Here is a 56,874-nt window from a genome sequence, read left to right on the forward strand (position 1 = left end):
AGGCCGTCCTGGCCGCCGGTGAGGAGCACGGCCTCAAGCTCGGCAAGGCGCAGGCCCCGGTCCGCGTCGCCGTCACCGGCCGCACGGTCGGCCTGCCGCTCTTCGAGTCCCTGGAGATCCTGGGCAAGGAGACGACGCTGGCCCGCGTCGACGCCGCGCTGGCACGGCTCGCCGCATAGCCGCAGAGCGGAGCGCAGGGGGCGGTGTCCGTTTCGGGCGCCGCCCCCTGCGCCGTGCGCCGGCGCCCCGCGACCGGCGAGCGACAGCCGGCGGGCCGCGGCGATACGGTCGTTCCATGAGCATCGACGCGGTGGTCTGGGACATCGACGACACGATCTTCGACTACACGGCCGCGGACCGGGCCGGCATGCGCGGTCACCTGGCGGCGGAGGGCCTGCTCGACGGATACACGTCCGTCGAGCAGGCCCTCGCGCGCTGGCGGGAGATCACCGACGCGCAGTGGGCACGGTTCTCGGCGGGTGAGACGGACTGGCAGGGCCAGCGACGCGACCGCGTCCGGGTGTTCCTGGGGGAGCGGCTGAGCGACGCCGACGCCGACGCGTGGTTCGACCGCTACGTCACGCACTACGAATCCGCCTGGGCCCTCTTCCCCGACGTCCTGCCCGTCCTCGACGGCCTCGTCGGCAGTCACCGGCACGCGGTCCTGTCCAACTCCAGCCTCCTCGTGCAGGACCGCAAGCTGCGCGTCCTCGGGGTGCACGACCGGTTCGAGTCGATCCTGTGCGCGGCGGAACTCGGCGTCTCCAAGCCCGCCGCGGCCGCCTTCCACGCGGCCTGCGACGCCCTGCGGCTGCCACCGCACCGCGTGGCCTACGTCGGCGACCACCCGGAGATCGACGGGCGCGGCGCGGCCGAGGCGGGACTGCTCTCCGTGTGGATCGACCGTGACGGCGCACACATCGCGGCAGACGGTCCGCCGACGGGCCCGCACCGCATCGCCTCGCTGGCCGAACTCCCCTCGCTGCTCGGCGCCGATACCCGTTTTGGAGCGTCGTCCACCTTCGGGTAATGTTCTTTCTGCGCCGCCGAGAACGGGCCGAAAGGCCGGAGCTCGGAGGCGTCAGCTAAGACAAGATCTCGCAGGGGATGGCGTCTCAGTGGCCTATGGTGTAATTGGCAGCACGACGGTTTCTGGTTCCGTTAGTCTAGGTTCGAGTCCTGGTAGGCCAGCTCGCAGAGCTCATCTGCACCGCGGAGACCAGCTCCGCAAAGCCCCCGTTGTGTAGCGGCCTAGCACGCTGCCCTCTCACGGCAGTAGCGCCGGTTCGAATCCGGTCGGGGGTACAGATCCTTCCCAGGGGGACAGTCCGGGTCGCACCCGCTGCCTCTCATGCAGGATCGCTAGGGCCCCCGTTGTGTAGCGGCCTAGCACGCTGCCCTCTCACGGCAGTAGCGCCGGTTCGAATCCGGTCGGGGGTACTGGTCTAAACCACCATGGGCTATGGTGTAATTGGCAACACTACGGTTTCTGGTACCGTCATTCTAGGTTCGAGTCCTGGTAGCCCAGCTCGGTTCTGCGGAAACGCATGATCCTAGGCCCCCGTTGTGTAGCGGCCTAGCACGCCGCCCTCTCAAGGCGGTAGCGCCGGTTCGAATCCGGTCGGGGGTACGTGGTCCGCAAGGGTCTCCACTTCGGTGGGGGCCCTTTCGGCGTTCCAGGACTCCTCGGCGTTCCCCGGCAGTTCTCGTACGGCGACGCGAAGTCGGCTGCGAGTGGCGCGAGTTCGGCGTTCCGGGGCGGGCCTGCCGCGGCGTTGGGGCCGGCCCGTCCCGGAACGTGCGGAACAAGGGGGAGTGGGACGTCGGATCAGCCGGTGCGGCGCAGGGCCTCGGAGAGGCGGCCGGCGGCGTCGATGACCGCCTGCGCGTGCATCCGGCCCGGGTGACGGGACAGGCGCTCGATCGGACCGGAGACCGAGACGGCCGCCACCACGCGGTTCGAGGGGCCCCGGACCGGCGCGGAGACGGACGCGACGCCCGGCTCCCGCTCGCCGATCGACTGGGCCCAGCCCCGGCGCCGTACTCCCGACAGGGCGGTCGCGGTGAAGCGGGCGCCCTGGAGGCCGCGGTGCAGTCGCTCCGGCTCCTCCCACGCCATCAGGATCTGCGCGGACGAACCGGCCTTCATGGTGAGTGTGGAGCCCACCGGCACGGTGTCCCGCAGGCCCGACAGGCGCTCGGCCGCGGCGACGCAGATGCGCATGTCGCCCTGGCGGCGGTAGAGCTGGGCGCTCTCGCCGGTGATGTCCCGCAGATGCGTGAGCACCGGGCCCGCCGTCGCGAGGAGGCGGTCCTCGCCGGCGGCCGCGGCCAGCTCGGCGAGGCGGGGGCCGAGGATGAACCGGCCCTGCATGTCACGCGCCACCATGCGGTGGTGCTCAAGTGCCACGGCGAGGCGATGTGCCGTGGGTCGTGCCAGTCCGGTCGCCGCGACCAGGCCCGCAAGGGTGGCCGGACCGGACTCCAGAGCGCTCAGGACAAGGGCTGCCTTGTCCAGAACGCCGACGCCGCTACTGTTGTCCATGAAACGATACTCGCGTCTCACTCTGTGAAACGCAAGTTCAATTTCCGGTGGAACGCGCCACCCTTGTAGACACAGCGGCCCGCGGACCAACGGGCCCGGCGGACGACGTCCGGACGAGGGGTACGAACGTCTGCCGCCTCGGAAATCTCTAGTTGGGCCGGCGCCACACAGGCCGGCCGGAGGGAAAGCGATGGGTAGGACACTCGCGGAGAAGGTCTGGGACGACCATGTCGTCCGGCGCGCCGAGGGCGAGCCCGACCTCCTCTTCATCGATCTGCACCTGCTGCACGAGGTGACCAGCCCGCAGGCCTTCGACGGTCTCCGTCAGGCCGGGCGCCCGGTGCGGCGGCTCGACCTCACCATCGCCACCGAGGATCACAACACCCCGACCCTCGACATCGACAAGCCCATCGCGGACCCGGTCTCCCGGGTCCAGCTGGAGACGCTGCGCAAGAACGCGGCCGAGTTCGGCGTGCGCCTGCACTCCCTGGGCGACGTCGAGCAGGGCGTGGTCCACGTGGTGGGCCCCCAGCTCGGCCTGACCCAGCCCGGCACCACGGTCGTCTGCGGCGACTCCCACACCTCCACGCACGGAGCCTTCGGCGCCCTGGCGTTCGGCATCGGCACCTCGCAGGTCGAGCACGTGCTGGCCACCCAGACGCTGCCGCTGGCCCGCCCGAAGACCATGGCCATCACGATCGACGGCGAGCTGCCCGACGGCGTCACCGCCAAGGACCTCATCCTGGCGATCATCGCCCGGATCGGCACCGGCGGCGGCCAGGGCTACATCCTGGAGTACCGCGGCTCCGCCATCGAGAAGCTGTCGATGGAAGCCCGCATGACCATCTGCAACATGTCGATCGAGGCCGGCGCCCGGGCGGGCATGATCGCTCCCGACGCGACCACCTTCGCCTACCTCCAGGGCCGCGCCCACGCCCCCGAGGGCGAGGACTGGGACGCCGCCGTCGCGTACTGGAAGACCCTCAAGTCCGACGACGACGCCGTCTTCGACGCGGAGGTCGTCATCGACGCCGCGTCCCTGGCGCCGTTCGTCACCTGGGGCACCAACCCCGGCCAGGGCGCGCCGCTTTCGGCAGCGGTCCCCGACCCGGCTTCGTACGAAGACGCTTCGGAGCGCCTCGCCGCCGAAAAGGCCCTGGAATACATGGGGTTGACCGCCGGACAGCCACTGCGGGACATCAAGGTCGACACCGTCTTCGTAGGTTCCTGCACCAACGGCCGTATCGAGGACCTGCGGGCCGCGGCCTCGATCGTCGAGGGCCGCAAAGTCGCCGACGGCGTACGGATGCTGGTCGTCCCCGGCTCCGCGCGCGTGGGTCTGCAGGCCGTCTCCGAGGGCCTGGACGTGGTCTTCAAGGAGGCCGGCGCCGAATGGCGGCACGCGGGCTGCTCGATGTGTCTCGGCATGAACCCGGACCAGCTGGCCCCCGGTGAGCGCTCCGCGTCCACCTCGAACCGCAACTTCGAGGGCAGGCAGGGCAAGGGCGGCCGTACGCACCTCGTGTCGCCGCAGGTGGCGGCCGCCACCGCGGTCCTCGGCCACCTCGCCTCGCCGGCCGACCTGTCCGACGCCCCCGTGCCCGCTGGAGTCTGAGAGTCATGGAAGCATTCACCAAGCACACCGGCCGGGCCGTCCCGCTGCGCCGCAGCAACGTCGACACCGACCAGATCATCCCCGCCCACTGGCTCAAGAAGGTGACCAGGGACGGCTTCGAGGACGGCCTCTTCGAGGCCTGGCGCAAGGACCCGTCCTTCGTCCTCAACCAGCCCGAGCGCAAGGGCGCCACGGTCCTGGTCGCGGGCCCCGACTTCGGTACCGGCTCCTCCCGTGAGCACGCCGTCTGGGCTCTGCAGAACTACGGCTTCAAGGCCGTCGTCTCGTCCCGGTTCGCGGACATCTTCCGGGGCAACTCGCTCAAGAACGGCCTGCTCACCGTGGTTCTGGAGCAGAAGACCGTGGACGCGCTCCAGGAACTGGTGGAGAAGGACCCGCAGGCCGAGATCACCGTCGACCTGGAGGCCCGCGAGGTGCGCGCCGAAGGCATCGCCGCAGCCTTCGAGCTCGACGAGAACGCCCGCTGGCGGCTGCTGAACGGGCTGGACGACATCTCCATCACCCTCCAGAACGAGGGCGACATCGCGACGTACGAGGCCAAGCGGCCCTCGCACAAGCCGAAGACGATCCAGGTCTGACCCGAGGGCCGTTCCGCGGCCGGGGCAAGACTGATTTCAGCCACCCGCAACACCCCTCTGTACCCCCAATCGTGGACGGTTGGGGGTACAGCTGTATCCGCCTCCGAAGGCTCCTCGTTCACCCCCGTTACACCTGTCAACTCCCCTAGTTACAAGGGAGTTTGGCTGGGTACGCGCACTGTGGCACAGCTTCCGGCCGACGTCGCCAGGAGGCCCTCGGGAGGCGGCAGTTACCCCCTGCGCAGGCGACAACTCGCCCCAGATGGCACAATCTGTGCATGGAACGCGACGGCCAACTCGAGCTCTACGCGGCAGTCGCGGCCCAACTCAAGGAAGCGCACACAAGAGTGCGCGCACTGCAAGTCCCGGAGGGCGTACGGATGGCGCTGGCCCGGAAGCTGCTGGTCATTACGGCCGCGGCCAAGCACGATCTCGCCGATGCGACAAGGCGTCTGGAGCGGTTCACCAACGACCTCGACGAGGGCCGATTCCCCGAAGAGGAACGCTGAGGAACTCCGCTGCGGCCCGAGTTCGTTGCGGCACAAGGGTGATTAGCCCGTTTCGTGTTTGATTTGCGGTATATATCTGCCTAACGTGCGAAAAAGCTTGAACGCATTCGTTCGGGCAATGTCTCCGAAGGGGAAGACGTGAACAAGGCGCAGCTCGTAGAAGCGATTGCCGACAAGGTCGGTGGCCGTCAGCAGGCCGCCGACGCGGTCGACGCGGTACTGGACGCGGTCGTCCGTGCGGTCGTCGGCGGGGACCGGGTCTCGGTCACCGGCTTCGGTTCCTTCGAGAAGGTCGACCGTCCGGCTCGCTACGCCCGCAACCCGCAGACGGGTGAGCGCGTCCGGGTCAAGAAGACCTCGGTGCCGCGCTTCCGCGCGGGTCAGGGCTTCAAGGACCTGGTGAGCGGCTCGAAGAAGCTCCCGAAGAACGACGTCGCGGTCAAGAAGGCCCCGAAGGGCAGCCTGTCCGGCGGCGCTTCGGCGACGGTGAAGAAGGCCGCGGCCAAGAAGGCCACCACCGCCAAGAAGGCGGCGACCGCCCGCAAGGCCGCCACCGCCAAGAAGACGACCGCGAAGAAGACCACCGCGGCCGCGAAGAAGACCACGGCGACGGCGAAGAAGGCCACCGCCAAGAAGACCACGGCCACCGCCAAGAAGGCCGCGGCGAAGAAGACCACCACCGCCAAGAAGGCGACGGCCAAGAAGGCCCCGGCGAAGAAGGCGACCGCCAAGAAGGCCCCCGCCAAGAAGTCGACGGCGCGCAAGACCACCGCCAAGAAGGCCACCGCCCGCTAGAAGCAGGGCGCTGGGGTACCTCACGCGCCGGGCCGGGCTCCCCTCGGGAGCCCGGCCCGCGGCGTTCTCAGAACGTCTGCAGGGTGATCAGCGTGATCCGGCGCCCCTCGCCCTCGCCCTCCGTCTCGATCCGCACGCGCTGCCCGGGCCGCAGCAGCCGCAGGCCGCCGGCGTCGAACGCCGCCCCGTCGAAGGGCACCGGAGTGCCGTCGTCGAGCAGCACCTGTCCGCTGCGGGTCTCGGGGTCGTACGTGTACGAGGTCGCCTGCATGGGGGCAGCCTACTGACCCCGGCCGGCGCTCCCGCCGGCCGCGCGGGACACCGTGAACCCCTCTGGATCCGCTGGATCGGCCGAAGTCCGCGCCGTCGACCGCGCGGTCCGCCGGTGCGGAGAACCCCGGCCGGCCCAACGCCGTGGAACGAATCCGTCGCCCTGTCCGCACCCCCGGGCCGCCGGAACACCCGCCCGGCGCGGGCGGATCCCGCCTACTGCTCCGGAATCAGCAGCCGGGCGGCCGCCGCGAGGGTGCGCGGCCCCACCCCGAGCGTCAGCGCAGCCCGCAGATCGTCCCCGGTGTCCACGTCCTGCCGCACGGAATCCACGGAGTCGAGGCGGAGTTCCGCGGCGCCCGACGCGCGGTGGCGGGCCCGGGAATCGGTGCCGAAAGCGGGGAGCAATTCGTGACCGGGCGAAGCGGCCAGGAGCGTCGTCCCGATTGCGGCCGCATCGGGCAGGAATGCGCGGGGGAATTCAGCGGCCGCGTGCAGGACCCGCGCCAATTCCGGCGGGCGCAGAGCGGGCAGATCGGCATTCAGTGCCGCGACGGCACATCCGGGGTCCCGGGACCGTACGACCCCCGCTCCGTGCGCCAGAGCCGCGTTCAGGCCGCCCCCCGGCTCGTCCGCGACGACGCGCGCGCCCAGCGCGGCCAGCTCCCGTCCGGCCAGCGGGTCGCCCGTGACGACCGCCACATCCTCGACCGCCTCGCAGGCCAGCGCGGCCGCCACGGTGTCCTGCGCGAACGCCAGGGCGAGGGCCGGGCGCAGTCCCGCGGAGGCCGTGTCCGCAAGCCTGCTCTTGGCCCGCGCCAAGGGCTTGAGGGGAATGACCACCGTCCACCGCACGAGCACTCCGCCCTCTCTCGTCACGCCTTATTGTGACCCGCCAGCCCTGGCGGTCCGGACGCCGGGGCGTACGGTGTTCTCGACAGACAGACGGCCTGGGGCGACACTTGTGCGGCCCCCCAGGCCCTAGAGGAAGGTGTCCGCGTGCCCCGCCGCAGAATCGGCTTCTGGTACCGCTTCGCAGCGGTTCTCTGCAAACCGCCGCTGGTACTTCTGATCAAGCGGGACTGGCGCGGAATGGAGAACATTCCGGCCGAGGGCGGATTTATCACCGCGGTGAACCACAATTCGCATGTGGACCCCTTCGCGTACGCGCACTATCAGTACAACACGGGGCGTGTTCCGCGCTTCCTGGCGAAGGCGGGCCTTTTCCGGAAGGGATTCGTCGGCGCCGCGATGCGCGGCACCGGACAGATCCCCGTCTACCGCGAGAGCACCGACGCGCTGAGCGCGTTCCGGGCCGCCATCGACGCGGTGGAGCGCGGTGAGTGCGTCGCCTTCTACCCTGAGGGCACCCTCACCCGGGACCCCGACGGCTGGCCGATGACCGGCAAGACCGGCGCCGCCCGGGTCGCGCTGCAGACCAGGTGCCCGGTGATTCCGGTGGCCCAGTGGGGCGCCAACGAACTGCTCCCGCCCTACGCCAAGAAGCCCGACGTCCTTCCGCGCAAGACCCACCACGTGCTCGCGGGCCCGCCGGTGGACCTCACGCGCTTCTACGACAAGGAGATGACCCCGGACCTCCTGAAGGAGGCCACCGAGGTCATCATGGCCGCCGTCACCGCGCAGCTGGAGCTGATCCGCGGCGAGAAGGCGCCCGCGAAGGTGTACGACCCGCGCGAGGTGCGTATCGCGCAGCGCCGCAGGGCCGCGGCCCGGGCGAAAGCACAGCAGGAAGAGGGGCAGGGCACGTGAGCAACCCGGTCAGGGCAGCCGTCTTCGGGACCGGATCGTGGGGCACGGCCTTCGGGATGGTGCTCGCGGACGCGGGGTGCGACGTCACTCTGTGGGCCCGCCGCCCCGAACTCGCCGAAGCGGTCAACTCCACGCGGATGAACCCGGACTACCTCCCGGGCATCGAACTCCCGGAGAACCTGCGGGCCACCGCAGACCCCGCCGAGGCCGCGCGCGACGCCGACTTCACCGTGCTCGCCGTGCCGTCCCAGACCCTGCGCGCCAACCTCGCCGAGTGGGTCCCGCTGCTCGCCCCCGGCACCGTGCTCGTCTCCCTGATGAAGGGCGTCGAACTCGGCACGGTGAAGCGGATGAGCGAGGTCATCGAGGAGGTGGCCAAGGTCTCCGCCGACCGCGTCGCCGTCGTCTCCGGACCCAACCTCGCCAAGGAGATCGCCCAGCGGATGCCCGCCGCGGCGGTCGTCGCCTGCCCCGACGAGTCGGTGGCGCGCCGGCTGCAGGCCGCCTGCCACACGCCGTACTTCCGCCCGTACACGATCACGGACGTCGTGGGCTGCGAACTCGGCGGCGCCGTGAAGAACGTGATCGGCCTCGCGGTCGGTATCGCCGACGGCATGGGACTCGGCGACAACGCCAAGGGCTCGCTCATCACCCGCGGTCTCGCCGAGACGACCCGCCTCGGACTCGTCATGGGCGCCGACCCGATGACGTTCTCGGGCCTCGCGGGCCTCGGGGACCTCGCCGCGACCTGCTCCTCGCCGCTCTCCCGCAACCACACGTTCGGCCTCAACCTCGGCCGGGGCATGACCCTGCAGGAGACCATCGCCATCACCCGGCAGACCGCCGAGGGCGTCAAGTCCTGCGAGTCGGTGCTGGATCTGGCACGCCGGCACGGCGTCGACATGCCCATCACGGAGACCGTGGTCGGCATCGTCCACGAGGGCAAGCCCCCCGTGGTCGCCCTCAAGGAGCTGATGTCGCGCAGCGCCAAGCCCGAACGGCGCTGAACGGGCCCCGGCGCACGGCCGGGTGGGCGACGCTCCGCGACGACCGGAACGACGCTGAGCAACGGCCGTCGTGGGGCGCTGACTCACCCCACGACCACCGGGTACTCTCAACGCGATATGAGCACCGAGAACCTCACCCAGAGCCCTGAGCAGCCGCGTCGCAAGCCGCGCGTGGCTGTCGTCTTCGGCGGCCGCAGCTCCGAACACGGGATCTCCGTGGTCACGGCCGGCGCCGTCCTCAGCGCCATCGACCGTGCCAAGTACGACGTCCTGCCGATCGGCATCACCCAGGACGGCCGGTGGGCGCTCACCGCGGACGACCCGGCGCGCATGGCGATCGTCGACCGCAAGCAGCCCAGCGTCGAGCAGCTCGCCGAGTCCACCGAGGGCGGCGTGGTGCTCCCCGTGGACCCCTCCAACCGCGAGGTCGTCTACAGCGAACCCGGCTCGGTCCCCAAGGCGCTCGGCGAGGTCGACGTCGTCTTCCCGGTGCTGCACGGCCCGTACGGCGAGGACGGCACCCTGCAGGGCCTCTTGGAGCTGTCCGGCGTCCCCTACGTCGGTTCGGGCGTGCTCGCCTCGGCCGTCGGCCAGGACAAGGACTACATGAAGCGGGTGTTCACCTCGTTCGGCCTCAAGGTGGGCCCCTACGTGGTGATCCGGCCCCGCGAGTGGCAGCAGGACGAGTCCGCCGCCCGCAAGAAGATCGTCGACTTCGCGGGTGAGCACGGCTGGCCGCTGTTCGTGAAGCCCGCGCGCGCCGGTTCCTCCTTCGGCATCACCAAGGTCGACGACCTGGCGGGCCTCGACGAGGCGATCGAGGAGGCCCAGCGGCACGACCCGAAGATCATCGTGGAGGCCCTGCTGACCGGTCGCGAGATCGAGTGCGGTGTCCTGGAGTTCGAGGACGGGCCGCGCGCCTCGGTGCCCGCCGAGATCCCGCCCGTCCAGTCGCACGCCTTCTACGACTTCGAGGCCAAGTACATCGACTCGGCCGCCGGGATCGTGCCCGCGCCGCTCACCGAGGAGCAGACCGCCGAGGTCCGCCGGCTCGCCGTCGACGCCTTCGAGGCCGCGTCCTGCGAGGGCCTGGTCCGCGCGGACTTCTTCCTCACCGACGACGGCGAGTTCGTCATCAACGAGATCAACACCATGCCGGGCTTCACGCCGATCTCCATGTACCCGCGCATGTGGCAGGAGACGGGCGTGAGCTACGCGGAGCTGGTCGACCGCCTCGTCCAGGCGGCGCTTCGCCGCTCGACGGGGCTGCGCTGAGCCCTGCTCGGTGCCCGCGGTGTCAGTCGGCGATCCCCTTGGGGATCGCCTTCTTGACGGAGGCCGCGAGTCCGACGAGCACGCCGGAGACGTCGTCGCCCTTCGGCACCGTGACCTCGACGTAGGTCCTGCGCAGCGCGGTGGTGAGGCGGGTGGACCCGTCGTCCCGCTTCTCCATCAGCCAGTCGACGCCGTTCACACCGCCGCCGACCGCCTTCGGGTCGTTGCCCGAGGCCACCTTCGGGTCGGTCATCTTCGGCGGCCGTTCGACACCGCAGCGCAGTATGATCGCCGTCGCCGGGCTTCCCCAGCCCGCGGTCAGCGCGGACCGGGGCTCCGGGTCCTCACGGCTGTGGCCGTCCAACGTCCGCGGCAGCGCCTTGTCCAGGTTCCGGCACAGCTCGGTGGCCTTCTGCCCCGGGCTCGGAACCACGACGGACGCGTTGTCGTCTGCTGAGGAGCAGCCCGCGATCGCGGTCAGAACCGCGATGACGGGCAGCCCGAGGAGAGCGGCGTGCCGGTGACGGAAGAAGTTCACCGGCCAAGGGTAGACGGGGGCTACAGGTGAACGACCGGGCAGGTCAGGGTGCGGGTGATGCCGTCCACTTGCTGGACCTTGGCGACCACCATGCGGCCGAGTTCGTCCACGGTGTCTGCCTGGGCCCGCACGATCACGTCGTACGGTCCTGTCACGTCCTCGGCCTGGATCACCCCCGAAATCTTGCTGATCGTCTCGGCGACGGTCGACGCTTTGCCGACCTCCGTCTGGATCAGGATGTACGCCTGTACCACGGAACCTCCAGGGCGGCCACGAGGATCATGTGGGGAAAAGGAACGCCACGGTATCGCGTTGCCGCTCGCCGCGGGGAGACCCGCGGTGACTGGGGCTTGCGCGCCGGGGTGCAGGGACGGCACAAGTTGACGGTCGACTCGACCGTACCGAGTACGGACACCGCTCGCGACCGGGCACGAGCAGCGACAGAGGGAGCACGACGATCATGAAGGGCACCGTGGGCGAGTTGGGGGAGTTCGGGCTCATCCGAGAGCTCACCTCGCGTCTCACCACCACCCCGGCGGTCCGGGTCGGCCCCGGCGACGACGCCGCGGTGGTGGCAGCGCCGGACCGCAGGGTCGTGGCGAGCACCGACATCCTCCTGGAGGGACGGCACTTCCGCCGCGACTGGTCCACGGCGTACGACGTCGGCCGCAAGGCCGCCGCGCAGAACCTCGCGGACATCGCCGCGATGGGCGCCGTGCCGACCGCGCTGCTGCTCGGCCTGGTCGTGCCCGCCGAACTCCCGGCCACCTGGCCGTCCGAGCTGATGGACGGGCTGCGCGACGAGTGCCAGGTCGCTGGGGCCGCCGTGGTCGGCGGCGATGTCGTACGGGGCGAGACCATCACCGTGGCGATCACCGCGCTCGGCGATCTACGCAACCACGAGCCGGTCACCCGGGGCGGGGCCCAGCCCGGTGACGTGGTGGCCGTGACGGGCTGGCTGGGCTGGTCCGCGGCCGGCTTCGCGGTGCTCTCCCGCGGGTTCCGCTCGCCGCGGGCGTTCGTGGAGGCCCACCGCCGCCCCGAACCGCCGTACCACGCGGGTCCCGCGGCCGCCGGACTCGGCGCGACCTCGATGACGGACGTGAGCGACGGACTGATCGCGGACCTCGGGCACATCGCCGAGGCGAGCAAGGTGCGCATCGACGTCCGCTCCGGGGACATCGACGTGCCGTCCCAGATGAACGACATCGGGCAGGCCGTCGGCGTCGACCCCATCCAGTGGGTGCTGAGCGGCGGGGAGGACCACGCGATCGTCGCGACGTTCCCGCCGGACGTGAAGCTGCCCGCGCGCTGGAAGGTGATCGGCGAGGTCCTCAACCCGTCGGCGCTTCCGCAGGTCACCGTGGACGGAGCCCCCTGGACGAGCAAGGGCGGCTGGGACCACTTCGGGGACATCGAGTCCTGAGCGCGGCCGCGGAACCCGGTGCGGTGCGCGCCCGACGGCGTGCGCCGCGCTTCCGCGTACCCCGTACCCCGTACCCCGTTCGTACGAGGGGCGGCGACTCCCGGCCGTCGGGCGCCGCCGGTGTCCGGACAGCAAAAAACCCGCCCACTCGGAGGTGGACGGGTTCAGTGCAAGCGAACCAGCAGTGGCCGCGCGCTGGCGGTTGTCAGCGCGTGACCTTGCCGGCCTTGATGCACGAGGTGCAAGCGTTCACGCGCTTCGGCGTCCCGCCCACAACGGTACGGACGCGCTGGATGTTGGGGTTCCAGCGACGGGACGTACGGCGGTGCGAGTGCGAGATGTTGTTGCCGAAGCTCGGCCCCTTGCCGCAGACATCGCAATTGGCAGCCACGGTCACTCCAAAGACTTCAGATGCACTTACGGTTGATCCCGGCAGGCCGGAATCAAGATCTAGGATCTGAGTGGCGGTGCCAGGGGGATGGCCCGAGTGGATCGGGCAACTGGAGCAGCATACAACGACTGCGTCCGGAGAACGAAACTACCATGAGCCGGCCGACCCCCCGCCCACCCCTCAGCGGCCCCCCTACCGACGGTAACCCTTGCTGGGTCTACGCTGCGACCCACGTCCAGCAGCTCAAGGAGGCGCAGGTGCCGCAGGGACCGCAGACATTCGATGCTCTCGCGGTGCGTACCTGGTGCGGGCTCGCGCTGGAGTCCCTCGGCCGCGCGCGCGAGGAGATCGACGCGATCAACGTCTACCCGGTGGCCGACGGGGACACCGGCACCAACCTGTACCTGACGGTGGAATCGGCGGCCGCCGCCGTCGAGGCGGTGTTCGCGGGCCACGCGATGGCCGCCGCCTCGGCGCCCCCGTCCCTCGCCGACGCCGTACGGGCGATGGCGCACGGAGCCCTGATCGGCGCCCGGGGCAATTCCGGGACGATCCTCGCGCAGCTGCTGCGCGGCATGGCGCAGGTCCTCGCGGCCGACAGTGACAGGGCCCACACCGACGGCCAGGGGCTGCGTCGGGCCCTGCGGCACGCGGCCGAGTCGGCGCGCCAGGCCGTCGCCCACCCCGTCGAGGGCACCGTCCTCACCGTCGCGTCGGCCGCCGCCGACGCCGCCTCGGACGCCGAGGGGGACTGCGGGAGCGTCGCGAGGGCGGCCTACGAGGGAGCGCGCGTCGCGCTCACCGCGACGACCGGGCAGCTGGCCGTGCTGGAGCGGGCCGGCGTGGTCGACGCGGGCGGACGAGGTCTGGTGGCGGTCCTGTCGGCGCTGGTGCAGACGTTCACGGGCGAGGCGCCGCGGCAGACGCCCGGCTCCGCGGCCCTCCCCGCGCAGACCGACGGAACGCCGGAACGACCGGACGGCGCCGGGGCCGAGACCTGCGGCGACGGAACGGCCGGGGAGAGCGGTCCCGCCTTCGAGGTGATCTATCTCCTGGAGGCGGACGACGCCGCCGTGGACCGGCTGCGCGAGCGGCTCGACGGACTCGGCGACTCCCTCGTGGTCGTCGGCGGCGACGGACTGTGGAACGTCCACGTGCACGTCGACGACGCCGGTGCCGCCGTGGAGGCGGGCGTCGAGGCGGGGCGCCCGCACCGCATCCGCATCACCCACTTCGGGCTCGGAGACGTCCACGCCGGGGGAGCGGCACGGCCGCCCCGGGAACGGGCGCAGCGTGCCGTCGTGGCCGTCGTACCCGGTGAGGGCCTGGCCGGGCTGTACGCGGAGGCCGGGGCGACGACCGTGCTGGCCCGCCCCGGGGAGCCGCCCGCCAGCGGCGAACTCGTCCAGGCCGTACGCCGGGCCCACGCGCTCGAGGTCGTGCTGCTGCCCAACGACGCCGACCTGCGCCACACCGCCGCGGCCGCCGCCGAACAGGCCCGCACCGAAGGTGTCCGGGTCGCGCTCATCCCCACCCGCTCCGCCGTGCAGGGCATCGCGGCGCTCGCCGTGCACGAGCCGGAACGCCGCTTCGACGAGGACGTCGTCGCCATGACCTCGGCCGCCGGCGCCACCCGCTACGCCGAAGTCGCCGTCGCCGAACGGCAGTCCTGGACCATGGCCGGGATCTGCCAGGCCGGGGACGTCCTCGGTCTCATCGACGGCGATGTCGCCGTCATCGGCGCCGACGTCACGACCACGGCGGAGACCGTCCTCGACCGCATGCTCGCCGCCGGCGGTGAGATGGTCACCCTGGTCCTCGGCGACGAGACCCCCGACGCCGTCGCCACCCGCCTCGAAGCCCGGGTGCGGGAGGCCTACCTGGCCGTGGACACCGTCGTGTACCGGGGCGGCCGGCAGGGCGCGTTGCTGCTGATCGGGGTCGAGTAGCCGGCGACGGCACCGCCGCCGGGCCGGTCACGCGACGGTCGGTTCCGTCGCCCTCGGGCTGGGGACCTCCGAGGGCGTCGAGGCTCTGAAGGCGCGTTCGACGGCCTGCCCCCAGTAGGTTCCGGCGACCATCAGCACGGCACCGAGAGCGGTGAGCACGGTGAGGTGTTCGCCGCCCAGCCCGATGCCGACGGCCACGGCCCACACCGGCTCCGTGCCCAGCAGCAGGCTGGCGCGGCTCGCGGAGCTGCGCTGCACCGCCCAGGTCTGGGCGAGGAACGCGAACACACTGCAGAACAGGGCGAGATAGAGCAGCTGCCCCCAGCCGGCGGCACCGACCTCGCCGAGTCTCGGCAGGCTGCCCGCCACCGGCACCAGGAACAGAGCGGTGCCGACGACCGTCTGAACGGCCGTGATCTGCAAGGGCCTTACCCGCCGGCGGGCGGTGAGGCGCCCGACGAGGGCCACGTGAGCGGCACGGACCAGCGCGGCCGCGAGGATCAACAGGTCGCCGGAGCGCGGCTCGTGGAAGCCGTTGCCCGACACCAGGAGCCCGACGGCCAGGAGGCACAGGCCGGTCGCCGCGAAGTAACGAGGGGGGAGCCCCGCCGCACCCGCCGAACGGTCGAGGAGGGGCGTGAGCACCACGGTGAGGCTGATGATCAGGCCCGCGTTCGCCGCGCTGGTGTGGGCGACTCCGTACGTCTCCAGGACGAGGATCGCGGCCTGCGTGACCCCCAGCACCGACCCGAGCCGCAGCTCGTCCCGTGTGCAGCGGCCCGCGCCCCTCCCGAGGGCGACGACGAGGAGACAGGCGGCGGCCGAGATGCCGTACCGCGCGAACAGGACGAGCAGGACGGGGAGCGCCGACGTGGCGGTCTTCGCGGCCAGATAGCTGAAACCCCAGACGGCGGCGACAAGGAGGAGCACCGCGTCGGTGCTGCGGACTCGGGACACGCCCCCACGCTCCCGCACCATGACGCTGAAGCACAGAGTCACCTTCTTCAAGGACCTTGAAGCATCACTACACCTACGATGCCCGGATGAACGAGAGGCAACTGCGGATCCTGCGGGAACTCGGGGAGCTCGGCAGTGTCACCGCCGTCGCCGAGGCGCTGCTGATGACCCCCTCCGCCATCTCCCAGCACCTGCGCCTGCTGCAGCGCGCGATGCCGGTCCCGCTCACCGAACGGGACGGACGGCGGCTGGTGCTCACGGACGCGGGACGCGCGCTGGCCGGTGCGGCGATCGAGGTCGAGACCGCTCTCGCCCGGGCCCGGCACACCGTCGACGACTTCGTCGACGAACCGGCCGGGCAGGTGTCGCTGGCGGCCTTCCACAGTGCCGCCTCCACCTTCTTCCCGATCCTGCTGCGCGGCCGTACACCGGGGACCCCACGCCTCTCGCTCGCCGACGAGGACGTCGCCCAGGACCAGTTCCCCCGGCTCGCGCGCGACTACGACCTGGTCCTCGCCCACCACCTCGGCCAGGCGCCGCCCTGGCCGAGCACGGTCACCGCGACGACCCTGCTGCGCGAACCGCTCGACGTCGCCCTCCCGGCCGACGACCCCCTGGCCCGCCGGGAGCACCTCACCCCGGAGGACGTCGCGGACCGCCCCTGGATCACCGTGCACGACGGTTTCCCGCTGATGGCCACCGTCGAGGCCATCGCGACCGCCGCGAACCGGCGGCTCGACATCGTGCACCGCATCAACGAGTTCGCGGTCGTCGCGGAGACGGTCGCCGCGGGCGGCGGGATCGCCCTGATGCCCCGCTGGACCACCCGCCCGCATCCCGCCCTGGTCCTGCGCCCCCTCGCCGGCGTCCACGCCGTGCGCCGCATCGACGTCCTGCACCGCCCCGAGCGTGCCGCGCGCAAGGCGGTCCGCACGGTCCTCGCCGAACTCCGCGAGGCGGCGGAGACGATCCGCGAGGGGGACACCGGGCAGGCGACGCGGCCCGTGGGCGGGCGCCCCTGAAGGTTCCGGCTCCGGTACCGGACGAGGTGGGCCGGAGCCGGAACGGAGGACCGGCACGCCGCCGCGCGGCCGGCTCAGGCCTTCTGCGGCCTCTCCACGAGTCCCCGCAGCCGTTGTGCCTCCGCGCGGCGGGCCTCGGCGATGTCCCCGTCCAGGCGGGGGCAGGCGTCGAGCACCGCACGGGCGCGGGCCGCCGCCTCGGGCCGGCCCAGGTCCGCCTCCAGCCGGCCGGCGGCGAGTTCGGCGCCGGTACGGGCGTCGAGCACGTCGTCCCCGAGGGAGGTGAACACGGCGATGGCGCGGTCGAGATGGCCGAGGGACTCCTCGAACGCGCCCCGCGCGGAGGCCTCTTCTGCGTCGTCCGGTACCGAACGGGCGACCAGGTCCCCGAACTGCCGGTGCGTGTGGCCGAGTTCGGCGACCATCCGACGCCGCGCCTCCTCGGTCTCCACCGCCTCGTCGTCCGCTCCGGCACCGGGCGCGGTCTCCGACGGGCCGACGGCCCGTGCCGGGTCCTCCACCGCCGACGCGCACTCCCGCAGCGCCGCCTCCATCAACGCCCGTGCCCCGTCGAGGTTCTCGTCCGTCCGCGCCGCGGCCCACGCGCGCGCCCGGAGCGACCGGACCAGTCCGTCCGCGTTGCCCAGCTCGCGCCACAGGTCGCCGGCCCGGGCGTAGGCCCGGTCCGCCTCGGCGGTCAGCCCGGCGTGCCCGAGGGCTTCGGCGGCGAGATGCGCGAGCATCGCGTGGTCCCGCTGCTCGGGCCAGTGCCGGGCGATGTCCGCGGCCCGCAGCCAGTGCTCGGCCGCCCCGCGGTGCTCGCCCAGCTCGGTCAGACAGTCGCCGAGCCACCAGCGCGTCTGCACGATCGCGCCGTCACCGTGCATCTCGCCGGTCAGATCGGGCAGCGCCGACTCCAGGATCTCGGCCGCCTCCGCCCACCGCCCCTGACGGAGCAGGAACCCGCCGAGCTGGTGACGCGCCCAGGCGCCGAGCGTGCCGGCCTCGCCCGCCTCGTCGGCCCAGTGCGCCGCCTCCAGGGCGTGCTCCGCGGCGGGGCCCGCCTGCCCCCGCGCCGCCAGGATCTCCGCGAGCCGCAGCTGCAGCTGGGCCTGCCCGGCCGGCTCCAGGTGGGACCCGCCGTGCTCCAGGGCCGCGCGCGTGGACCGCTCCGCCAGCTCGGGATCGCCCAGGTGCAGGGCGATCCCGGCGAGCCGGGAGTCGTACTCGACCGCGAACCACGGCAGCCCCGCCGCCACGAATCCGTCGACGGCCCGCGTGAGCGACGCGACGGCCGCCTCCCCGTCCCCGGCGCGTGCCGCCAGCTCCCCGAGCATCGCGTGGGCCTCCGCGCCGCGCGAGGCCACGGCCGCGTCGTCGGCGCCGTGCGGCTCCACCAGTGCCAGCAGCTCGCGTGCGGCGGCCTCCGCGACGGCCAGGACGTCGTCCCGCGCACCCGGATCGCCCGGCGGGGCGCTCTCCTGCGCCGACTCCGCCTCCTCCACCCGGTGCATCAACGTCCGCGCCCGGCCCACCAGCACCGACGCCGTCTGCGCCACCCCGGTGCCGCCCTCCGCGAAGAGCGCCAGGACCTGCTCGCGCAGCTCGGCGCCGGTGGCCAGGGACTCCTCGGTACCCCCGGTCAGCGCCCGGACGTACGCGGCACGGGAACGCGCCGCCAGCGCCTCGCCCGGGTCACCCGCCTCCGCGTACAGTTCGGCCGCCTCCAGGAACAGGCCGATGCCCTGCGGGCCCCGGCCCATCGCCGCGTGATCGGCGATCGCCGCACGGTCGTGGACGTCCAGCTCGTGCCCCTCGGCGGCGCGCGAGACCGCCGACCACGCCTCCACGGCGTCGGGACTGCGGCGCGCGGTCAGCCCCCGGGCCTCCGCGAGCAGCTCGTCCAGGCCGGCCGCCGCGCTCACCTCCCGCGCCACCCCCTGGGGGGCCTGCGGGGGAGCGGGGGCCACGATCGGCGCCGGCTGACCGGCGCGGGCGGAGCGCACGGACCGAACGCCCAGCGGCAGCCGGTCGACGAGCGCCGGCCGGTCCATCCGCGCCCGGGCCCGCTCGCTCACGTACGACGTGCCGTTGCGCGCGTCGAAACGCCCGGCCAGCGCGAGCGCCTCCCCGCGCGCGTGCACGGCGAGTTCCGCCGCCGTCCACACCCGCCCGACGGGCCCGGGAACCGTCTGCTCCCCGAGCCCCAGAGTGGTCAGGCGGTCCATCAGGAGCGCCACCACCGCCATGAACTCCAGCTTGCTGCGCGGGTCCCCGGAGTCCGTGAAGTAGGCAGGACGCTCCGCGAGGAGCTCCAGAGCGCGCGCCTCGTTGCCGGTGACGGCACAGAACTCCACATGGTCCGCGTACGCGGACCGCATGCTCTCCATGGCCCGCACCAGCCGGAAGCCCCGCAGATGGTGGGCGCGCGCCTCCTCGACCCGCCCGAGACGCAGCAGCGGCAACAACGACGACGCGAGCACCGTGTGCGGCTCGTGGGCACAGCTGTATTCGCCTGCCAGCACCGGCGCCCACAACTCCAGCGCCTCCCCGTCGGAGCCCCGCACCGACTGCCACCACCCCTGCCCGTGCAGCTCGCACGCGTGGCAGTCGGCCATGGTGTCGCGGTCCGCGGCGAGCCAGGCGCCGTACGCCCGCTCGGCCCGCGCCAGGTCGCCCAGGTGCGCGGCGACACTGAACTCGGCACTGCGCACCGCCCGTTCGGAATGGCCGGCGAGCCGGTAGCGGTGCTCCATCTCGCCGAGCCACTTCTCTATGGAGGCGAGCGGGACGTGCGGCTGGTCGAGCATGCCCGCCGACATCCACTTGAAGACCCAGTGCAGGGAGTGGATCTCGTACTCGTCGAAGTCCTCGGGACGCTCGTCCCACATGCGCAGCAGGCGCGCGAAGGGCACGAACATCTTGCCCTTCTCCGAGCTGTAGTTGTAGACCTTCAGCTGGTGTCCGAGCGCCTCGATCACCGCGAGCGGGATGCCCAGCTTCTCGGCCTCCACGAGCAGGTGCTCCGCGCGCGCGTTGCGTGCGGGCCCCTCCGGCTGCCCGTAGTTGTCCGCCATCGCCCGGCGCAGCGTGTCGAAGTCCATGGCCGGGTTCATCGCCGGTCGTCCTTTCCGGGGTCGGTGTGCGTGGCCCACTCCAGGAGGCCGATGAACGCACGGTTCAGGAGCGCGGAGTCCGCCGGCCGCAACGGGCGCTGCGCCATCAGCAGGGCCTGCCCGTAGAGCGACTCCGTGGCCGTGCCGATCAGGTCCGGGTCGTCGAGCGAACTGATGCGCCGGATCAGCGGGTTGAGGTGGTTGAGGACCAGCCGCGCGCGCGGGGCGCTGCCGCGCAGCGAGCCCAGGATGCCCGCCCACAGGTCGTCGGCCTGCTCCTCGGCGTCCGCGCGGGCCTGCTCGTGCCGGGCCGCACGGTCGTCCAGGTGCAGCGCGGGCACCGACAGCGGATGGAAGGCCCGCAGGACGACGTCGCAGCCCAGCGGGTCGAGCCGGGCCCGCGCCGCCGCCAGGAACGGCGAGAGCGCCAGCTCCTCGGCCGGGTCCACCCCGTCCAGGTGCGCCGTCACGGTGTCCGCGTCCAGCTCCGAGACGACCGTGCCCGGACGCACCGACGGCAGCGCCTCGACCAGCTCGCTGTCGTACGTGTAGCCGCCGTTGACGACCCCGACGCCCTGCGCGGAGGCGATCGGCGCGACCTGCCGGTACTCCTCCACCGTCCGCGTGAAGTGCACCACCGGGTGCCGCTGCGCGAACTCCTCCAGCGACAGCCGTCCGTCGGTCGTCTCGAAGGGCAGCCACGGCAGCATCGTGCGCAGCATCTCCGGATCGTGCCGCGCCAGCGACTTCACCCCCAGGTGATGCACCGAGAGGAACGCGGCCAGCCGCTCCGGATCGCCCGCCGCGAGCCCCGTCAGCCAGGACCGGATGCGCTCGCCCAACGCCTCCCGCACGGCCGCGAGCGTCTCGTCCTCGTACAGCGACTCGCGCGACGCGGTGGGCCGCAGACTGTCGGTGTCGAGGACGCAGCGCACGAAGAACGCCCAGTCGGGCAGCAGTTGTTCGGCCCGCTCGGTGAGCAGCATGCCCTTCAGGTGCACCCGGTGACTCGCCCGCTGGGCCGGGCTGACCGCGGACGGCAGCACATAGGCCACACCCCGGATCCCGGCGAGCGGCACGTCCAGGTCGATCGAGTCCAGCGGAGTGAACCCGAACAGGTCGTGACAGTGCCGGGCCAGCGCCACCCGCCGCGTGGCCGGGCTCGGATAGGAGCGGTCCCAGGGCGCCGGAAGGTCCGCGACCGGCTCGTCGCCCACGCGCACGTCGTACGGCAGCAGCGCCCCGAAGTCCCGTGCCAGCGACCTGACCCGCTCGGCGCTCAGCCACTCGCCGGCCCCCGCGCGCGCCACCAGGTGCACGGTGGTGCCCGGTTCGGGGCGGGCCGAGTGCGGCAGGGTGCGCACGGTGTACGAACCGTCGTCGGCCGCCGTCCACTCGACCGGCGCCGCGTCGGGCGTCCGCGCGCTGCGGCTGACCACCCGGATGCGCTCGGCCACGACGAAGCAGGCCAGCAGCCCGATCCCGAACTGGCCGAGGAAGTCCGAACGGGCCGACTCCAGGCCGTCGTCGCGCTTGGAGCTGCGGCCGATCGTCGCGAGCAGACTGTGCACGTCGGACTCCGTGAGCCCGACGCCCGAGTCCTCCACGCGCAGCGTGCCGCCCTCGGCGTGCAACCGCACCGTCGCGGGCGCGTCCGGCTGCTCGGCGCGCCGCGCGGTGATCGCGTCGACGGCGTTCTGCAGCAGTTCGCGCAGATAGACCTTGGGGCTGGAGTACAGGTGATGGGAGAGCAGGTCGACCAGACCGCGCAGGTCCACCTGGAACGTGTGAGGAGACGGGGAGGCCGGAGAAGGCTGTGAAGTCTGGGAGTCCATCGTCGCTGCGCCGGTGGGGGGACGTGCGACGGCGCGGGGTCGGGCGGTCCCGAAGGACGGTGACCGCGAAAGGGCCGGAGCGCGTCATCCTAGGCGCGGAACCAGCCGTCTGACCAGCGGATTTCCAGGACGTATACGGCAATGTCAGTGGGGTGGTGTGCAATGGATCTCGTGCCCGTGCTCGATGAACCACTGAAGAAGGCGCTCGGTGCCGCCACCGCGAAGGTGATGGCCGAGCACCTCGGCCTGCACACCGTCGGCGATCTGCTGCACCACTACCCGCGCAGATACGAGGAGCGGGGGCAGCTCACCCACCTCGCCGACCTGCCGTTGGACGAGCACGTGACCGTGGTCGCCCAGGTCGCCGACGCGCGCCTGCACACCTTCGCCTCCTCCAAGGCGCCCCGCGGCAAGGGCCAGCGCCTGGAGGTCACCATCACGGACGGCAGCGGCCGCCTCCAGCTGGTCTTCTTCGGACACGGCGTGCACAAGCCCCACAAGGAGCTGCTGCCCGGCACCCGCGCGATGTTCTCCGGCAAGGTCTCCGTCTTCAACCGCCGCCTCCAGCTCGCCCACCCGGCGTACGAACTGCTGACCGGGGACGGCGACGAGGCCGTGGAGAGCGTCGACAGCTGGGCCGGCGCCCTCATCCCGATCTACCCGGCGACCGCCAAGCTGGAGTCCTGGAAGATCGCCAAGTCCGTGCAGACCGTCCTCCCGAGCGCCCAGGAGGCCGTCGACCCCCTCCCGGACTCCCTGCGGGACGGCCGCGGCCTGGTGACCCTCCCCGAGGCCCTCCTCAAGATCCACCGCCCGCACACCAAGGCCGACGTCGAGGACGCCCGCGCCCGCCTCAAGTGGGACGAGGCCTTCGTCCTCCAGGTCGCCCTCGCCCGCCGCCGGCACGCCGACGCCCAACTCCCGGCCGTGGCCCGCGTCCCCGCCCCGGACGGCCTGCTCACCGCCTTCGACGCCAAGCTCCCCTTCACGCTCACCGAGGGCCAGCAGAAGGTCTCCAAGGAGATCTTCGACGGCCTCGCCACCGAACACCCGATGCACCGGCTGCTCCAGGGAGAGGTCGGAAGCGGGAAGACGATGGTGGCCCTGCGCGCCATGCTCGCCGTCGTCGACGCCGGGGGGCAGGCCGCGATGCTCGCGCCCACCGAGGTGCTGGCGCAGCAGCACCACCGGTCGATCACCGAGATGATGGGGGAGCTGGCCGAGGGCGGCATGCTGGGCGGGGCCGAGCACTCGACGAAGGTCGTGCTGCTCACCGGCTCCATGGGGACGGCGGCCCGTCGGCAGGCGCTGCTGGACCTGGTCACCGGCGAGGCGGGACTCGTCATCGGCACGCACGCGCTGATCGAGGACAAGGTCCAGTTCCACGACCTCGGCCTGGTCGTGGTCGACGAACAGCACCGCTTCGGCGTCGAGCAGCGCGACGCCCTGCGCGGCAAGGGCAAGCAGCCCCCGCACCTGCTGGTCATGACCGCCACCCCCATCCCGCGCACGGTCGCGATGACGGTCTTCGGCGACCTGGAGACCTCCGTCCTCGACCAGCTGCCCGCCGGCCGTTCCCCGATCGCCAGCCATGTCGTCCCCGCCGCCGACAAGCCGCACTTCCTCGCCCGCGCGTGGGAGCGCGTGCGCGAGGAAGTGGAGAACGGGCACCAGGCCTACGTCGTCTGCCCCCGCATCGGCGACGAGGAAGACGACCCGAAGAAGGGCAGGAAGAAGGCCTCGCCCGAGGACGACGCCGAGAAGCGTCCACCGCTGGCCGTCCTGGACGTCGCCGCCCAGCTCGCCAAGGGCCCCCTCCAGGGGCTCCGGATCGAGGTCCTGCACGGCAGGATGCACCCCGACGACAAGGACGCCGTGATGCGCCGCTTCGCCGCCGGCGAGACGGACGTCCTGGTCGCGACGACGGTCATCGAGGTCGGGGTGAACGTTCCGAACGCCACCGCCATGGTGATCATGGACGCCGACCGCTTCGGCGTCTCCCAGCTCCACCAGCTGCGGGGCCGCGTCGGCCGCGGCTCGGCGGCCGGGCTGTGCCTGCTGGTCTCCGAGATGCCCGAGGCGAGCCCGGCCCGCCAGCGGCTGAACGCGGTGGCCTCCACGCTGGACGGCTTCGAGCTCTCCCGCATCGACCTGGAACAGCGCCGCGAGGGCGACGTCCTCGGCCAGGCCCAGTCCGGCGTCCGCTCCTCCCTGCGCATGCTCGCCGTCATCGAGGACGAGGAGATCATCGCGGAGGCCCGCGAGGAGGCCACCGCGGTCGTCGCCGCGGATCCCGAGCTGACCGGCCTGCCCGGGCTGCGCACCGCCCTGGACGCCCTGCTCGACGAGGAGCGCGAGCAGTACCTGGACAAGGGCTGAGCCGCGGTGACCGGCCGTCGGCTGAGAGACTGGGAGCGACCGACACACCCCCAGCGCAAAGGACCCTCATGACCCGCGTGATCGCCGGCCGGGCCGGCGGACGCCGTCTGGCCGTCCCGCCGGGCACCGGCACCCGCCCCACCTCCGACCGGGCGCGCGAGGGCCTCTTCTCCACCTGGCAGTCCCTGCTCGGCGGCCCACTGGACGGCGAGCGCGTCCTCGACCTGTACGCGGGATCGGGCGCCGTCGGCCTGGAGGCGCTCAGTCGCGGCGCAGCGCACACCCTCCTCGTCGAGGCGGACGCCCGCGCGGCCCGGACCATCCGCGAGAACGTGTCGACCCTGGGCCTGCCGGGCGCCGAGGTCAGAGCGGGCAAAGCGGAACAGATCATCCGCACGGCGCCGCCCGCCGACCCGTACGACCTGGTCTTCCTCGACCCCCCGTACGCCGTCTCGGACGACGATCTTCGCGAGATCCTGCTCACACTCCGGACAGGGGGCTGGCTCACCGGGGATGCGCTCGTCACCGTGGAGCGCAGCACCAGAGGCGGCGAATTCGGGTGGCCGGACGGTTTCGAAGCCGTCAGGGCCCGTCGATACGGCGAGGGCACGTTTTGGTACGGTCGCGCCGCCTCTACGTGCGAAGACGCACGATGACCGGACCGGAGAGCGAGGGACCACTGTTGCGCCGCGCCGTCTGTCCGGGGTCATTCGACCCCATCACCAACGGACACCTCGACATCATCGCCCGCGCCTCCCCGCTGTACGACGTCGTACATGTCGTGGTGATGATCAACCAGTCGAAGAAGGGCCTGTTCACGGTCGACGAGCGGATCGAGCTGATCCGCGAGGTCACGGCCGAGTTCGGCAACGTCCAGGTCGAGGCCTACCACGGCCTCCTCGTCGACTACTGCAAGCAGCGCGACATCCCGGCCATCGTGAAGGGCCTGCGCGCGGTCAGCGACTTCGACTACGAACTCCAGATGGCCCAGATGAACAACGGCCTCTCGGGAGTCGAGACCCTCTTCATCCCCACCAGCCCCACCTACAGCTTCCTGTCCTCCTCCCTGGTCAAGGAGGTCGCGCAGTGGGGCGGCGACATCAGCCACCTGGTGCCGCCGCTCGTTCTGGAGCAGCTCACGGAGCGGCTGGGCAAGCACTGAGCGCCTGACAGTGCGTCACCCGGTGTCGGGCGGGGCGGCAGTGGTCGTACAGTCGACCCGTCCGTCTCCATCACAGCTGTAGAGAGTGGCGAGCACACGGTGGACGTGCAGAAGAAGCTCGATGAGATCGTGGCTGCGGTCGGCAGCGCCCGGTCGATGCCCATGTCGGCCTCGTGCGTGGTCAACCGCGCCGACCTGCTCTCGATGCTCGAAGAGGTGCGCCAGGCGCTGCCCGGCTCCCTCGCCCAGGCGCAGGAGCTGATCGGCGGCCGCGAGCAGATGGTGGAGCAGGCCCGTCAGGAGGCCGAGCGGATCATCGAGACCGCGCACGCCGAGCGCGGCTCCCTGATCTCCGACACCGAGGTCGCCCGCCGCTCGCAGAACGAGGCGGACCGGATCCTCGCCGAGTCCCGTCAGGAGGCCGAGGAGATCCGCGCCGAGGCCGACGACTACGTCGACTCCAAGCTCGCCAACTTCGAGGTCGTCCTCACCAAGACCCTCGGCTCGGTCGGCCGCGGCCGGGAGAAGCTCCTCGGTACCGGCCCGGGCGTCGACGAGCAGGGCTACGAGGACGAGGACGCCCCCGAGCGCAGCCACGACCCGGAGACCCTGCGGCGCAACGCCGACGAATACGTCGACATCAAGCTCGGCGCCTTCGAGGCCGTCCTCGCCAAGACGCTGGAGGCCGTCGGCCGCGGCCGGCAGAAGCTGCACGGCCGGATCGCCAGCGACGACCTCGGCGACCTGACCCCCTTCGGCGAGGACGGGACGCCGGGCCTGCACACCAGCGACTCCGACTACCTGGCCGGCCTCGCCGAGCTGGCCGAGGCCCCGGAGCAGCCCGCTCAGAGTCCCGAGGTGCCCGCCCAGCAGCCGACGTACGGCCAGCAGCAGGAGGCGTACGCCTACCAGCACCAGCAGCAGGACCCCTACGGCTATCAGCAGCAGTACGCCCAGCAGCAGGACCCGTACGGCTACCAGCAGGCCGACCCGTACGCCGCCTACCCGCAGCAGGGGTACGACCAGCAGGCCGCCTACGACCAGAACCAGCAGCAGGCGTACGTCCAGCAGCAGGGGCAGGTTCAGGAACAGCAGGCGCAGGCGCTCGACGAGACCAGTCTCTTCGACACCGGCATGATCAGCGCCGAGCAGCTGAGGGCCTACGAACAGGGGCGCGGCGGCCACTGACGGCCGGGCCGCCGGGGGCGCGCGCCGGGGTGCGGAGCGGGGCGCCCGGACCGGATTGGGCCGTGAGCGAAAGGTCCAGTATCCTGGCTCTTCGGTCGCGTGTACGTCCGCGATCAACGCTGCCCACGGAACACCAGGGGCGGCGTCCCCATGAGTTCGAAAGATCGAAAGCAGGAATGGCTCTGAACGCCCGCCTCGACCACCGCAACCCTCTTGTGTTCGACACACACGAGCTGGGGCGGCGTCCTGGCGCGCTGCAGCGCCTGAACCGCACGATCGACGCTCCCGTGGATCTGGGGATCCAGGGTGTCATCGGAGTGCCGGAAGGCGCCTCGGTGGAGCTCGACCTCCGCCTGGAGTCGGTCATGGAAGGGGTGCTTGTCACAGGCACCGCCCGTGCATCGGCCAAGGGGGAGTGCGTAAGGTGTCTGGAGCCGCTCGAGCAGGTGCTCACAGCGGACTTCCAGGAGATGTTCTCGTACCCTGACGCCGATGACCGGGGCCGCCCCAAGGCGGAGCCGGCCGACGACGCCGAGGACGACGAGGACACGCTCTTCCTCGAGGACGGACTGTTCGACCTCGAACCCGTGCTGCGTGATGCGGTGGTGCTCGCACTGCCGATGCAGCCGGTGTGCCAGGACGACTGCCCGGGCCTGTGCTCCGAATGTGGAGCCCGGCTCGCGGACGACCCGGAACACCACCATGACGCCGTCGACATCCGTTGGGCGGCACTGCAGGGACTCGCCGGTTCACTCGAAGATGGCGAGAAGGACGAGTTGAGCGGCGCCGAACCTGGCGTCGACGAGAAGCAGGAGAAGTAGCCGTGGCTGTTCCGAAGCGGAAGATGTCGCGCAGCAACACGCGCCACCGCCGGTCGCAGTGGAAGGCTGCGGTCCCCACCCTGGTTGCGTGCGAGCGCTGCCACGAGCCCAAGCTGCAGCACATCGCGTGCCCGGCTTGCGGCACCTATAACAAGCGCCAGGTCCTCGAGGTCTGAGCGGCTGGTGAGAGGTCTGATGTCTGACGCCAAGGCGGATTCAAACGCCAAGAAAAAGGCGGACAACACAGCCTCGTCCCACACGCTTCTGGAAGGGCGGCTCGGCTACAAGCTCGAGTCCGCCCTTCTGGTGCGTGCGCTGACCCACCGTTCCTACGCGTACGAGAACGGCGGTCTGCCGACCAACGAGCGCCTGGAGTTCCTCGGGGACTCCGTGCTGGGGCTCGTGGTCACGGACACGCTGTACCGCACCCACCCCGACCTGCCCGAGGGCCAACTGGCCAAGTTGCGGGCCGCGGTGGTCAACTCTCGTGCGCTGGCGGAAGTGGGCCGCGGCCTCGAACTCGGCCTCTTCATCCGGCTCGGCCGGGGTGAGGAAGGCACGGGAGGCCGGGACAAGGCGTCCATCCTCGCCGACACCCTTGAAGCGGTGATCGGCGCTGTCTATCTCGACCAGGGTCTGGAAGCGGCGGGCGAACTCGTCCACCGGCTCTTCGATCCGCTGATCGAGAAGTCCTCGAACCTCGGTGCCGGCCTGGACTGGAAGACCAGTCTCCAGGAGCTCACCGCGACCGAGGGGCTCGGTGTTCCCGAGTACCTGGTCTCGGAGACCGGTCCCGACCACGAGAAGACCTTTACTGCTGCCGCCCGCGTCGGAGGCGTCTCGTACGGCACCGGCACCGGCCGCAGCAAGAAGGAGGCGGAGCAGCAGGCCGCGGAGTCCGCGTGGCGTGCGATCCGTTCCGCCGCGGACGAACGCGCGAAGTCGGCCCAGGCCGCGGAGCAGGCGGCTCATGCCGCTCAGCTGGCGGCCAAGGAAGCCGAGGGGACCGCCGACACCCCCTCGACGCCGACCACCGACACGGCCACGGCCTGATCCTTCACAAGCAGCACCGCACCACCGGACCCCGTCGCAGCGCACCAGCGCCGCGGCGGGGTCCCGTGCGTGTCGCAGGGCCCGGGGGAGCGGGCTCAACGCCTCGTCGGCAGTGCCCGCCGCGTGCGATGTACGCTTCCGGCATCACCCCCAGTCCGCCCTCCGGAGGAGTCCCGTGCCCGAGTTGCCCGAGGTCGAAGTCGTGCGCCGGGGCTTGGAGCGCTGGGTGTCCGGGCGGGTCGTCAAGTCCGTCGAGGTGCGTCATCCGCGGGCCGTACGGCGGCACTTGGCGGGGCCGGACGGCTTCGCCACGTCGCTGGAGGGGCAGCGGATCGGTGAGGCGAAGCGGCGCGGCAAGTACCTGTGGCTGCCGCTCGACGACTCCCCGTTCTCCGTGCTCGCGCATCTCGGGATGAGCGGTCAGCTCCTCGTGCAGCCGCAGGAGGCCGTGGAGGAGAAGCACCTGCGGATCCGCTTCCGCTTCGACGACGCCCTCGGCACCGAGCTGCGCTTCGTCGACCAGCGGACCTTCGGGGGCCTCTCGCTGCACGAGAACACCGCCGACGGACTGCCCGACGTCATCGCGCACATCGCCCGCGATCCGCTGGACCCGCTGTTCGACGACGCCGCGTTCCACGTCGCCCTGCGGGCCCGCCGCACGACGATCAAGCGCGCCCTGCTCGACCAGTCGCTGATCAGCGGCGTCGGCAACATCTACGCGGACGAGGCCCTCTGGCGTTCCAAGCTGCACTACGAGCGTCCGACGGGGACCATGACCCGGCCGCGCACCGCCGAACTCCTCGGCCACATCCGCGACGTCATGAACGACGCCCTCGCCGCCGGCGGCACCAGCTTCGACAGCCTCTACGTCAACGTGAACGGTGAGTCGGGCTACTTCGACCGCTCGCTCGACGCGTACGGGCGCGAGGGCGAGCCGTGCCGTCGCTGCGGGACGCCGATGCGGCGGCGGGCCTGGATGAACCGCTCGAGCTATTTCTGCCCACGCTGCCAGCGCGCACCGCGGCCGGGCGCCGACCTCTAGTCGCCGCGCTCGCCGGACTCGGCGGCGGTCATGCCCCGCGCGTCGCGTCGTAGCGGCCGCGGGACTCCAGGACCTCGTCCATGCTGCCCTCCACGAAGGTGATGAGGCCGATCAGGCGCTCGGCGACCTGGCGGCCGAGCGGCGTGAGGCTGTAGTCGACGCGGGGCGGGTTCGTGGGCTGCGCGTCCCGGTGCACCAGCCCGTCGCGTTCCAGCGCGTGCAGGGTCTGGGAGAGCATCTTCTCGCTGACGCCGTCGATCCGGCGCCGCAGTTCGTTGAAGCGGAACGTGCCGTCGTGCAGGGCGCCCAGCGTGAGCGAGCCCCAGCGGCCGGTGACGTGCTCCAGCGTGCCCCGGGACGGGCAACTGCGCGCGAACACGTTGTACGCGAGGTCCGCGCCGTCGGGGCAGGCGGAGCCCTCGTCGCGATCGGGATGCTCGGACACGGGGGCGACGGATTCCATACGAGCAGCATACGCAGACACAGCGCTTCCCGGAAGGTTGCACTAACTTCTAGTTAGTGCTTTCCTTTCGGTATCGCCGGTGAGCAGCCCCTACGCTGCCGCCGTTCTCGTCCTTTGAGGAGTCCTGCTGTGACGACCCCTGTTGTCTCCATCGCCTACCACTCCGGCTACGGCCACACCGCGGTCCTCGCGGAGGCCGTGCGCACGGGTGCTCTCGAAGCCGGTGCCGAGGTCCACCTCATCCAGGTCGACGAGATCACCGACGCGCAGTGGGAGCAGCTCGACGCCTCGGACGCCGTGGTCTTCGGGTCGCCGACGTACATGGGCACCGCGTCGGGTGCCTTCCACGTCTTCGCGGAGGCGTCCTCGAAGCGGTGGTTCGGACAGGACTGGAAGGACAAGCTGGCCGCCGGATTCACCAACTCCGGCTCGAAGAGCGGCGACAAACTGCACACCCTGCAGTTCTTCCAGATCCTCGCCGCCCAGCACGGCATGAACTGGGTCAACCTCGGTCTGCACCCGGGCTGGAACAACAGCGCCGGCTCCGAGCACGACCTCAACCGCCTCGGCGTCTTCGCGGGCGCCGCCGCGGCCACCAACGTCGACGAGGGCCCCGACGCGGTCCACCCCTCCGACATCGCCACCGCCGAACACCTGGGCCGCCGCATCACCGAGACGGCCCGCGTCTTCACCCTGGGCCGCGCGGCGGCGGTGCCGGTCGCGTAGCCGGGGCGGCGCGCGGCGGACCGTTCCCGACGGGGCTCAGCCGCGTGACGGTGAGCGGGCGGGGCGGGAGTGGGCGGGGTCGGTCGTGCGGGGTCGGCTCAGTAGCCGAAGTCCTGCGTCCACCACGGGCCGCCCGAGCCGAAGTGCGCTCCGACGCCGAGGGTCTTGAAGTCGCAGTTCAGTATGTTCGCGCGGTGGCCGGGGCTGTTCATCCAGGCTTCCATGACCGCTTCGGCCGTGGTCTGGCCGCGGGCTATGTTCTCGCCGCCGAGGCCGGTGATGCCGGCCTTCGCCGCACGGTCCCAGGGGCTGAGGCCGCTCGGGTCGGTGTGGTCGAAGAAGGCGCGTGCCGCCATGTCCTCGCTGAACGACTGCGCCAGGTCCGACAGCGCGCTGTTCGCGGACACCGGGCTGCAGCCCACCTTGGAGCGCTCGTCGTTGACGAGCTTGAGCACCTCGGCCTCGGCCGCCGCCTCCGCGGAGACGGTCACCGGGGCCTTGGCCACCGGTGCCTTCGTCGCGGTCTTCGAGGGCTTCGGGGCCTCGGGGGCCTTCGACTCCTCGGTCGGCTCGGCGCTCGGCTTCTTCGAGGGCGTCTTCGTCGGAGCGGCCGACGGCGACGACGAGGAAGGGGCCGCCGAGGGGGTGGCCGCGCGATCGGCGTCACGGCTCGTCGCCGTGTCGTCGTCGTGGGCCTCCGCACTGCCCGAGGTGCCGCCCTGCTGGGTCTCCAGACCGGAGGGCGAGCCGACGGCCTGCACCTTGTCGGAGTTGCCGCCGCCGCCACCGAGCGCGTAGTTGTCGGCGCCGGGCATCACGCCCGCCGCGACAGCCGCGGTACCCAGGGCCACAGCCGCCGAGACACCGAGCAGACCGGTGCGTACCGGAGTCGCACCCTTCTTCTTGCGGTGCGAGCGGGCGGACGACGTGGACGGGAGATCGGCGACGGCCGCGTAGCCGTACAGGTTCTCCGGACCGTAGTTCTGCGTGTCGGCCCAGTGCGGGTCGGTGGCGCGGCCTGTGGCGGCGCGGCCGGCGTCGTGGCGTCGGTGGCGTCCCATCTCTTGGGCCTTCCTCGATCTTGCGTCAGGCGATCCTCAAATGAACCTCACCCGAAAGAGTGAGTTTCCTATGAGACTCATTGGGTGGGGACGGTACCCCATGGCGCAAGGGGAGGAAGTGCTCCGAGAGACATTGTCCGGTTAGCGTGCACCCATGAACGAGGTTGTACGGCTGGTCGTCTGGGTACGCGGGCGCGTCCAAGGTGTGGGTTTCCGCTGGTTCACGCGTGCCCGGGCCCTGGAGATCGGCGGGCTGAGTGGTTTTGCTCTCAATTTGGACGACGGACGCGTCCAGGTCGTCGCGGAGGGCCCTCGCGCCGGCTGTCAAGGACTGCTCGACTGGCTCCAGGGCGACGACACGCCCGGCCGGGTGGACGGCGTCACTGAGATCTGGGACACGCCCCGGGGGATCTACGACGGGTTCGCGATCCGCTGACGATGTGACCCGTGAGTGCCTCCTGGAAGCACTCCGTACATGCCCCGGGCACCTGCCTGAAGCGGAAACGGCCTGGTGGTTGCCAAGAAGGCCGCGAAGTGGCAGGCTCGCGGGGTAACGATGATCTCCACGCCCTGAGGGTCCCGCAGGAGTCGCAGCGCCGCCGGTCCAGAGCCGCGCGACAGCGGGTTGCCCCCGATACGGGGCGTGATCGTGTTGACCGTCAAACTTTTTGGTGAGACTCTGAAAGCCCCGCGCACCTTAGCTGTTTGGCATGTGGAACGGCAGCAGGACATCAGCAGTGTCAAGCACGCGGGTGCGATTCCCTCACGACCCACACCGCTTCCCGGTCGGTCACTCAGTGTGGAGGACCATCCATCATGGCAAAGGCGCTTCTCGGTTACGTCGGCGGTTCCGACCCGCGACTCATTGCCGAGATGCGACGGCTCCAGCAGCGCGTACAGGACCTCGAATCCGAGCTCGTACGGATTCAGGCCGAGAACGACGCGCTCGCGGCTGCCGCTTCTCACGACTCGCTTCTCGAGAGCATCGACGTACCCCAGGCGGAGCCTGCGCTCACCTGATCGCTGCACCGCACCACGACGACAGCAGTGGTCGGGCAGCCCGAATCAACCGCTGAGTTGTCAGATTTGCAAGGGACGCCTCTTCGGCGTCCCTTCTTTCTTTCCCCCGCGCCCCGTGGACCCCCGTCCCCTCTCTTCAACGTGTGGTGTGCCCTGCGCATTCACGGGTGAAACCGCGCGTTCATGGAGTGAGACCGGGGCCGAAAGGTAGAGTCCGGCGGCGTGCACCTCAAGGCCCTGACCCTCCGCGGGTTCAAATCGTTCGCCTCGGCGACCACGCTGCGGTTCGAGCCGGGCATCACCTGCGTCGTGGGCCCCAACGGCTCGGGCAAGTCCAACGTCGTGGACGCGCTCAGCTGGGTCATGGGCGAGCAGGGTGCCAAGTCGCTGCGCGGCGGCAAGATGGAGGACGTCATCTTCGCCGGCACTACCGGGCGTCCGCCGCTCGGCCGGGCCGAGGTCTCCCTCACCATCGACAACTCCGACGGCGCCCTGCCCATCGAGTACGCCGAGGTCACCATCACGCGGATCATGTTCCGCAACGGCGGCAGCGAGTACCAGATCAACGGCGACACCTGCCGGCTGCTGGACATCCAGGAACTGCTGTCCGACTCCGGCATCGGCCGCGAGATGCACGTCATCGTCGGCCAGGGCCAGCTCGACTCGGTCCTGCACGCGGACCCGATGGGCCGCCGGGCCTTCATCGAGGAGGCGGCCGGCGTCCTCAAGCACCGCAAGCGCAAGGAGAAGGCGCTGCGGAAACTGGACGCGATGAAGGCGAACATGGCCCGTGTCCAGGACCTCACGGACGAGCTGCGCCGCCAGCTCAAGCCGCTCGGCCGACAGGCCGCCGTGGCCCGTCGCGCCGCCGTCATCCAGGCCGACCTGCGCGACGCCCGGCTGCGGCTGCTCGCCGACGACCTCGTCCGGCTGCGCGGGGCGCTCCAGTCCGAGATCGCCGACGAGGCCGCTCTCAAGGAACGCAAGGAGTCCGCCGAGGCCGAGCTGAAGAAGGCGCTCCAGCGCGAGGCCCTCCTGGAGGACGAGGTCCGGCAGCTGACCCCACGCCTCCAGCGCGCCCAGCAGAGCTGGTACGAACTCTCCCAGCTCGCCGAGCGGGTCCGCGGGACGATCTCGCTGGCCGACGCGCGCGTGAAGAGCGCCACGTCCGTGCCGGCCGAGGAACGGCGTGGACGCGACCCCGAGGACATGGAGCGCGAGGCCGCCCGGATCCGTGAACAGGAGGCCGAGCTCGAAGCCGCCCTGGAGGCGGCGGAACGGGCTCTGGAGGACACGGTCGCCCACCGCGCGGAGCTGGAACGGGAACTGACCGTCGAGGAGCGCCGCCTCAAGGACGTGGCCCGGGCCATCGCCGACCGCAGGGAGGGCCTCGCCCGGCTCAACGGTCAGGTCAACGCAGCCCGTTCACGGGCCGCGTCCGCCCAGGCCGAGATCGACCGGCTCGCCGCCGCACGCGACGAGGCCCAGGAGCGCGCGTTCGCCGCCCAGGAGGAGTACGAGCAGCTGAAGGCCGAGGTCGAGGGCCTCGACGCGGACGACGCCGACCTCACCGACCGGCACGAGGCGGCGAAACGGGCGCTGTCCGACGCCGAGGCCGGCCTGGGTGCCGCCCGCGAGGCGGTCACCGCGGCGGAACGCCGACGGGCCGCGACCCAGGCCCGCCGCGAGGCACTCGCCCTCGGGCTCCGGCGTAAGGACGGCACGGGAGCGCTGCTCGGCGCCCGCGACCGGCTGACCGGGCTGCTGGGCCCCGCCGCCGAACTGCTGTCGGTCACCCCCGGTTTCGAGGTCGCGCTCGCCGCCGCGTTCGGCGCGGCCGCCGACGCCATCGCCGTCAGCACGCCCGCCTCGGCCGCCGAGGCCATCCGCCTGCTGCGCAAACAGGACGCGGGCCGGGCCTCCCTCCTGCTCGCCGGAGCACCCGAGGACAACGGGCCGCACGGGGGCGGGGGACAGGAGCAGAGCCCGGGCGAAGGAAGCCGGTGGGCGACCGACCTCGTGCGAGGACCCGCCGAGCTGATGCCCGCCGTGCGGCGGCTGCTGCACGGGATCGTCGTCGTCGGGACCCTGGAGGACGCCGAGGACCTGGTCTACGCGCGGCCCGGACTCACCGCCGTGACCGCCGAGGGCGACCTGCTCGGGGCGCACTTCGCGCACGGCGGATCCGCCGGCGCGCCCAGCCTTCTCGAGGTGCAGGCCTCCGTGGACGAGGCGGCGGCCGAGCTGGAGGAGCTGGCCGTGCGCTGCGAGGAACTGACCGAGGCGCAGTACCTCGCCACCGAGCTGCGCACCGAACGGGCGGCCCTCGTCGAAGAGGTGGGGGAGCGGCGGCGGGCCGCCGAGCGGGAGAAGTCGGCGGTCGCGCAGCAGCTCGGCCGGCTGGCCGGGCAGGCGCGCGGCGCCGCGGGCGAGGCCGAGCGGAGCACCGCGGCCGCCGCCCGCGCGCAGGACGCCCTCGACCGGGCCCTGGAGGAGGCGGAGGAACTGGCCGAACGGCTCGTCGTGGCCGAGGAGATGCCCGTCGAGGAGGAGCCCGACACCTCGGCACGCGACCGGCTCGCCGCGGACGGCGCCAACGCCCGGCAGACCGAGATGGAAGCCAGGCTTCAGGTGCGGACCCACGAGGAGCGGGTCAAGGGCCTCGCCGGACGGGCCGACTCGCTCGACCGGGCCGCCCGCGCCGAACGCGAGGCACGCGCGCGTGCCGAGCAGCGCCGGGCGCGGCTGCGCCACGAGGCGGCCGTCGCGCAGGCCGTGGCCTCGGGAGCGCGGCAGCTGCTCGCCCACGTCGAGGTCTCGCTCGGCCGCGCCGACGAGGAGCGCACCGTCGCCGACACCGCCAAGGCCCACCGCGAGCAGGAGCTCGGCGCCGCGCGGAGCCAGGGCCGCGACCTCAAGGCGGAGCTGGACAAGCTCACCGACTCGGTCCACCGCGGGGAGGTGCTGGGCGCCGAGAAGCGGATGCGCGTGGAGCAGCTGGAGGCCAAGGCGCTGGACGAGCTCGGTGTCGAGCCGGCGGGACTCGTCGCGGACTACGGCCCCGACCAGCCCGTACCGCCGTCCCTGCCGGCCGAGGGCGAGGAGCTGCCCGAGGACCCGGAGCACCCCCGCAACCAGCCCCGGCGGTTCCACCGTGCCGAGCAGGAGAAGCGGCTCAAGTCGGCCGAGCGGGCGTACCAGCAGCTGGGCAAGGTCAACCCGCTCGCCCTGGAGGAGTTCGCCGCGCTGGAGGAGCGCCACAAGTTCCTCAGTGAGCAGCTGGAAGACCTCAAGAAGACGCGGGCCGACCTCCTCCAGGTGATCAAGGAGGTCGACGAGCGGGTCGAGCAGGTGTTCACCGAGGCGTATCGCGACACCGCTCGGGAGTTCGAGGGGGTCTTCAGCCGGCTGTTCCCCGGCGGTGACGGCCGGCTCATCCTGACCGACCCCGACAACATGCTCACCACGGGCGTCGACGTCGAGGCCCGCCCGCCGGGCAAGAAGGTCAAGCGGCTCAGCCTGCTCTCCGGCGGCGAACGGTCGCTGACCGCCGTGGCGCTGCTCGTGTCGATCTTCAAGGCGCGCCCCAGCCCGTTCTACGTGATGGACGAGGTCGAGGCGGCGCTCGACGACACCAACCTCCAGCGGCTGATCCGGATCATGCAGGAGCTGCAGGAGGCCTCGCAGCTGATCGTGATCACGCACCAGAAGCGCACGATGGAGGTCGCCGACGCGCTGTACGGCGTCTCCATGCAGGGCGACGGCGTCTCGAAGGTCATCAGCCAGCGGCTGCGCTGACGCCCCGTCCCGCGCGGTGCCCGAATCCCCGTCGCCGGGGCCCGGAGGACGTCCGTCCACCCGGTCGGCGTACCGGGACCGGCTTTCGCCGTGCGGCCATCACCTGTCCCGGGGGCACCCGTGGGCGGGCCGCGCGCCCGTGCCCGCACCGCTCGCCGGCGCGTGTGTTCCGAGTGTCACATCCGTGTACCACCCACGGAGTTACTGCCGACGCTTCGGGGGCAGAAGGCCTTGTGTTGAGCCGTACGAGGGTCAACTGTTCAACTCTTGAACGCAGCGACACCCGTTTGAGCGCGCAAATTCACAGCATCCCGAGTATTGACTTCGAAACTTGAAGGCATAGTCTCTGCAACGTTGCTTTTACCTTCAGGTGGTGGGCGGCGTGAAGGTGTGCGCCACTGTTACCACCATCGAAGGGTTTCGCCCCCCACCCCCGGCAGCGAGGCCGGTGGCCCGAGGAGTTTTACGTGACCAGCGCAGCGCAGGCACCCCCACCGGCAGCCAAGTCGGCTCATCCCGAACATCTCGGGCACGTCATCTTCATCGCGGCCGCCGCCGCGATGGGCGGTTTCCTGTTCGGGTACGACAGCGCCGTCATCAACGGCACCGTCGAGGCCATCCGAAGCCGTTACGACATCGGCTCCGCGGCCCTCGCCCAGGTCATCGCCATCGCGCTGATCGGCTGTGCCGTCGGCGCCGCGACCGCCGGCCGCATCGCCGACCGCATCGGCCGTATCCGCTGCATGCAGATCTCCGCGGTCCTGTTCACCATCAGCGCCGTCGGCTCGGCTCTGCCCTTCGCGCTGTGGGACCTGGCCTTCTGGCGCATCATCGGCGGATTCGCCATCGGCATGGCCTCCGTCATCGGCCCCGCCTACATCGCCGAGGTCTCCCCGGCGGCGTACCGCGGCCGGCTCGGCTCCTTCCAGCAGGCCGCGATCGTCGTCGGCATCGCGATCTCGCAGCTCGTCAACTACGGCATCCTGCAGGCCGCCGACGGCGACCAGCGCGGCAAGCTGATGGGTCTGGAAGCCTGGCAGGTCATGCTCGGCGTCATGGTCATCCCGGCCGTCCTCTACGGCCTGCTCTCCTTCGCCATCCCCGAGTCCCCGCGCTTCCTGCTCGAGGTCGGCCGCACGGACCGGGCCCGCGAGGTGCTCAAGGAGGTCGAGGGCGACCACGTCGACCTGGACGCCCGCGTCGCCGAGATCGAGCAGGCGATGAAGCGTGAGCACAAGTCGAGCTTCAAGGACCTGCTCGGCGGCACCTTCTTCTTCAAGCCGATCGTCTGGATCGGTATCGGCCTCTCGGTCTTCCAGCAGTTCGTCGGCATCAACATCGCGTTCTACTACTCCGCGACGCTGTGGCAGTCGGTGGGCGTCGACCCGACGGACTCGTTCTTCTACTCGTTCACCACGTCGATCATCAACATCGTCGGCACCGTGATCGCCATGATCTTCGTGGACCGCATCGGCCGTAAGCCGCTCGCCCTCATCGGCTCGGTGGGTATGGCGATCGGTCTCGGCCTGGAAGCCTGGGCCTTCTCCTACGACCTGGTCGACGGCAAGCTGCCCGCCGCCCAGGGCTGGGTCGCCCTGATCGCCGCCCACGTCTTCGTCCTCTTCTTCGCCCTCTCCTGGGGTGTCGTGGTCTGGGTCTTCCTCGGCGAGATGTTCCCGAACCGGATCCGCGCCGCCGCCCTCGGTGTCGCCGCCTCCGCGCAGTGGATCGCCAACTGGGCCATCACCGCGAGCTTCCCGTCGCTGGCCGACTGGAACCTCTCGGGGACCTACATCATCTACACGGTGTTCGCCGTGCTCTCCATCCCCTTCGTGCTCAAGTTCGTCAAGGAGACGAAGGGCAAGACCCTGGAGGAGATGGGCTAGCCCCATCCGCGTCACCGGCGGCCCCGCACGGGCCCCGGTGGCTCCCCGAAGCTCGGGGAGAAGGGCCAAGTCCCCGCTGCCCCTCTCCTCGTACTCGTGAGAGACGTATCGCCCCGGTTCGGACCGAAAGGTCAGTCGAGCCGGGGCAGTACGTTTTCGCAGAACAGCTGGAGACTGCGCCAGCCCTCGTCCAGGGGCATCCCACCGGCCAGCGGGTGCAGGACGAGGTTGTCCAGGCCCAGCGCCACGCACTGCTCGGGCGTCAGGACGCGGTACACGCCCTCGGCGCGCAGCTCCCCGACCGTCGTGGCCGCCGACTTCACGGCCGAGCGGATCTCGCCGGACTGCCACGAGGCGTACGTCCGTGCCTCGTGCAGGAAGTGCGTGCCGTACTCGGCCCAGGCGCGGTCCGGGTCCTCGGCGATGTGCAGCAGCGGCGTCTTGGCCGCGGGCATCATCGTCCAGCCCTCGGTGCCGTACTCGACGAGCCGCTCCTTGTAGTAGGCCTCCAGCTCGGGCAGGTGCGCGCTCGGGAAGAACGGCAGCCCGAGCCGGGCGGCGCGCCGGGCCGCCGGCCGGGAGGAGCCCCCGACGAGCAGCAGTGGATGCGGATCCGAGAACGGGCGCGGGGTGACCCGTACCGTCCGGCCCCGGTAACGGAACTCCTCGCCGGTCCATGCCTTGAGCACCGTCTCCAGCAGCTCGTCCTGGAGCCTGCCGCGCTGCTTCCAGTCGACGTCGAAGAGCGCGTACTCCTCGGGCCGGTAGCCGATGCCGGCCACGGTCACCAGGCGGCCGCCGCTGAGCAGGTCCAGCACGGCGATGTCCTCGGCCAGACGCAGCGGATCGTGCAGCGGCCCGATGACCGCGGAGACCGTGACCGCGACGTTCCGGGTCGCCCCGAAGACGGCGCCCGCGAACGCGAACGGCGAGGGCAGCCAGTTGTTGGCGACACCGTGATGCTCCTCCGTCTGCACCGTGGTGATCCCGCGGTCGTCGGCGTACCGGGCCATCTCGACGGCCGCCTTGTAGCGGGCACTCAGCGAGGCGGGGGTGGCGCCGGGTTCGACGAGATTGAAGCGCACGACCGTTACGGGCATGGGGAGCCCCCCTTCGTGTGTGGTGGGGGACGGTAGCTGACGGTGCGTCAGGTGGCCATAGCGGCGGAACCCGGAATCCGGCACGGGCGAGGTGCGGCTCCCTGCCGCCCCCGCCCCCGATCCTCGTACGAAACTACAAGAGTTCCTCTGCGCGGGGGAAAATCCCTCCCGCGCGGGCGATGGCTGATACTGGGGGACGTTATGGAAACCGTCATCCTTGCTGTAGTCATCGCCGTGGTCGTGATCGGCGCGCTCGGCGGGCTCGTCGTCGGCAGCCGCAAGCGCAAGCAGCTGCCCCCGCCGCCCCCGTCCGCCCCCGACATCACCGCCCCGCCGGCCGAACCGCACGTCGGCGACGAGGCCGAGACGCCGCGCGACGAGTCGCGCCGCACGATAGAGGAAGTGGATCTCCCCGACCGCTCGGCCGACGCGCCGGTCGTCGTGGAGGAGCCTCCCACCGCCCCCGCGATCGAGATCCCGGAACCCACCGCCGGCCGCCTCGTGCGCCTGCGCGGCCGGCTCTCCCGCTCGCAGAACGCGCTCGGCAAGGGGCTGCTCACGCTGCTCTCGCGCGAGCACCTCGACGAGGACACCTGGGAGGAGATCGAGGACACGCTGCTGACCGCCGACGTCGGCGTGCAGCCCACCCAGGAACTGGTCGACCGGCTGCGCGAGCGCGTCAGGGTGCTCGGCACGCGCACCCCGGACGAACTCCGCGGCCTGCTGCGCGAGGAGCTGCTCCAGCTGCTCGTCCCGGAGTTCGACCGCGAGGTCAAGACCGACTCGAACCTCGACACCCCGGGCATCGTGATGGTCGTCGGTGTCAACGGCACCGGCAAGACCACCACCACCGGCAAGCTCGCGCGCGTCCTCGTCGCCGACGGCAAGAACGTCGTGCTGGGGGCCGCCGACACCTTCCGTGCCGCCGCCGCCGACCAGCTCCAGACGTGGGGCGAGCGCGTCGGCGCCCGCACCGTGCGCGGCCCCGAGGGCGGCGACCCCGCCTCGATCGCGTTCGACGCGGTCAAGGAGGGCATCGAGGAGGGCGCGGACGTCGTCCTCATCGACACCGCGGGCCGGCTGCACACCAAGACCGGTCTGATGGACGAGCTGGGCAAGGTCAAGCGCGTCGTCGAGAAGCACGCCCCGCTCGACGAGGTGCTCCTCGTCCTCGACGCCACCACCGGGCAGAACGGTCTCATCCAGGCGCGCGTCTTCGCCGAGGTCGTCGACATCACCGGCATCGTGCTGACCAAGCTCGACGGCACGGCGAAGGGCGGCATCGTCATCGCGGTCCAGCGCGAGCTGGGCGTGCCCGTGAAGCTCGTGGGGCTCGGCGAGGGCGCGGACGACCTGGCGCCGTTCGAGCCGGAGGCGTTCGTTGACGCCCTTATCGGAGAGTGACCACCCGCGCGAACGCGTAGGTGCCCGAAGAAGCGCCCGCCTCCCGAGACGTACTCGGGGGACGGGCGCTTCGTCGTGCGGGTGGTGCCGTCGTCGCCGTTCGCCGTGCGGCAGGGGGCGGGGTGAGGGGCGGTCCCGGGCGGTCAGACCCGCGACCGGTGCGCCACGTAGGCCAGTGTGCCCAGCAGCAGGCGGGCCTGGGGCGGGTTCGTCGCCGAGTCGAGCGCGGGGGCCCGCAGCCAGCGGACCGGGCCGAGACCGGCCCGGTCGGAGGGCGGGGCGGTGACGAACGTGCCACGACCGAGGCCGTGCAGGTCGAGGGAGGCGTCGTCCCAGCCCATCCGGTACAGCAGACGGGGGAGTTCGGCGGCGGAGCCGGGGGAGACGAAGAAGTGGGCGCGGCCGTCAGGCGTCGCCGCGACCGGGCCGAGCGGAAGACCCATCCGCTCCAGGCGGACGAGCGCGCGGCGCCCGGCGGCCTCCGCCACCTCGATCACGTCGAACGCGCGGCCGACCGGGAGCATCACCGCGGCGCCCGGGAACCCGGCCCAGGTGCCGGTCGCCTCGTCGAGGGTGGCGCCGGCCCGGATCGTCGGAGCGAAGTCCAGGGGGTGCGCTCCGGGCGCCGTGCAGTCGGTCCTGCCGCACGAGCACGCGCCCGCCGCGGCCCGCGCGCCCGGGACCACGTCCCAGCCCCACAGTCCGGTGTACTCGGCGACGGCGGTGCACTCCGACGAGCGGCCGCGGCGTCGTGTCCCGGTCCGGATGTCGCGCATCGTCCGACTGCTGCCGATCGTGAAGCCCATGCCCCCTCCAACGGGTCCGACGCACCAGTGGTTACGTGACGGAGCCGGATTGTCACGCTCTGCTTCCAGCTGCCCGCTGCCGCGGGGTCCAGGCGGCGCTCTGTTGCGCACCGGGTGGTGCGATCGACTGCGTGCGCCCCGGCGTACACCGTTCCGCCCATCCCCGGTGGTGCTGTGTCAAGTGAATCGCGATCAGCGCGCGCAGAGTTCATTCGAAGGGGTGGCGAATGGTGGCGTTTCACGGATCGCCATGGCTGGACGGGTGATCGTAGGATTACTTTGTGTGCACGAGACCTGGGGACGTCGCACTCGTGGGTATGCCAAGGGCAAGTCGGCTTCCCGTTCGAAGGGTGAGAACTGGCGGACGGGCGGCCGTATTTACCGGCATTCTGATAGGGCTTGGCGCACAGCGGCGACAAGTTGGTTCAGGGATGGGGGCGTTCCAGTGGGCGGCAACGGCGGAGGCGGGACGAACGCTGAGAAGCGCCCCAACGAGCTGCTCGGCTCGTGGTTCGTGCGCAGTGGCTGGTCCAAGGGTGAGCTGGCGCGTCAAGTGAACCGCCGGGCACGCCAGTTGGGCGCCAATCACATCTCCACGGACACCTCGCGGGTGCGCCGCTGGCTGGACGGGGAGAACCCGCGCGAGCCGATCCCGCGCATCCTGTCCGAGCTGTTCTCCGAGCGGTTCGGCTGTGTCGTCGCCGTCGAGGACCTCGGTCTGCGCGCGGCCCACCAGGCGCCGTCCGTGTCGGGGGTCGACCTGCCCTGGACGGGCCCGCAGACCGTCGCGCAGATCAGCGAATACTCACGCAGCGACCTGATGCTGGCGCGCCGCGGCTTCCTCGGCAGCTCGCTCGCCCTCGCCGCCGGTCCGGCTCTGATCGAGCCCATGCAGCGCTGGCTCGTGCCCACGTCGCTGGCCCAGCAGGAGGAGCCCGAGCCGCCCGCCTCGGCCCGTCGCGGCGGCCGGCTCTCCAAGCCGGAGCTGGACCTCCTGGAGTCCACCACGGTGATGTTCCGTCAGTGGGACGCCCAGTGCGGCGGCGGTCTGCGCCGCAAGGCCGTCGTCGGCCAGCTCCACGAGGTGACGGACCTGTTGCAGGAGCCGCAGCCCGCCGCCACCACCAAGCGCCTGTTCAAGGTCGCCGCCGAACTCGCCGAACTGGCGGGCTGGATGAGCTACGACGTAGGCCTCCAGCCCACCGCCCAGAAGTACTTCGTGCTCGCCCTGCACGCCTCGAAGGAAGCGGGCGACAAGCCCCTCGGCTCGTACATCCTCTCCAGCATGAGCCGCCAGATGATCCATCTGGGGCGGCCCGACGACGCGTTGGAACTGATCCACCTCGCGCAGTACGGCAGCCGCGACTGCGCGAGCCCGCGCACCCAGTCGATGCTGTATGCGATGGAGGCCCGCGCGTACGCCAACATGGGCCAGCCCGGCAAGTGCAAGCGGGCCGTGCGGATGGCCGAGGACACCTTCTCCGACGTGCACGAGTGGGACGACCCGGATCCCGACTGGATCCGCTTCTTCTCCAAGGCCGAGCTGTACGGCGAGAACTCGCACTCCTACCGTGACCTCGCCTACGTCGCGGGCCGCAGCCCCACGTACGCCTCCATGGCCGAGCCGCTGATGCAGGAGGCGGTCGACCGTTTCGGCAAGGACCCCGAGCACCAGCGTTCGTACGCACTCAACCTCATCGGCATGGCCACCGTGCACCTGCTGCAGCGGGAGCCCGAGCGGAGCGCGGAGCTGGCGCTGGAGGCCCTCAGGATCGGCAAGAAGGTCCGCTCCGAGCGCGTCAACACTCGTATCCGAAAGACGGTCGACACCGCGGTCCGTGACTTCGGGGAGCTGGCCGAGGTCGTCGACCTCACCGCCCAGCTGGCCGTCGACCTGCCCGAGACCGCAGAGGCGGTCTGACCCCGGGCCGCCGAGGCGGCCCCACCCCGTGCCCCGGCCATGGCCGGCCGTCCCGAAACGCCCGACTCGGCTCCCCCATGCCAGGTCATCGGACGGCCCGCCGTGGCCGGTCCCGCGTTCCGCCCGGCCAGTCCGGCGCATCGTCCCGCGGACCCCGCCGGGAGCCCCGTGGGCTCCTCCACAGCGGGTCGCGACGGCCACCGCCGAAGATTGCGTCACGATAACGATCGACGCGAACACAATCCGGCAGTTCATGAACGCGTAACACGCGGAGTGCCTTCGTCACTGGTGCGAAACATCGAGGGCCGTCGACGGAAACCGCGCTGCGCCAATCTCATGGCGCATAACCGGCCCACCCCTCACGCCCACTCAGGCTTCGCCCGCACGGGGCCGTACCAACGACGAGGAGACGCCGATGGCACCAGCCATCACCCTTGCCGCAGAGGCGCCAAAGCTGTCTGCAGCCAACACGGGGTTCATGCTCATCTGTTCCGCCCTGGTGCTGATCATGACGCCCGGCCTCGCCTTCTTCTACGGAGGCATGGTCCGCGTCAAGAGCACCCTCAACATGCTGATGATGAGCTTCATCAGCATGGGGATCGTCACCATCCTGTGGGTGCTGTACGGCTTCTCCCTCGCCTTCGGCACGGACAAGGGATCGTTCATCGGCTGGACCTCCGACTGGGTCGGCCTCAGCAACATCGGCCTGACGGAGCTGTGGCCGGGGTACACCATCCCGGTCTTCGTCTTCATGGTCTTCCAGCTCATGTTCGCGATCATCACGCCCGCCCTGATAAGCGGCGCGCTCGCCGACCGCGTCAAGTTCACCGCGTGGTCCCTGTTCATCGCCCTGTGGGCGACGGTCGTGTACTTCCCGGTCGCCCACTGGGTCTGGGGCACCGGCGGCTGGGCCTTCGACCTCGGCGTGATCGACTTCGCCGGTGGTACGGCGGTCCACATCAACGCGGGTGCCGCGGCACTCGGCGTGATCCTCGTCATCGGCAAGCGCGTCGGGTTCAAGAAGGACCCGATGCGCCCTCACAGCCTCCCGCTGGTGATGCTCGGCTCCGGCCTGCTGTGGTTCGGCTGGTTCGGGTTCAACGCCGGCTCCTGGCTCGGCAACGACGACGGCGTCGGCGCGCTGATGTTCGTCAACACGCAGGTCGCCACCGCCGCCGCCATGCTCGCCTGGCTCATCTACGAGAAGATCCGGCACGGCGCGTTCACCACGCTGGGCGCCGCCTCCGGCGCGGTCGCCGGGCTGGTCGCCATCACCCCGTCCGGCGGTGCGGTCTCCCCGCTCGGCGCCATCGCGGTCGGCGCCATCGCCGGTGTCCTGTGCGCCATGGCCGTGGGCCTGAAGTACCGGTTCGGCTACGACGACTCGCTCGACGTCGTCGGCGTCCACCTCGTCGGCGGTGTCATCGGCTCCCTGCTCATCGGCTTCTTCGCCAGCGGTCACGGCCAGTCCACGGTCGAGGGTCTCTTCTACGGCGGCGGCCTCACCCAGTTCTGGAAGCAGTGCGCCGGCGTCTTCGCCGTCCTCGGCTACTCCCTCGTCGCCTCCGCCGTCCTCGCCTTCCTCATCGACAAGACCATCGGTATGCGGGTCACCGAGGACGAGGAGATCACCGGCATCGACCAGGCCGAGCACGCCGAGACCGCATACGACTTCAGTGGTGCCGGCGGCGGCTCCGCTGCCCGGACCTCCGCGCCGGCCACGGCCGACACGGACGCCAAGAAGGTGGACGCATGAAGCTCATCACCGCCGTCGTGAAGCCTCACCGGCTCGACGAGATCAAGGAGGCCCTGCAGGCCTTCGGGGTTCACGGACTGACGGTCACCGAAGCGAGCGGCTACGGTCGGCAGCGGGGACACACCGAGGTCTACCGCGGTGCCGAGTACACCGTGGACCTGGTGCCCAAGATCCGTATCGAGGTGCTGGCCGAGGACGACGACGCCGAACAGCTCATCGACGTCGTGGTGAAGGCGGCCCGTACCGGCAAGATCGGTGACGGCAAGGTCTGGTCCGTTCCGGTCGAGTCGGCGGTCCGGGTCCGGACCGGGGAGCGCGGCCCGGACGCGCTCTGACCGGTCGCACTCCGACCGGCCTGCACGAAGGAAGAAGAAAGACAGGAGTCGCTGGGTGACGAGTACCGACACACGTACGGAAGCAGAGGACTCGGGACCCAGCGGCTACGCGGCGGCCCGGCTGCATCTCCTCCAGGAGGGGGCGCGGTCCGGGCCGCCGCGCCGTGCGGCCCTCGCCGAACTCACGGACGACTGGCTGACCGGCCTGTTCACCGCCGGGGCCGAGGGCATGCGCGGGGTCTCCCTCGTCGCCGTCGGCGGCTACGGCCGCGGTGAGCTCTCCCCGCGCAGCGACCTCGACCTGCTGCTCCTGCACGACGGCGGGGACTCCGGCGGGGTCGCCGCCCTCGCCGACCGCATCTGGTACCCCGTCTGGGATCTCGGCCTCGCCCTCGACCACTCCGTCCGCACCCCGGCCGAGGCCCGCAAGACCGCGGGCGAGGACCTCAAGGTCCAGCTCGGCCTCCTCGACGCCCGCCACCTCGCCGGCGACCTCGGCCTCACCGCCGGACTGCGCACGGCGATCCTCGCCGACTGGCGCAACCAGGCACCCAAGCGCCTCCCCGAGCTCCAGGAACTGTGCGCCGAGCGTGCCGAACGCCAGGGCGAACTGCAGTACCTCCTCGAACCGGACCTCAAGGAAGCGCGCGGCGGACTCCGCGACGCCACCGCGCTGCGCGCCGTCGCCGCCTCCTGGCTCGCCGACGCGCCCCGCGAGGGACTCTCAGAAGCCCGCCGCCGGCTCCTCGACGTCCGGGACGCCCTGCACCTCACCACCGGCCGCGCCACCGACCGCCTCGCCCTTCAGGAGCAGGACCAGGTGGCCGCCGAGCTGGGCCTCCTCGACGCCGACACCCTGCTCCGCCAGGTGTACGAGGCCGCCCGCGTCGTCTCGTACGCCAGTGACGTCACCTGGCGCGAGGTGGGGCGCGTGCTGCGGTCCCGTGCCGTGCGACCCCGGCTGCGCGCCATGCTGGGTGGCGGCCCCAAGCCCGCCGCCGAACGCTCACCGCTCGCGGAGGGCGTCGTCGAGATGGACGGCGAGGTCGTTCTCGCTCGGGCCGCCCGGCCCGAGCGCGACCCCGTCCTTCCCCTGCGTGCCGCCGCCGCTGCCGCCCAGGCCGGTCTCCCGCTGTCCCTGCACGCCGTCCGGCGCATGGCGGCCGCGGCGCGCCCGCTGCCCTCGCCCTGGCCCGCCGAGGCGCGCGAGCAGCTCGTCACCCTGCTCGGCTCGGGCCGCCCGACCGTCGAGGTCTGGGAGGCGCTGGAGGCCGAAGGCCTGATCACCCGGCTGCTGCCCGACTGGGAGCGGGTCCGCTGCCGGCCCCAGCGCAACGCCGTCCACATCTGGACCGTCGACCGCCACCTCATCGAAACCGCCGTCCGCGCCTCCGAACTGACCCGCCGCGTCGGCCGCCCCGACCTGCTCCTCGTGGCCTCCCTGCTGCACGACATCGGCAAGGGCTGGCCCGGCGACCACTCCGTGGCCGGCGAGATCATCGCCCGCGACGTGGCCACCCGCATCGGCTTCGACCGCGCGGACGTCGCCGTGCTCGCCACCCTCGTGCGCCACCACCTGCTGCTGATCGACACCGCGACGCGCCGTGACCTGGAGGACCCCGCCACCGTCCGCTCGGTCGCCGAGGCCGTCGGATCCCAGGGCACCCTCGAACTGCTCCACGCGCTCACCGAGTCCGACGCGCTGGCCACCGGCCCCGCCGCATGGTCCTCCTGGCGCGGCTCCCTCGTCGCCGACCTGGTCAAGCGGGTCGCGGCCGTGCTCGCCGGCGACGCCCCCGAGGAGCCCGAGGCCGCGGCGCCCACGGCCGAACAGGAACGGCTCGCGATCGAGGCCTTCCGCACCGGCGGGCCCGTCCTCGCCCTGCGCGCCCAGACCGAGCCGGTCGAACCCGGGACCGAGGGCGTGCCGGACGACCCGGAGCCGCTCGGCGTCGAGCTGCTCATCGCCGTCCCCGACCAGCCCGGGGTGCTCCCGGCGGTCGCCGGCGTCCTCGCCATGCACCGGCTGACCGTCCGCACCGCCGAACTGCGCGCCCTGGACCTGCCCGACGAGGTCGCGGGATCGGTCCTGCTGCTCAACTGGCGGGTCGCCGCCGAGTACGGCTCCCTGCCGCAGGCCGCCCGGCTGCGTGCCGACCTCGTCCGCGCCCTCGACGGCTCTCTCGACATCGCCGCGCGGCTCGCCGAGCGCGACGCGGCCTACCCGCGCCGCCGGGGCACGGTCGCCCCGCCCGCGCGCGTGACGGTCGCCCCCGCCGCCTCACGGCACGCGACCGTCATCGAGGTCCGCGCCCACGACGCCCCCGGCCTCCTGCACCGCATCGGGCGGGCCCTGGAGAAGGCGCACGTCCGGGTGCGGAGCATGCACGTCTCCACGCTCGGCGCGAACGCCGTGGACGCCTTCTACGTGACCGGTACCCAGGGCGCGCCCCTGCCGTCGGAGGAGGCGGTGTCGGTGGCGCGCGCCCTGGAGGAGGCGCTGCGGGAGTGAGCGGGGGAGAGGGAACGGGGGCGACGGGACGAGGGCGAAGGACCGTGTCGCGCGCCCGGCCGTCCCGTCCCACCGTTCCGCCCGGGCCGGGCACGTGGTGTCGCCCTGCCCGTCCGCCGATGTTCCCGCCCCGCTGTTCGCGTCGGCCGCGGGTCGCCGCCAAGCGGTGGCTCCGGGGACCGCGGGAGTCGAGCGGCGGTGCGCCGTTCCGGCACGCCGTTCCGCCCGGTTGCCGCTCGTTCGGTGAGGGACGCCGGAGCCCCTCCCGCCGGGCGCTGGGCGTCGAGTGGGCCGCGGAGCGGCGTGCCGGGGCGGCTCCGTACCCCTCGGTACGAGGTGCCGTCCGGCCGCCCCGTACCCCGGGTACGAGGTGCCGTAGGTCTCTCGTATGAACGCGGTGGAGACCCCACCGCACGCGGCCAGATACCCTGGAGGGCGATTCCCTTCGCCCCCGACCCCTGAGGACCGACGAGCGCCGTGTTCGATACTCTCTCCGATCGCCTCTCAGCGACGTTCAAGAACCTGCGGGGCAAGGGCCGACTGTCCGAAGCCGACATCGACGCCACCGCACGCGAGATCCGTATCGCGCTCCTCGAAGCCGACGTGGCCCTCCCGGTCGTGCGGACCTTCATCAAGAACGTCAAGGAGCGCGCGCTCGGTGCCGAGGTCTCCAAGGCGCTGAACCCGGCCCAGCAGGTCCTGAAGATCGTGAACGACGAGCTCGTCACGATCCTGGGCGGCGAGACCCGCCGCCTGCGGTTCGCCAAGAACCCGCCCACCGTGATCATGCTCGCGGGTCTCCAGGGCGCCGGTAAGACCACCCTCGCCGGAAAGCTCGGCAAGTGGCTCAAGGACCAGGGGCACTCCCCGCTCCTCGTCGCCGCCGACCTCCAGCGCCCGAACGCGGTGAACCAGCTCAGCGTGGTCGCCGAGCGCGCGGGCGTCGCCGTGTACGCCCCGGAGCCGGGCAACGGCGTGGGCGACCCGGTCAAGGTCGCCAAGGACTCCATGGAGTTCGCGAAGACCAAGGTCCACGACATCGTGATCGTGGACACCGCCGGCCGTCTCGGCATCGACCAGGAGCTGATGCAGCAGGCCGCGGACATCCGCGACGCCGTCAGCCCCGACGAGATCCTCTTCGTCGTCGACGCGATGATCGGCCAGGACGCGGTCAACACCGCCGAGTCCTTCCGTGACGGCGTCGGCTTCGACGGCGTGGTGCTCTCCAAGCTCGACGGTGACGCCCGCGGTGGTGCGGCCCTGTCGATCGCCTCGGTCACCGGCAAGCCGATCATGTTCGCGTCGAACGGCGAGAAGCTCGACGACTTCGACGCCTTCCACCCGGACCGGATGGCCTCCCGCATCCTCGACATGGGTGACCTGCTCACCCTGATCGAGCAGGCGGAGAAGACGTTCAGCCAAGAAGAGGCCGAGAAGATGGCCTCCAAGCTGGCGTCCAAGAAGGGCCAGGACTTCACCCTGGACGACTTCCTGGCCCAGATGGAGCAGGTCCGGAAGATGGGCAGCATCAGCAAGCTGCTCGGCATGCTCCCCGGCATGGGCCAGATCAAGGACCAGATCAACAACCTCGACGAGCGCGACGTCGACCGCACGGCCGCCATCATCAAGTCGATGACCCCGGCCGAGCGCCAGGAGCCGACGATCATCAACGGCTCGCGCCGCGCCCGTATCGCCAAGGGCTCCGGTGTCGAGGTCAGCGCGGTCAAGGGCCTGGTCGAGCGGTTCTTCGAGGCCCGCAAGATGATGTCCCGCATGGCCCAGGGCGGCGGTATGCCGGGTATGCCGGGGATGCCGGGCATGGGTGGCGGCCCCGGCCGCACCAAGAAGAAGCAGAAGCAGGCCAAGGGCAAGCAGCGCTCCGGCAACCCGATGAAGCGCAAGCTGCAGGAGGAAGAGGAGGCGGCCCGCCGCGAGGCCGGCGCCCAGGGCGGCAATGCCTTCGGCCTCCCGCAGCAGGGTGCTCAGGAGGACTTCGAGCTGCCGGACGAGTTCAAGAAGTTCATGGGCTGACGTCCGCCCCGCGCGGACCCGCCGGCGCGACACCCCCTGGGGGCGTCCCTCTCTCCGAGGGGTGCCCCCAGCGGCGTACCCGAAGGCTCCGCGCAGCGGTGTTCCGGCGGTACGAGCGCGGGTGCCGCTGTTCGTCTTGTGTCGTAACGTCCGGATATGAGCAACCCCGTTCCGCCGCGCAAGGCACCTGAGAAGCCGTGGCGTACCGAGGGCACGCCGCCCGAGCCGACACCGCCGCCCTCCGGCAGACGGAAGATGCCCGGCGGCTGGTGGAGTCTCGCCCTGGCCGCTCTCGTCGTGTTCCTGATCGCCAACCTGGTGCTGTCCTTCTTCAACGAGGGCGACGAGCCGACGATCTCCTACACCGAGTTCAGCAGGCAGGTGGGCGACGGCAACGTCACCAAGATCTACTCCAAGGGCGACGCGATCCAGGGGCAGCTCAAGAAGTCCCAGGACAAGCCCGACGGCGACGGGAAGTACACGAAGTTCAAGACACAGCGCCCCGTCTTCGCGGACGACAAGCTGTGGGAGAACCTGGAGCGGCACGACGTCACGGTGACCGCCTCGCCCGTGGTCCAGCAGCGCAGCCTGCTCTCCAACGTGCTGATCTCGCTCGCCCCGATGCTGCTGCTCGTCGTCCTGTGGATCTTCATCGCCCGTCGGCTCAGCTCCGGGATGGGCGGCGCCGGCGGCATGCTCGGCCGCAAGGCACCCCCGAAGCCGGTCGAACTGGTGCCCGGCGGCAAGCGCACGACGTTCGCCGACGTGGCCGGGATCGACGAGGTCGCGGGTGAACTCAACGACGTCGTGGACTTCCTCAAGAACCCCGACGCCTACCGGAGGATGGGCGCCAAGATGCCGCGCGGTGTGCTCCTCGCGGGCCCGCCCGGCACGGGAAAGACCCTGCTCGCGCGCGCCGTCGCCGGGGAGGCGGGCGTCCCGTTCTTCTCGGCGTCCGCCTCCGAGTTCATCGAGATGATCGTCGGCGTCGGCGCCTCGCGCGTCCGGGAACTGTTCGCCGAGGCCCGCAAGGTGGCCCCGTCCATCATCTTCATCGACGAGATCGACACCATCGGACGGGCCCGCGCCGGCGGCTCCGGGATGGGCGGTCACGACGAGCGCGAGCAGACCCTCAACCAGATCCTCACCGAGATGGACGGCTTCAGCGGCTCGGAGGGCGTCATCGTCATCGCCGCCACCAACCGCGCGGACATCCTGGACCCCGCCCTCACCCGACCCGGCCGCTTCGACCGGGTCGTCAGCGTCTCGCCGCCCGACCGCGACGGCAGGGCGGCGATCCTGGAGATCCACACCCGCCAGATCCCGCTGGCCCCCGATGTGGACCTGGAGCAGGTCGCCCGGACGACGCCGGGCATGACCGGCGCCGATCTCGCCAACCTCGCCAACGAGGCAGCCCTCCTCGCCGTCAAGCGCGAGCAGGACCAGGTGACCCAGGGCGACCTCTCCGAAGCGCTCGAAAAGGTCCAGCTCGGTGCAGAACGCCCGCTCGTGATGCCCTACGACGAACGCCGCCGCACCGCGTACCACGAGAGCGGCCACGCCCTGCTCGGCATGCTGCACCCGGGCGCCGACCCGGTCCGCAAGATCACCATCGTCCCGCGCGGCCGGGCCCTCGGCGTCACCCTCTCGACCCCGGACGCGGACCGTTACTCGTACACCGAGGAGTACCTGCGCGGCCGGATCATCGGGGCCCTCGGCGGCATGGCCGCCGAGCACGTCGTGTACGACGTCATCACCACCGGCTCGGAGAACGACCTCGAACAGGTGACCAGACTCGCCCGCGGCATGGTCGCCCGCTGGGGCATGAGCGAACGCGTCGGCCGGATGTCCGCACTGCCCGACGACGCCCAGCAGGCCTACGGCCTCGCGGCCGCACCGAGCACCCTCGACTCCATCGACCACGAGATGCGCCGCATCGTCGACGAGTGCTACGAGGAGGCCTGCGGCAAACTCCGCGAACACCGGGGGCAACTGGACGCCCTGGCGGAGGCGCTCCTCGCGAACGAGACGCTGGACGAGGCGGAGGCCTACCGGATCGCCGGCGTACCCCGGATGGCGAAGGACGCCTGACGGGGACCGGCCCGCGGCCGCTCAGACCGTCCGCGCGATCAGGTACCGGAACACGTTCGGCATCCAGACCGTCCCGTCCCCGCGCAGGTACGGATGCAGAGCCTCCGCGACCTCCTTGTCGACCTGGGCCTGGTCGGTCGCGTCGACCGCCGCGTCGAACAGTCCTGTGGACAGCAGTCCCCGCACGGCACTGTCGACGTCCGCGTACCCGAACGGGCACGCCACCCGGCCCGAGCCGTCCGGTCGTAACCCGGCCCGCTGGGCGACGTCCTCCAGGTCGTCCCGCCGCGCGGGCCGCCAGCCGGGCGCGGTGCGCAGCGGATCGGCGAGCTTGCGGGCGACCCGCAGCACGGCCGAGGTGCTGCACCGTTCCGGCGGTCCCCAGCCGACGAGCACCACGGGTGTCCCATGTCCGGCCAGCGGCGCCGCCGCGGAGAGCAGCGAGGCGAGGCGCTCGGAGTCGCCGGCCACACAGCCGATCGGCTCGAAGGCGGTCACCAGGTTGTACGGCGGACCTCCCTCGACGGCCGCGTCACCGGGCGGACCGGCCACCAGCCGGGTCCCGGTGTGCGGCCGCGCGATCAGGTCCCCGGACAGCAGACGCTCCCGCGCGAGAGCCAGCCGTTCGGGCGACGCGGAGTCGACCCCCGTGACCGCGGCCCCGCGGGAGCGTGCCATCAGCAGGGCCAGTCCCGCCCCGCAGCCGAGCCCGAGCAGCCGTGTCCTGCCGCTCACTTCGAGTCGTTCGTGGACGGCCTCGTAGAGCGGCACCAGCATCCGCTCCTGGATCTCGGCCCAGTCACGCGCGCGTGCAGCACGGTCCGTGCGGGGCGGTGGGCCCGCGTGAGGAAGGTGCTGCCGCACGAGTGTCGGTGTCATCGAAAGTGCCCCAATCAGCCGAGAGTTGCCGCCGGGCCCCGATTCCTTCGCCCCCGCGCAGTAGGCCCGCACTCCCCCCGTATGTCAGGTAACTCCGCCCTCGTCGTGTCGTCCAGGGGTTGCGGGGGCCCGTTTGCCCGCCGGCCGCGAACGTCGCGAGAATTCACATCCCGGCAACGTGGACCCGTACCATCGCCGCATGGCAAAGGCACCCGTTCTCACGCCCCAGGCGGACGACTTCCCGCGCTGGTACCAGGACCTGATCAACAAGGCCGAACTGGCCGACAACGGGCCGGTGCGCGGCACCATGGTCATCAGGCCGTACGGGTACGGGCTGTGGGAGCGGATGCAGCAGGAGATGGACGCCCGCATCAAGGAGGCGGGTGCCCAGAACGCGTACTTCCCGCTGTTCATCCCGCAGTCGTACCTGACCCGGGAGGCGGAGCACGTCGAGGGCTTCGCGCCCGAGCTCGCGGTCGTCACGCACGGCGGCGGCAAGGAGCTGGAGGAGCCGGTCGTCGTCCGCCCGACGTCCGAGACGATCATCAACGAGTACTTCTCCAAGTGGGTCCAGAGCTACCGCGACCTGCCGCTGCTGATCAACCAGTGGGCGAACGTGGTCCGTTGGGAGATGCGCCCCCGGGTGTTCCTGCGGACGACCGAGTTCCTCTGGCAGGAGGGCCACACCGCCCACGCCACCTACGAGGACGCCCGGGACTACGCCGCGTACATCCACAAGGAGGTGTACGCCGACTTCATGACCGACGTCCTCGGCATCGACGTCGTCCTCGGCCGCAAGACGGCGAGCGAACGGTTCGCGGGTGCGATCAACACCCTCACGCTCGAAGGCATGATGGGCGACGGCAAGGCCCTCCAGATGGGCACCAGCCACGAGCTGGGACAGAACTTCGCGAAGGCCTTCAACACCCAGTACCTGTCCAAGGACGGCAGGCAGGAACTCGTCTGGCAGACCTCCTGGGGGTCCTCGACCCGCATGGTGGGTGGCCTGATCATGTCGCACGGCGACGACAACGGGTTGCGGGTGCCGCCGCGCCTCGCCCCCGTCCAGGTCGTCGTCCTCGCGATCAAGGGCGATGAGGCGGTTCTGGCCAAGGTCCACGAGATCGGCGACCGGCTCAAGGCCGCGGGCGTGCGCGTCCAGGTCGACGACCGCACGGACACGCCGTTCGGGCGACGCGCCGTCGACTGGGAGCTGAAGGGTGTCCCGGTGCGCGTCGAGGTCGGCCCCCGTGACCTGGAGAGCGGCACCGTGATGCTGGCCCGCCGCATCCCCGGAGGCAAGGAACCCGTCGCCGTCGACGCCCTCGCCGGCCTGCTCCCCGGCGTCCTGGAGGAGGACCAGGCGCTGCTGCTGAGGCAGTCGCGCGAGCGCCGCGAGTCCCGCACGTCCGAGGTGTCGACGATCGAGGAAGCCGTGGAGGCCGCCGTCGCGGGCGGCTGGGCCCGCATCCCGTGGGCGGACCTCGGCGCAGAGGGCGAGGCCAGGCTCGCCGAGCACGCCGTGACCGTACGGTGTCTGGTCGCCGAGGACGGGTCGGTACCCGAGACCGACGACGCACCCGGTAACGTCGCCGTCGTCGCCCGCGCCTACTGAGCCGGCCGCGAGCGCGACCGAAACACCTCTTGCGCATCCGCCGACCGCAGCCACCCCGGCACGCGGACACCGTCTACGTGCCGGGGCGTACGTGACCCTACGTACCGCCTTGGTATGAGCTGTGATGCTTCTCCGCAGATCAGCGCACCCGCCCTCGTCAGGACGCATCAGCGGCAACTGACGGGTACGTGCAAATTATTTGGGATGCCCCGGAATAGGAACACAGAGGCACCCACGCTCGTTGTCATTACGTGAGCACGACACCACCTGTTCTCGCCGCAGAGCTGGCAGGGGCGTGGGCCGACATTCAGCGGCACCACTCCGAGCTGCCCGATCTTGCCGCGCCAGAGTCCCTGATCGGGGAGTCGTCGTCCGCCTGCGGACACGAACTCTCCTTCGAGCGACTGCTTCATGAAGCAGTCCACGGCATCGCCGCCGCGCGCGGAGTCCGCGACACCTCGCGCGCCGGCCGGTATCACAACCGCAGATTCCTCGCGATCGCCGAGGAGTTGGGCCTCGACCACCCCGAGGAACCGCATCCCAGCAGCGGCTTCTCGCTGGTCACGCTCAACCCCGAGGCCAAGCGCCGTTACCGCCCGACGATCGAGCGGCTCCAGCGCGCGTTGAAGGCCCACACGGCCGCCACCGCCGCCGACACCGCCCGTTCGTTCCGCGGCCCCGCCGCCCGGCACGGTTCCTCCGGGGGAGGCGTCCGCGTCAAGGCCGTCTGCGACTGCGGGCGCAACGTCCGCGTCGTCCCGTCGGTCCTCGCGCAGGCGCCGATCGTGTGCGGGGGGTGCGGCAAGCCCTTCCGGATTCCGGAGGTGGTCGGCGCGGCAGCCGGCTGATCCGGGTGCGACACCGGCATCTCGTGGGTGCCGGCAGCACACGCCCGCGGGCAGTCGTGCCTCCCGCTCCGTCCCAGGACGGTGCGGGGTTTCAGGAGGCACGCCTGCGCGCGGGTGACACCGTCCCGACAGCAGCCGACGACCGCCGCGGACCGGCGACAAGCGCCCGGACCGACCCGGGCCGGCGTCACCTGACGGGCACCCGGGACCGCCGGGTGCCCGTCAGGTGTGGGCCGGCTCACCCTCGGTCGGGGGGATCCGCGGGATGTGGCAGAATGGTCAGCTGTACTCGACAGCCGCACAGGACCCCTCTCTCCTCCGGCTGACGCGTCCATCGGACACTCGGGTACCGCAACCCCACGCGGCCATCTCGTCGTGTCCAACCCCGTCAAGACCAGGAGACACCACTTCCGTGGCAGTCAAGATCAAGCTGAAGCGTCTGGGCAAGATCCGTTCGCCTCACTACCGCATCGTCGTCGCCGACTCCCGTACCCGCCGTGACGGCCGGGCCATCGAGGAGATCGGCCTGTACCACCCGGTCCAGAACCCCTCGCGCATCGAGGTCGACACGGACCGCGCGCAGTACTGGCTGAGTGTCGGCGCGCAGCCGACCGAGCCCGTCCTCGCCATCCTGAAGCTGACCGGCGACTGGCAGAAGTTCAAGGGCCTGCCGGCCCCGGCTCCGCTGCTCGTGGCCGAGCCGAAGGCCGCGCGCCCGCTGTTCGACGCCCTCGGTGGCGACGACACGGGCAAGGGTGAGGCCATCACCCAGAAGAAGAAGGCTGAGAAGAAGGACGAGGCTCCGGCCGAGTCCGAGTCGACCGAGGCCTGAGCATGCTCGAGGAGGCTCTCGAGCACCTCGTGAAGGGCATCGTCGACAACCCCGACGACGTGCAGGTCGCCTCGCGCAACCTGCGCCGCGGACGCGTTCTCGAGGTTCGGGTGCACCCCGACGACCTCGGCAAGGTGATCGGCCGCAACGGCCGCACCGCGCGCGCCCTGCGAACCGTCGTGGGTGCCATCGGCGGCCGCGGTGTCCGCGTCGACCTCGTCGACGTGGATCACGTCCGCTGACGTAGCACGCAGCACCGGCTCGGGCCGGGGAGGGCTTACGAGCCGTCCCCGGCCCGTAGTCGTCTGCGCACCCTCATCCGAGGCATTGCCGTCGGTACACGACAGGAGATCAAGCACAGTGCAGCTGGTAGTCGCTCGCGTCGGCCGTGCCCACGGCATCAAGGGCGAGGTCACCGTGGAGGTCCGCACCGACGAGCCGGAGCTCCGGCTCGGACCCGGTGCCGTCCTGCTCACCGATCCGGCCTCCACCGGACCGCTGACCATCGAGACGGGCCGCGTCCACA

General features: G+C 71.4%; 51 protein-coding genes and 5 tRNA genes (2 of these 56 only partly in view). 42 read left to right on the forward strand and 14 right to left on the reverse strand.

What is annotated here, in order from left to right; translation table 11 throughout:
* From gltX to B0675_RS16725, 7 genes are all read left to right on the forward strand, one after another.
* Window positions 1–179 carry the 3' portion of a glutamate--tRNA ligase gene (gltX, locus tag B0675_RS16695; protein ID WP_081219615.1) on the forward strand. The gene continues 1,291 nt to the left of window position 1, outside the view, so the window shows 179 of its 1,470 coding nt (coding positions 1,292–1,470); the start codon falls outside the window, past its left edge; it ends in the stop codon at window positions 177–179.
* A gap of 116 nt (window positions 180–295) precedes the next feature.
* On the forward strand, window positions 296–1,030 hold the full coding sequence (locus B0675_RS16700; RefSeq protein WP_081219616.1) for an HAD family hydrolase: 735 nt from the start codon (window positions 296–298) through the stop codon (window positions 1,028–1,030).
* Window positions 1,031–1,119: 89 nt separating this feature from the next.
* Window positions 1,120–1,191 (forward strand) — tRNA-Gln (locus tag B0675_RS16705).
* Window positions 1,192–1,232: 41 nt separating this feature from the next.
* Window positions 1,233–1,305, forward strand: a tRNA-Glu gene (locus tag B0675_RS16710).
* 62 nt (window positions 1,306–1,367) lie between these two features.
* Window positions 1,368–1,440 (forward strand) — tRNA-Glu (locus B0675_RS16715).
* Between the two features lie 16 nt (window positions 1,441–1,456).
* A tRNA-Gln gene (locus B0675_RS16720) sits at window positions 1,457–1,528 on the forward strand.
* Between the two features lie 29 nt (window positions 1,529–1,557).
* A tRNA-Glu gene (locus B0675_RS16725) sits at window positions 1,558–1,630 on the forward strand.
* A gap of 198 nt (window positions 1,631–1,828) precedes the next feature.
* Here B0675_RS16725 and ndgR read toward each other — a convergent pair.
* Entirely contained in the window at window positions 1,829–2,545 is a 717-nt protein-coding gene (gene ndgR / locus B0675_RS16730) for an IclR family transcriptional regulator NdgR (protein ID WP_081219617.1), read from the reverse strand.
* A gap of 190 nt (window positions 2,546–2,735) precedes the next feature.
* Here ndgR and leuC point away from each other — a divergent pair, with 190 nt between their 5' ends.
* The 4 genes from leuC (at window position 2,736) to B0675_RS16750 (ending at window position 6,063) form a co-directional block, all read left to right on the forward strand.
* Complete coding sequence (gene leuC / locus B0675_RS16735) at window positions 2,736–4,160, forward strand: 3-isopropylmalate dehydratase large subunit (protein WP_081219618.1); 1,425 nt, start codon at window positions 2,736–2,738, stop codon at window positions 4,158–4,160.
* Between the two features lie 5 nt (window positions 4,161–4,165).
* Complete coding sequence (gene leuD / locus B0675_RS16740; RefSeq protein ID WP_081219619.1) at window positions 4,166–4,759, forward strand: 3-isopropylmalate dehydratase small subunit; 594 nt, start codon at window positions 4,166–4,168, stop codon at window positions 4,757–4,759.
* Between the two features lie 278 nt (window positions 4,760–5,037).
* Entirely contained in the window at window positions 5,038–5,268 is a 231-nt protein-coding gene (locus B0675_RS16745) for a hypothetical protein (protein WP_081219620.1), read from the forward strand.
* 138 nt (window positions 5,269–5,406) lie between these two features.
* A complete protein-coding gene (locus tag B0675_RS16750) occupies window positions 5,407–6,063 on the forward strand; it encodes an HU family DNA-binding protein (protein ID WP_081219621.1) in 657 nt (218 codons plus the stop codon).
* Window positions 6,064–6,130: 67 nt separating this feature from the next.
* Here the strand turns inward: B0675_RS16750 and B0675_RS16755 are convergent, their stop codons facing one another.
* Both B0675_RS16755 and cofC read right to left on the reverse strand, forming a co-directional pair.
* The gene (locus B0675_RS16755; protein WP_081219622.1) at window positions 6,131–6,334 is read right to left on the reverse strand and encodes a hypothetical protein; all 204 of its coding nucleotides are present in this window, start codon (window positions 6,332–6,334) and stop codon (window positions 6,131–6,133) included.
* Window positions 6,335–6,549: 215 nt separating this feature from the next.
* Complete coding sequence (gene cofC, locus B0675_RS16760) at window positions 6,550–7,188, reverse strand: 2-phospho-L-lactate guanylyltransferase (protein ID WP_081221831.1); 639 nt, start codon at window positions 7,186–7,188, stop codon at window positions 6,550–6,552.
* 144 nt (window positions 7,189–7,332) lie between these two features.
* Between cofC and B0675_RS16765 the strand changes: the two genes are divergently transcribed.
* The 3 genes from B0675_RS16765 (at window position 7,333) to B0675_RS16775 (ending at window position 10,385) form a co-directional block, all read left to right on the forward strand.
* On the forward strand, window positions 7,333–8,103 hold the full coding sequence (locus B0675_RS16765) for a lysophospholipid acyltransferase family protein (protein ID WP_081219623.1): 771 nt from the start codon (window positions 7,333–7,335) through the stop codon (window positions 8,101–8,103).
* Window positions 8,100–9,110, forward strand: a complete 1,011-nt coding sequence (locus tag B0675_RS16770) for an NAD(P)H-dependent glycerol-3-phosphate dehydrogenase (protein ID WP_081219624.1) — start codon at window positions 8,100–8,102, stop codon at window positions 9,108–9,110. The genes B0675_RS16765 and B0675_RS16770 overlap by 4 nt, the downstream gene beginning before the upstream one ends.
* A 117-nt stretch (window positions 9,111–9,227) precedes the next feature.
* Window positions 9,228–10,385, forward strand: coding sequence for a D-alanine--D-alanine ligase family protein (locus tag B0675_RS16775; protein ID WP_081219625.1), 1,158 nt, complete (start codon window positions 9,228–9,230; stop codon window positions 10,383–10,385).
* A gap of 22 nt (window positions 10,386–10,407) precedes the next feature.
* Here B0675_RS16775 and B0675_RS16780 read toward each other — a convergent pair whose 3' ends face one another.
* On the reverse strand, window positions 10,408–10,923 hold the full coding sequence (locus B0675_RS16780; protein ID WP_081219626.1) for a DUF3515 domain-containing protein: 516 nt from the start codon (window positions 10,921–10,923) through the stop codon (window positions 10,408–10,410).
* 20 nt (window positions 10,924–10,943) lie between these two features.
* Window positions 10,944–11,177, reverse strand: a complete 234-nt coding sequence (locus tag B0675_RS16785; RefSeq protein ID WP_081219627.1) for an Lrp/AsnC ligand binding domain-containing protein — start codon at window positions 11,175–11,177, stop codon at window positions 10,944–10,946.
* Between the two features lie 206 nt (window positions 11,178–11,383).
* Between B0675_RS16785 and B0675_RS16790 the strand changes: the two genes are divergently transcribed.
* Window positions 11,384–12,349, forward strand: a complete 966-nt coding sequence (locus B0675_RS16790; protein ID WP_081219628.1) for a thiamine-phosphate kinase — start codon at window positions 11,384–11,386, stop codon at window positions 12,347–12,349.
* Between the two features lie 205 nt (window positions 12,350–12,554).
* On the opposite strand, the gene rpmB is transcribed toward B0675_RS16790, so the two are convergent.
* Window positions 12,555–12,740 carry a 50S ribosomal protein L28 gene (rpmB, locus tag B0675_RS16795; protein WP_081221832.1) on the reverse strand — a complete coding sequence of 62 codons (186 nt, stop codon included), beginning with the start codon at window positions 12,738–12,740 and terminating at the stop codon, window positions 12,555–12,557.
* A 257-nt stretch (window positions 12,741–12,997) separates the two neighbouring features.
* On the opposite strand from rpmB, the gene B0675_RS16800 reads away from it, so the two are divergent.
* A complete protein-coding gene (locus B0675_RS16800; protein ID WP_241539800.1) occupies window positions 12,998–14,689 on the forward strand; it encodes a DAK2 domain-containing protein in 1,692 nt (563 codons plus the stop codon).
* A 27-nt stretch (window positions 14,690–14,716) separates the two neighbouring features.
* Here the strand turns inward: B0675_RS16800 and B0675_RS16805 are convergent, their stop codons facing one another.
* The gene (locus B0675_RS16805) at window positions 14,717–15,646 is read right to left on the reverse strand and encodes a DMT family transporter (protein ID WP_081219630.1); all 930 of its coding nucleotides are present in this window, start codon (window positions 15,644–15,646) and stop codon (window positions 14,717–14,719) included.
* An 86-nt stretch (window positions 15,647–15,732) separates the two neighbouring features.
* Between B0675_RS16805 and B0675_RS16810 the strand changes: the two genes are divergently transcribed.
* A complete protein-coding gene (locus B0675_RS16810) occupies window positions 15,733–16,668 on the forward strand; it encodes a LysR family transcriptional regulator (RefSeq protein ID WP_081219631.1) in 936 nt (311 codons plus the stop codon).
* A gap of 74 nt (window positions 16,669–16,742) precedes the next feature.
* Here B0675_RS16810 and B0675_RS16815 read toward each other — a convergent pair whose 3' ends face one another.
* Both B0675_RS16815 and B0675_RS16820 read right to left on the reverse strand, forming a co-directional pair.
* Window positions 16,743–19,784, reverse strand: coding sequence for a hypothetical protein (locus B0675_RS16815; protein WP_081219632.1), 3,042 nt, complete (start codon window positions 19,782–19,784; stop codon window positions 16,743–16,745).
* Window positions 19,781–21,619, reverse strand: coding sequence for an HSP90 family protein (locus B0675_RS16820; protein WP_081219633.1), 1,839 nt, complete (start codon window positions 21,617–21,619; stop codon window positions 19,781–19,783). The genes B0675_RS16815 and B0675_RS16820 overlap by 4 nt, the downstream gene beginning before the upstream one ends.
* Before the next feature lie 162 nt (window positions 21,620–21,781).
* On the opposite strand from B0675_RS16820, the gene recG reads away from it, so the two are divergent.
* The 8 genes from recG to mutM all read left to right on the forward strand — a co-directional run bounded on the left by recG (window position 21,782) and on the right by mutM (window position 29,264).
* Complete coding sequence (gene recG / locus B0675_RS16825) at window positions 21,782–23,998, forward strand: ATP-dependent DNA helicase RecG (RefSeq protein ID WP_081219634.1); 2,217 nt, start codon at window positions 21,782–21,784, stop codon at window positions 23,996–23,998.
* 29 nt (window positions 23,999–24,027) lie between these two features.
* Entirely contained in the window at window positions 24,028–24,654 is a 627-nt protein-coding gene (gene rsmD, locus B0675_RS16830; RefSeq protein ID WP_277625250.1) for a 16S rRNA (guanine(966)-N(2))-methyltransferase RsmD, read from the forward strand.
* Window positions 24,655–24,680: 26 nt separating this feature from the next.
* On the forward strand, window positions 24,681–25,160 hold the full coding sequence (gene coaD, locus B0675_RS16835) for a pantetheine-phosphate adenylyltransferase (protein ID WP_277625251.1): 480 nt from the start codon (window positions 24,681–24,683) through the stop codon (window positions 25,158–25,160).
* A 99-nt stretch (window positions 25,161–25,259) separates the two neighbouring features.
* Entirely contained in the window at window positions 25,260–26,348 is a 1,089-nt protein-coding gene (locus B0675_RS16840; RefSeq protein WP_081219637.1) for an ATP synthase F0 subunit B, read from the forward strand.
* Window positions 26,349–26,524: 176 nt separating this feature from the next.
* On the forward strand, window positions 26,525–27,169 hold the full coding sequence (locus tag B0675_RS16845; protein WP_081219638.1) for a DUF177 domain-containing protein: 645 nt from the start codon (window positions 26,525–26,527) through the stop codon (window positions 27,167–27,169).
* 2 nt (window positions 27,170–27,171) lie between these two features.
* Window positions 27,172–27,345 (forward strand): 50S ribosomal protein L32, encoded by a 174-nt coding sequence (rpmF, locus tag B0675_RS16850; RefSeq protein WP_006139588.1) that lies wholly within the window; start codon window positions 27,172–27,174, stop codon window positions 27,343–27,345.
* 19 nt (window positions 27,346–27,364) lie between these two features.
* Window positions 27,365–28,222 (forward strand): ribonuclease III, encoded by an 858-nt coding sequence (gene rnc / locus B0675_RS16855; RefSeq protein WP_081219639.1) that lies wholly within the window; start codon window positions 27,365–27,367, stop codon window positions 28,220–28,222.
* Between the two features lie 175 nt (window positions 28,223–28,397).
* Window positions 28,398–29,264: a bifunctional DNA-formamidopyrimidine glycosylase/DNA-(apurinic or apyrimidinic site) lyase gene (mutM, locus tag B0675_RS16860; RefSeq protein WP_081219640.1), complete on the forward strand. Its 867-nt coding sequence runs from the start codon at window positions 28,398–28,400 to the stop codon at window positions 29,262–29,264.
* A gap of 28 nt (window positions 29,265–29,292) precedes the next feature.
* Here mutM and B0675_RS16865 read toward each other — a convergent pair whose 3' ends face one another.
* Window positions 29,293–29,727: a helix-turn-helix domain-containing protein gene (locus B0675_RS16865; RefSeq protein WP_081219641.1), complete on the reverse strand. Its 435-nt coding sequence runs from the start codon at window positions 29,725–29,727 to the stop codon at window positions 29,293–29,295.
* Window positions 29,728–29,856: 129 nt separating this feature from the next.
* On the opposite strand from B0675_RS16865, the gene B0675_RS16870 reads away from it, so the two are divergent.
* A complete protein-coding gene (locus tag B0675_RS16870) occupies window positions 29,857–30,453 on the forward strand; it encodes a flavodoxin family protein (RefSeq protein ID WP_081219642.1) in 597 nt (198 codons plus the stop codon).
* Window positions 30,454–30,551: 98 nt separating this feature from the next.
* Here B0675_RS16870 and B0675_RS16875 read toward each other — a convergent pair whose 3' ends face one another.
* Window positions 30,552–31,514, reverse strand: a complete 963-nt coding sequence (locus B0675_RS16875; protein WP_081219643.1) for a CAP domain-containing protein — start codon at window positions 31,512–31,514, stop codon at window positions 30,552–30,554.
* Window positions 31,515–31,668: 154 nt separating this feature from the next.
* Between B0675_RS16875 and B0675_RS16880 the strand changes: the two genes are divergently transcribed.
* The 4 genes from B0675_RS16880 to B0675_RS16895 all read left to right on the forward strand — a co-directional run bounded on the left by B0675_RS16880 (window position 31,669) and on the right by B0675_RS16895 (window position 38,218).
* Window positions 31,669–31,950 carry an acylphosphatase gene (locus B0675_RS16880; RefSeq protein ID WP_081219644.1) on the forward strand — a complete coding sequence of 94 codons (282 nt, stop codon included), beginning with the start codon at window positions 31,669–31,671 and terminating at the stop codon, window positions 31,948–31,950.
* A gap of 380 nt (window positions 31,951–32,330) precedes the next feature.
* Window positions 32,331–32,534, forward strand: coding sequence for a hypothetical protein (locus B0675_RS16885; protein ID WP_028802434.1), 204 nt, complete (start codon window positions 32,331–32,333; stop codon window positions 32,532–32,534).
* 222 nt (window positions 32,535–32,756) lie between these two features.
* Window positions 32,757–36,332, forward strand: coding sequence for a chromosome segregation protein SMC (smc, locus tag B0675_RS16890; protein WP_081219645.1), 3,576 nt, complete (start codon window positions 32,757–32,759; stop codon window positions 36,330–36,332).
* A gap of 467 nt (window positions 36,333–36,799) precedes the next feature.
* Window positions 36,800–38,218: a sugar porter family MFS transporter gene (locus B0675_RS16895; RefSeq protein WP_081219646.1), complete on the forward strand. Its 1,419-nt coding sequence runs from the start codon at window positions 36,800–36,802 to the stop codon at window positions 38,216–38,218.
* 131 nt (window positions 38,219–38,349) lie between these two features.
* Here B0675_RS16895 and B0675_RS16900 read toward each other — a convergent pair whose 3' ends face one another.
* Window positions 38,350–39,318, reverse strand: a complete 969-nt coding sequence (locus B0675_RS16900) for an LLM class flavin-dependent oxidoreductase (RefSeq protein ID WP_081219647.1) — start codon at window positions 39,316–39,318, stop codon at window positions 38,350–38,352.
* A 201-nt stretch (window positions 39,319–39,519) separates the two neighbouring features.
* Between B0675_RS16900 and ftsY the strand changes: the two genes are divergently transcribed.
* On the forward strand, window positions 39,520–40,722 hold the full coding sequence (gene ftsY / locus B0675_RS16905) for a signal recognition particle-docking protein FtsY (RefSeq protein ID WP_081219648.1): 1,203 nt from the start codon (window positions 39,520–39,522) through the stop codon (window positions 40,720–40,722).
* Window positions 40,723–40,865: 143 nt separating this feature from the next.
* Here ftsY and B0675_RS16910 read toward each other — a convergent pair whose 3' ends face one another.
* A complete protein-coding gene (locus B0675_RS16910) occupies window positions 40,866–41,528 on the reverse strand; it encodes a bifunctional DNA primase/polymerase (protein WP_081219649.1) in 663 nt (220 codons plus the stop codon).
* Window positions 41,529–41,973: 445 nt separating this feature from the next.
* Between B0675_RS16910 and B0675_RS16915 the strand changes: the two genes are divergently transcribed.
* From B0675_RS16915 to ftsH, 6 genes are all read left to right on the forward strand, one after another.
* Complete coding sequence (locus B0675_RS16915; RefSeq protein ID WP_081219650.1) at window positions 41,974–43,449, forward strand: hypothetical protein; 1,476 nt, start codon at window positions 41,974–41,976, stop codon at window positions 43,447–43,449.
* A gap of 415 nt (window positions 43,450–43,864) precedes the next feature.
* The gene (locus tag B0675_RS16920) at window positions 43,865–45,205 is read left to right on the forward strand and encodes an ammonium transporter (RefSeq protein WP_081219651.1); all 1,341 of its coding nucleotides are present in this window, start codon (window positions 43,865–43,867) and stop codon (window positions 45,203–45,205) included.
* A complete protein-coding gene (locus tag B0675_RS16925; protein ID WP_081219652.1) occupies window positions 45,202–45,540 on the forward strand; it encodes a P-II family nitrogen regulator in 339 nt (112 codons plus the stop codon). Before B0675_RS16920 ends, B0675_RS16925 begins: the two co-directional genes overlap by 4 nt.
* A 55-nt stretch (window positions 45,541–45,595) precedes the next feature.
* Window positions 45,596–48,052 (forward strand): [protein-PII] uridylyltransferase, encoded by a 2,457-nt coding sequence (locus B0675_RS16930; RefSeq protein WP_081219653.1) that lies wholly within the window; start codon window positions 45,596–45,598, stop codon window positions 48,050–48,052.
* Between the two features lie 477 nt (window positions 48,053–48,529).
* Complete coding sequence (gene ffh / locus B0675_RS16935) at window positions 48,530–50,083, forward strand: signal recognition particle protein (protein WP_081219654.1); 1,554 nt, start codon at window positions 48,530–48,532, stop codon at window positions 50,081–50,083.
* 156 nt (window positions 50,084–50,239) lie between these two features.
* A complete protein-coding gene (ftsH, locus tag B0675_RS16940) occupies window positions 50,240–52,174 on the forward strand; it encodes an ATP-dependent zinc metalloprotease FtsH (RefSeq protein ID WP_081219655.1) in 1,935 nt (644 codons plus the stop codon).
* A 21-nt stretch (window positions 52,175–52,195) separates the two neighbouring features.
* On the opposite strand, the gene B0675_RS16945 is transcribed toward ftsH, so the two are convergent.
* Window positions 52,196–53,053 (reverse strand): SAM-dependent methyltransferase, encoded by an 858-nt coding sequence (locus B0675_RS16945; RefSeq protein ID WP_081219656.1) that lies wholly within the window; start codon window positions 53,051–53,053, stop codon window positions 52,196–52,198.
* A gap of 199 nt (window positions 53,054–53,252) precedes the next feature.
* On the opposite strand from B0675_RS16945, the gene proS reads away from it, so the two are divergent.
* The 5 genes from proS to rimM all read left to right on the forward strand — a co-directional run.
* On the forward strand, window positions 53,253–54,668 hold the full coding sequence (gene proS / locus B0675_RS16950) for a proline--tRNA ligase (protein ID WP_081219657.1): 1,416 nt from the start codon (window positions 53,253–53,255) through the stop codon (window positions 54,666–54,668).
* A 251-nt stretch (window positions 54,669–54,919) separates the two neighbouring features.
* Window positions 54,920–55,516 (forward strand): hypothetical protein, encoded by a 597-nt coding sequence (locus B0675_RS16955; RefSeq protein ID WP_081219658.1) that lies wholly within the window; start codon window positions 54,920–54,922, stop codon window positions 55,514–55,516.
* A gap of 412 nt (window positions 55,517–55,928) precedes the next feature.
* Window positions 55,929–56,348, forward strand: a complete 420-nt coding sequence (gene rpsP / locus B0675_RS16960) for a 30S ribosomal protein S16 (RefSeq protein WP_081219659.1) — start codon at window positions 55,929–55,931, stop codon at window positions 56,346–56,348.
* 2 nt (window positions 56,349–56,350) lie between these two features.
* Entirely contained in the window at window positions 56,351–56,590 is a 240-nt protein-coding gene (locus tag B0675_RS16965; protein ID WP_003973401.1) for an RNA-binding protein, read from the forward strand.
* Between the two features lie 118 nt (window positions 56,591–56,708).
* Window positions 56,709–56,874 carry the 5' end (the start) of a ribosome maturation factor RimM gene (rimM, locus tag B0675_RS16970; RefSeq protein WP_081219660.1) on the forward strand. 428 nt of this gene lie beyond the right edge of the window, so only the first 166 of its 594 coding nucleotides appear in the window; the start codon lies at window positions 56,709–56,711; its stop codon lies beyond the right edge, outside the window.

Origin of the sequence: Streptomyces sp. M41(2017), from assembly GCF_002078175.1 — a bacterium.
In the GTDB taxonomy this organism is placed as follows: domain Bacteria; phylum Actinomycetota; class Actinomycetes; order Streptomycetales; family Streptomycetaceae; genus Streptomyces.

What these genes read in the sequence shown, in the direction of transcription:
- B0675_RS16865 (WP_081219641.1), bottom strand. Translation starts at nt 29,727, where the DNA reads ATGGAATCCGTCGCCCCCGTGTCCGAGCATCCCGATCGCGACGAGGGC.
- B0675_RS16700 (WP_081219616.1), top strand. Translation starts at nt 296, where the DNA reads ATGAGCATCGACGCGGTGGTCTGGGACATCGACGACACGATCTTCGAC.
- ndgR (WP_081219617.1), bottom strand. Translation starts at nt 2,545, where the DNA reads ATGGACAACAGTAGCGGCGTCGGCGTTCTGGACAAGGCAGCCCTTGTC.
- B0675_RS16945 (WP_081219656.1), bottom strand. Translation starts at nt 53,053, where the DNA reads ATGACACCGACACTCGTGCGGCAGCACCTTCCTCACGCGGGCCCACCG.
- B0675_RS16885 (WP_028802434.1), top strand. Translation starts at nt 32,331, where the DNA reads ATGGCAAAGGCGCTTCTCGGTTACGTCGGCGGTTCCGACCCGCGACTC.
- B0675_RS16965 (WP_003973401.1), top strand. Translation starts at nt 56,351, where the DNA reads ATGCTCGAGGAGGCTCTCGAGCACCTCGTGAAGGGCATCGTCGACAAC.
- ftsY (WP_081219648.1), top strand. Translation starts at nt 39,520, where the DNA reads ATGGAAACCGTCATCCTTGCTGTAGTCATCGCCGTGGTCGTGATCGGC.
- B0675_RS16910 (WP_081219649.1), bottom strand. Translation starts at nt 41,528, where the DNA reads ATGGGCTTCACGATCGGCAGCAGTCGGACGATGCGCGACATCCGGACC.
- B0675_RS16880 (WP_081219644.1), top strand. Translation starts at nt 31,669, where the DNA reads ATGAACGAGGTTGTACGGCTGGTCGTCTGGGTACGCGGGCGCGTCCAA.
- B0675_RS16810 (WP_081219631.1), top strand. Translation starts at nt 15,733, where the DNA reads ATGAACGAGAGGCAACTGCGGATCCTGCGGGAACTCGGGGAGCTCGGC.
- B0675_RS16845 (WP_081219638.1), top strand. Translation starts at nt 26,525, where the DNA reads ATGGCTCTGAACGCCCGCCTCGACCACCGCAACCCTCTTGTGTTCGAC.
- B0675_RS16875 (WP_081219643.1), bottom strand. Translation starts at nt 31,514, where the DNA reads ATGGGACGCCACCGACGCCACGACGCCGGCCGCGCCGCCACAGGCCGC.
- B0675_RS16745 (WP_081219620.1), top strand. Translation starts at nt 5,038, where the DNA reads ATGGAACGCGACGGCCAACTCGAGCTCTACGCGGCAGTCGCGGCCCAA.
- B0675_RS16820 (WP_081219633.1), bottom strand. Translation starts at nt 21,619, where the DNA reads ATGGACTCCCAGACTTCACAGCCTTCTCCGGCCTCCCCGTCTCCTCAC.
- recG (WP_081219634.1), top strand. Translation starts at nt 21,782, where the DNA reads ATGGATCTCGTGCCCGTGCTCGATGAACCACTGAAGAAGGCGCTCGGT.
- proS (WP_081219657.1), top strand. Translation starts at nt 53,253, where the DNA reads ATGGCAAAGGCACCCGTTCTCACGCCCCAGGCGGACGACTTCCCGCGC.
- rnc (WP_081219639.1), top strand. Translation starts at nt 27,365, where the DNA reads ATGTCTGACGCCAAGGCGGATTCAAACGCCAAGAAAAAGGCGGACAAC.
- B0675_RS16815 (WP_081219632.1), bottom strand. Translation starts at nt 19,784, where the DNA reads ATGAACCCGGCCATGGACTTCGACACGCTGCGCCGGGCGATGGCGGAC.
- B0675_RS16790 (WP_081219628.1), top strand. Translation starts at nt 11,384, where the DNA reads ATGAAGGGCACCGTGGGCGAGTTGGGGGAGTTCGGGCTCATCCGAGAG.
- B0675_RS16900 (WP_081219647.1), bottom strand. Translation starts at nt 39,318, where the DNA reads ATGCCCGTAACGGTCGTGCGCTTCAATCTCGTCGAACCCGGCGCCACC.
- B0675_RS16920 (WP_081219651.1), top strand. Translation starts at nt 43,865, where the DNA reads ATGGCACCAGCCATCACCCTTGCCGCAGAGGCGCCAAAGCTGTCTGCA.
- B0675_RS16755 (WP_081219622.1), bottom strand. Translation starts at nt 6,334, where the DNA reads ATGCAGGCGACCTCGTACACGTACGACCCCGAGACCCGCAGCGGACAG.
- ftsH (WP_081219655.1), top strand. Translation starts at nt 50,240, where the DNA reads ATGAGCAACCCCGTTCCGCCGCGCAAGGCACCTGAGAAGCCGTGGCGT.
- B0675_RS16925 (WP_081219652.1), top strand. Translation starts at nt 45,202, where the DNA reads ATGAAGCTCATCACCGCCGTCGTGAAGCCTCACCGGCTCGACGAGATC.
- B0675_RS16775 (WP_081219625.1), top strand. Translation starts at nt 9,228, where the DNA reads ATGAGCACCGAGAACCTCACCCAGAGCCCTGAGCAGCCGCGTCGCAAG.
- leuD (WP_081219619.1), top strand. Translation starts at nt 4,166, where the DNA reads ATGGAAGCATTCACCAAGCACACCGGCCGGGCCGTCCCGCTGCGCCGC.
- leuC (WP_081219618.1), top strand. Translation starts at nt 2,736, where the DNA reads ATGGGTAGGACACTCGCGGAGAAGGTCTGGGACGACCATGTCGTCCGG.